Annotated in this window: 59 protein-coding genes and 1 tRNA gene (2 of these 60 cut by a window edge); 44 read left to right on the plus strand and 16 right to left on the minus strand. The window is 34.8% G+C overall.

Annotated elements, in window-relative coordinates:
- The 6 genes from NiCM35_RS02635 to NiCM35_RS02660 all read left to right on the plus strand — a co-directional run.
- Nucleotides 1-406: the 3' portion of a transcriptional regulator GutM gene (locus NiCM35_RS02635; protein WP_095330021.1), read on the plus strand. 44 nt of this gene lie to the left of the window's left edge; only the last 406 of its 450 coding nucleotides appear in the window; the start codon falls outside the window, past its left edge; the stop codon is at nucleotides 404-406.
- 15 nt (nucleotides 407-421) lie between these two features.
- Nucleotides 422-973, plus strand: coding sequence for a PTS glucitol/sorbitol transporter subunit IIC (gene srlA / locus NiCM35_RS02640; protein ID WP_095330020.1), 552 nt, complete (start codon nucleotides 422-424; stop codon nucleotides 971-973).
- A gap of 16 nt (nucleotides 974-989) precedes the next feature.
- Entirely contained in the window at nucleotides 990-2,012 is a 1,023-nt protein-coding gene (gene srlE / locus NiCM35_RS02645) for a PTS glucitol/sorbitol transporter subunit IIB (RefSeq protein ID WP_123257246.1), read from the plus strand.
- Entirely contained in the window at nucleotides 1,993-2,436 is a 444-nt protein-coding gene (locus tag NiCM35_RS02650) for a PTS glucitol/sorbitol transporter subunit IIA (protein ID WP_235850258.1), read from the plus strand. Before srlE ends, NiCM35_RS02650 begins: the two co-directional genes overlap by 20 nt.
- Nucleotides 2,437-2,582: 146 nt before the next feature.
- Entirely contained in the window at nucleotides 2,583-3,260 is a 678-nt protein-coding gene (locus NiCM35_RS02655; RefSeq protein WP_123259087.1) for a transaldolase family protein, read from the plus strand.
- A 21-nt stretch (nucleotides 3,261-3,281) separates the two neighbouring features.
- Nucleotides 3,282-4,058 (plus strand): Cof-type HAD-IIB family hydrolase, encoded by a 777-nt coding sequence (locus NiCM35_RS02660; protein WP_433778532.1) that lies wholly within the window; start codon nucleotides 3,282-3,284, stop codon nucleotides 4,056-4,058.
- Between the two features lie 64 nt (nucleotides 4,059-4,122).
- Here NiCM35_RS02660 and NiCM35_RS02665 read toward each other — a convergent pair whose 3' ends face one another.
- Complete coding sequence (locus NiCM35_RS02665) at nucleotides 4,123-4,521, minus strand: hypothetical protein (protein WP_433778534.1); 399 nt, start codon at nucleotides 4,519-4,521, stop codon at nucleotides 4,123-4,125.
- 389 nt (nucleotides 4,522-4,910) lie between these two features.
- Between NiCM35_RS02665 and NiCM35_RS02670 the strand changes: the two genes are divergently transcribed.
- The 5 genes from NiCM35_RS02670 to NiCM35_RS02690 all read left to right on the plus strand — a co-directional run bounded on the left by NiCM35_RS02670 (nucleotide 4,911) and on the right by NiCM35_RS02690 (nucleotide 10,041).
- Nucleotides 4,911-5,849 carry a beta-ketoacyl-ACP synthase III gene (locus tag NiCM35_RS02670; RefSeq protein WP_095330017.1) on the plus strand — a complete coding sequence of 313 codons (939 nt, stop codon included), beginning with the start codon at nucleotides 4,911-4,913 and terminating at the stop codon, nucleotides 5,847-5,849.
- A 70-nt stretch (nucleotides 5,850-5,919) separates the two neighbouring features.
- Nucleotides 5,920-7,161, plus strand: a complete 1,242-nt coding sequence (gene fabF, locus NiCM35_RS02675) for a beta-ketoacyl-ACP synthase II (protein WP_047942462.1) — start codon at nucleotides 5,920-5,922, stop codon at nucleotides 7,159-7,161.
- 265 nt (nucleotides 7,162-7,426) lie between these two features.
- Complete coding sequence (locus NiCM35_RS02680; protein WP_163187663.1) at nucleotides 7,427-7,849, plus strand: Fur family transcriptional regulator; 423 nt, start codon at nucleotides 7,427-7,429, stop codon at nucleotides 7,847-7,849.
- Nucleotides 7,850-8,196: 347 nt separating this feature from the next.
- On the plus strand, nucleotides 8,197-8,952 hold the full coding sequence (locus NiCM35_RS02685; protein ID WP_235850257.1) for a DUF2268 domain-containing putative Zn-dependent protease: 756 nt from the start codon (nucleotides 8,197-8,199) through the stop codon (nucleotides 8,950-8,952).
- 342 nt (nucleotides 8,953-9,294) lie between these two features.
- Nucleotides 9,295-10,041, plus strand: a complete 747-nt coding sequence (locus tag NiCM35_RS02690) for a YjbA family protein (RefSeq protein ID WP_047942457.1) — start codon at nucleotides 9,295-9,297, stop codon at nucleotides 10,039-10,041.
- A 325-nt stretch (nucleotides 10,042-10,366) separates the two neighbouring features.
- Here the strand turns inward: NiCM35_RS02690 and trpS are convergent, their stop codons facing one another.
- Nucleotides 10,367-11,356 carry a tryptophan--tRNA ligase gene (gene trpS / locus NiCM35_RS02695; RefSeq protein ID WP_433778538.1) on the minus strand — a complete coding sequence of 330 codons (990 nt, stop codon included), beginning with the start codon at nucleotides 11,354-11,356 and terminating at the stop codon, nucleotides 10,367-10,369.
- Between the two features lie 680 nt (nucleotides 11,357-12,036).
- On the opposite strand from trpS, the gene NiCM35_RS02700 reads away from it, so the two are divergent.
- The 12 genes from NiCM35_RS02700 to pepF all read left to right on the plus strand — a co-directional run bounded on the left by NiCM35_RS02700 (nucleotide 12,037) and on the right by pepF (nucleotide 27,022).
- A complete protein-coding gene (locus NiCM35_RS02700; RefSeq protein WP_095330014.1) occupies nucleotides 12,037-13,650 on the plus strand; it encodes a peptide ABC transporter substrate-binding protein in 1,614 nt (537 codons plus the stop codon).
- Between the two features lie 185 nt (nucleotides 13,651-13,835).
- On the plus strand, nucleotides 13,836-14,771 hold the full coding sequence (locus NiCM35_RS02705; protein WP_095330013.1) for an ABC transporter permease: 936 nt from the start codon (nucleotides 13,836-13,838) through the stop codon (nucleotides 14,769-14,771).
- A gap of 2 nt (nucleotides 14,772-14,773) precedes the next feature.
- Nucleotides 14,774-15,691: an ABC transporter permease gene (locus NiCM35_RS02710; protein WP_433778540.1), complete on the plus strand. Its 918-nt coding sequence runs from the start codon at nucleotides 14,774-14,776 to the stop codon at nucleotides 15,689-15,691.
- Between the two features lie 12 nt (nucleotides 15,692-15,703).
- Nucleotides 15,704-16,771 (plus strand): ABC transporter ATP-binding protein, encoded by a 1,068-nt coding sequence (locus NiCM35_RS02715; protein ID WP_095330011.1) that lies wholly within the window; start codon nucleotides 15,704-15,706, stop codon nucleotides 16,769-16,771.
- 1 nt (nucleotide 16,772) lies between these two features.
- On the plus strand, nucleotides 16,773-17,699 hold the full coding sequence (locus NiCM35_RS02720; RefSeq protein WP_123259779.1) for an ABC transporter ATP-binding protein: 927 nt from the start codon (nucleotides 16,773-16,775) through the stop codon (nucleotides 17,697-17,699).
- 178 nt (nucleotides 17,700-17,877) lie between these two features.
- The gene (locus tag NiCM35_RS02725) at nucleotides 17,878-19,083 is read left to right on the plus strand and encodes a putative glycoside hydrolase (RefSeq protein ID WP_433778542.1); all 1,206 of its coding nucleotides are present in this window, start codon (nucleotides 17,878-17,880) and stop codon (nucleotides 19,081-19,083) included.
- A 5-nt stretch (nucleotides 19,084-19,088) separates the two neighbouring features.
- A complete protein-coding gene (locus NiCM35_RS02730) occupies nucleotides 19,089-19,664 on the plus strand; it encodes a GNAT family N-acetyltransferase (RefSeq protein WP_095330008.1) in 576 nt (191 codons plus the stop codon).
- A gap of 577 nt (nucleotides 19,665-20,241) precedes the next feature.
- The gene (gene spxA / locus NiCM35_RS02735; RefSeq protein WP_016204317.1) at nucleotides 20,242-20,637 is read left to right on the plus strand and encodes a transcriptional regulator SpxA; all 396 of its coding nucleotides are present in this window, start codon (nucleotides 20,242-20,244) and stop codon (nucleotides 20,635-20,637) included.
- 521 nt (nucleotides 20,638-21,158) lie between these two features.
- On the plus strand, nucleotides 21,159-21,821 hold the full coding sequence (gene mecA, locus NiCM35_RS02740; protein ID WP_095330007.1) for an adaptor protein MecA: 663 nt from the start codon (nucleotides 21,159-21,161) through the stop codon (nucleotides 21,819-21,821).
- Between the two features lie 313 nt (nucleotides 21,822-22,134).
- Complete coding sequence (gene cls, locus NiCM35_RS02745) at nucleotides 22,135-23,652, plus strand: cardiolipin synthase (protein WP_095330046.1); 1,518 nt, start codon at nucleotides 22,135-22,137, stop codon at nucleotides 23,650-23,652.
- A 190-nt stretch (nucleotides 23,653-23,842) separates the two neighbouring features.
- Nucleotides 23,843-25,018: a competence protein CoiA gene (locus NiCM35_RS02750; RefSeq protein WP_164463591.1), complete on the plus strand. Its 1,176-nt coding sequence runs from the start codon at nucleotides 23,843-23,845 to the stop codon at nucleotides 25,016-25,018.
- Nucleotides 25,019-25,198: 180 nt separating this feature from the next.
- Nucleotides 25,199-27,022 carry an oligoendopeptidase F gene (pepF, locus tag NiCM35_RS02755; RefSeq protein WP_095330005.1) on the plus strand — a complete coding sequence of 608 codons (1,824 nt, stop codon included), beginning with the start codon at nucleotides 25,199-25,201 and terminating at the stop codon, nucleotides 27,020-27,022.
- A 331-nt stretch (nucleotides 27,023-27,353) separates the two neighbouring features.
- On the opposite strand, the gene NiCM35_RS02760 is transcribed toward pepF, so the two are convergent.
- The 4 genes from NiCM35_RS02760 to NiCM35_RS02775 form a co-directional block, all read right to left on the minus strand.
- Entirely contained in the window at nucleotides 27,354-28,226 is an 873-nt protein-coding gene (locus NiCM35_RS02760) for a ClpXP adapter SpxH family protein (RefSeq protein ID WP_095330004.1), read from the minus strand.
- A complete protein-coding gene (locus NiCM35_RS02765; RefSeq protein ID WP_095330003.1) occupies nucleotides 28,226-28,633 on the minus strand; it encodes a globin domain-containing protein in 408 nt (135 codons plus the stop codon). Before NiCM35_RS02765 ends, NiCM35_RS02760 begins: the two co-directional genes overlap by 1 nt.
- 106 nt (nucleotides 28,634-28,739) lie before the next feature.
- Complete coding sequence (locus NiCM35_RS02770) at nucleotides 28,740-29,366, minus strand: lytic transglycosylase domain-containing protein (RefSeq protein WP_433778546.1); 627 nt, start codon at nucleotides 29,364-29,366, stop codon at nucleotides 28,740-28,742.
- Nucleotides 29,367-29,506: 140 nt separating this feature from the next.
- On the minus strand, nucleotides 29,507-30,094 hold the full coding sequence (locus NiCM35_RS02775; protein ID WP_123257252.1) for a CYTH domain-containing protein: 588 nt from the start codon (nucleotides 30,092-30,094) through the stop codon (nucleotides 29,507-29,509).
- Between the two features lie 393 nt (nucleotides 30,095-30,487).
- Between NiCM35_RS02775 and NiCM35_RS02780 the strand changes: the two genes are divergently transcribed.
- From NiCM35_RS02780 to NiCM35_RS02795, 4 genes are all read left to right on the plus strand, one after another.
- Complete coding sequence (locus NiCM35_RS02780; protein ID WP_164463908.1) at nucleotides 30,488-30,859, plus strand: UPF0738 family protein; 372 nt, start codon at nucleotides 30,488-30,490, stop codon at nucleotides 30,857-30,859.
- A gap of 148 nt (nucleotides 30,860-31,007) precedes the next feature.
- Complete coding sequence (gene yjbM / locus NiCM35_RS02785) at nucleotides 31,008-31,640, plus strand: GTP diphosphokinase (protein ID WP_095329999.1); 633 nt, start codon at nucleotides 31,008-31,010, stop codon at nucleotides 31,638-31,640.
- An 86-nt stretch (nucleotides 31,641-31,726) separates the two neighbouring features.
- On the plus strand, nucleotides 31,727-32,521 hold the full coding sequence (locus NiCM35_RS02790; RefSeq protein WP_095329998.1) for an NAD kinase: 795 nt from the start codon (nucleotides 31,727-31,729) through the stop codon (nucleotides 32,519-32,521).
- A gap of 45 nt (nucleotides 32,522-32,566) precedes the next feature.
- On the plus strand, nucleotides 32,567-33,451 hold the full coding sequence (locus NiCM35_RS02795) for an RluA family pseudouridine synthase (protein ID WP_123260901.1): 885 nt from the start codon (nucleotides 32,567-32,569) through the stop codon (nucleotides 33,449-33,451).
- A gap of 39 nt (nucleotides 33,452-33,490) precedes the next feature.
- On the opposite strand, the gene prpE is transcribed toward NiCM35_RS02795, so the two are convergent.
- The gene (prpE, locus tag NiCM35_RS02800; protein WP_095329997.1) at nucleotides 33,491-34,249 is read right to left on the minus strand and encodes a bis(5'-nucleosyl)-tetraphosphatase PrpE; all 759 of its coding nucleotides are present in this window, start codon (nucleotides 34,247-34,249) and stop codon (nucleotides 33,491-33,493) included.
- Nucleotides 34,250-34,411: 162 nt separating this feature from the next.
- On the opposite strand from prpE, the gene mgtE reads away from it, so the two are divergent.
- From mgtE to NiCM35_RS02820, 4 genes are all read left to right on the plus strand, one after another.
- A complete protein-coding gene (gene mgtE / locus NiCM35_RS02805; RefSeq protein WP_123257254.1) occupies nucleotides 34,412-35,803 on the plus strand; it encodes a magnesium transporter in 1,392 nt (463 codons plus the stop codon).
- Between the two features lie 20 nt (nucleotides 35,804-35,823).
- Nucleotides 35,824-37,677, plus strand: a complete 1,854-nt coding sequence (locus NiCM35_RS02810) for a monovalent cation:proton antiporter family protein (protein WP_123257255.1) — start codon at nucleotides 35,824-35,826, stop codon at nucleotides 37,675-37,677.
- 263 nt (nucleotides 37,678-37,940) lie between these two features.
- Nucleotides 37,941-38,714 (plus strand): enoyl-ACP reductase FabI, encoded by a 774-nt coding sequence (gene fabI, locus NiCM35_RS02815; protein WP_433778551.1) that lies wholly within the window; start codon nucleotides 37,941-37,943, stop codon nucleotides 38,712-38,714.
- Between the two features lie 182 nt (nucleotides 38,715-38,896).
- Nucleotides 38,897-39,403, plus strand: a complete 507-nt coding sequence (locus tag NiCM35_RS02820; protein WP_095329993.1) for a CotO family spore coat protein — start codon at nucleotides 38,897-38,899, stop codon at nucleotides 39,401-39,403.
- A gap of 355 nt (nucleotides 39,404-39,758) precedes the next feature.
- Here NiCM35_RS02820 and NiCM35_RS02825 read toward each other — a convergent pair whose 3' ends face one another.
- Entirely contained in the window at nucleotides 39,759-40,247 is a 489-nt protein-coding gene (locus NiCM35_RS02825; RefSeq protein WP_095329992.1) for a CotY/CotZ family spore coat protein, read from the minus strand.
- Between the two features lie 70 nt (nucleotides 40,248-40,317).
- Here NiCM35_RS02825 and NiCM35_RS02830 point away from each other — a divergent pair, with 70 nt between their 5' ends.
- The 7 genes from NiCM35_RS02830 (at nucleotide 40,318) to spoVIF (ending at nucleotide 44,271) form a co-directional block, all read left to right on the plus strand.
- The gene (locus tag NiCM35_RS02830; RefSeq protein ID WP_433778554.1) at nucleotides 40,318-40,764 is read left to right on the plus strand and encodes a DUF1360 domain-containing protein; all 447 of its coding nucleotides are present in this window, start codon (nucleotides 40,318-40,320) and stop codon (nucleotides 40,762-40,764) included.
- Between the two features lie 382 nt (nucleotides 40,765-41,146).
- Nucleotides 41,147-41,626 carry a sporulation protein gene (locus NiCM35_RS02835; protein ID WP_095329990.1) on the plus strand — a complete coding sequence of 160 codons (480 nt, stop codon included), beginning with the start codon at nucleotides 41,147-41,149 and terminating at the stop codon, nucleotides 41,624-41,626.
- 12 nt (nucleotides 41,627-41,638) lie between these two features.
- A complete protein-coding gene (spoVAC, locus tag NiCM35_RS02840; RefSeq protein ID WP_095329989.1) occupies nucleotides 41,639-42,121 on the plus strand; it encodes a stage V sporulation protein AC in 483 nt (160 codons plus the stop codon).
- Nucleotides 42,121-43,131, plus strand: coding sequence for a stage V sporulation protein AD (gene spoVAD / locus NiCM35_RS02845; protein ID WP_095329988.1), 1,011 nt, complete (start codon nucleotides 42,121-42,123; stop codon nucleotides 43,129-43,131). The genes spoVAC and spoVAD overlap by 1 nt, the downstream gene beginning before the upstream one ends.
- Before the next feature lie 53 nt (nucleotides 43,132-43,184).
- Nucleotides 43,185-43,541 carry a stage V sporulation protein AE gene (gene spoVAE / locus NiCM35_RS02850; RefSeq protein WP_095329987.1) on the plus strand — a complete coding sequence of 119 codons (357 nt, stop codon included), beginning with the start codon at nucleotides 43,185-43,187 and terminating at the stop codon, nucleotides 43,539-43,541.
- A 163-nt stretch (nucleotides 43,542-43,704) separates the two neighbouring features.
- Nucleotides 43,705-43,833: a YjcZ family sporulation protein gene (locus NiCM35_RS02855; protein WP_095329986.1), complete on the plus strand. Its 129-nt coding sequence runs from the start codon at nucleotides 43,705-43,707 to the stop codon at nucleotides 43,831-43,833.
- A gap of 183 nt (nucleotides 43,834-44,016) precedes the next feature.
- A complete protein-coding gene (gene spoVIF / locus NiCM35_RS02860; RefSeq protein WP_095329985.1) occupies nucleotides 44,017-44,271 on the plus strand; it encodes a sporulation-specific transcription regulator SpoVIF in 255 nt (84 codons plus the stop codon).
- Nucleotides 44,272-44,383: 112 nt separating this feature from the next.
- Here the strand turns inward: spoVIF and NiCM35_RS02865 are convergent, their stop codons facing one another.
- Nucleotides 44,384-46,711, minus strand: a complete 2,328-nt coding sequence (locus NiCM35_RS02865; RefSeq protein ID WP_095329984.1) for a UvrD-helicase domain-containing protein — start codon at nucleotides 46,709-46,711, stop codon at nucleotides 44,384-44,386.
- Between the two features lie 160 nt (nucleotides 46,712-46,871).
- Here NiCM35_RS02865 and NiCM35_RS02870 point away from each other — a divergent pair, with 160 nt between their 5' ends.
- Nucleotides 46,872-47,129, plus strand: coding sequence for a hypothetical protein (locus tag NiCM35_RS02870; protein WP_095329983.1), 258 nt, complete (start codon nucleotides 46,872-46,874; stop codon nucleotides 47,127-47,129).
- A 15-nt stretch (nucleotides 47,130-47,144) separates the two neighbouring features.
- Here NiCM35_RS02870 and NiCM35_RS02875 read toward each other — a convergent pair whose 3' ends face one another.
- From NiCM35_RS02875 to NiCM35_RS02890, 4 genes are all read right to left on the minus strand, one after another.
- Entirely contained in the window at nucleotides 47,145-47,819 is a 675-nt protein-coding gene (locus NiCM35_RS02875) for a DUF421 domain-containing protein (protein ID WP_095329982.1), read from the minus strand.
- Nucleotides 47,820-47,979: 160 nt separating this feature from the next.
- Entirely contained in the window at nucleotides 47,980-48,405 is a 426-nt protein-coding gene (locus NiCM35_RS02880) for a GNAT family N-acetyltransferase (RefSeq protein WP_123257264.1), read from the minus strand.
- A 6-nt stretch (nucleotides 48,406-48,411) separates the two neighbouring features.
- Nucleotides 48,412-48,921 carry a 2'-5' RNA ligase family protein gene (locus NiCM35_RS02885; RefSeq protein WP_095329980.1) on the minus strand — a complete coding sequence of 170 codons (510 nt, stop codon included), beginning with the start codon at nucleotides 48,919-48,921 and terminating at the stop codon, nucleotides 48,412-48,414.
- Between the two features lie 198 nt (nucleotides 48,922-49,119).
- The gene (locus NiCM35_RS02890) at nucleotides 49,120-49,845 is read right to left on the minus strand and encodes an alpha/beta hydrolase (protein WP_433778559.1); all 726 of its coding nucleotides are present in this window, start codon (nucleotides 49,843-49,845) and stop codon (nucleotides 49,120-49,122) included.
- 209 nt (nucleotides 49,846-50,054) lie between these two features.
- Between NiCM35_RS02890 and NiCM35_RS02895 the strand changes: the two genes are divergently transcribed.
- Both NiCM35_RS02895 and nrdG read left to right on the plus strand, forming a co-directional pair.
- Complete coding sequence (locus tag NiCM35_RS02895; RefSeq protein WP_123259772.1) at nucleotides 50,055-51,899, plus strand: anaerobic ribonucleoside triphosphate reductase; 1,845 nt, start codon at nucleotides 50,055-50,057, stop codon at nucleotides 51,897-51,899.
- A complete protein-coding gene (gene nrdG / locus NiCM35_RS02900; protein ID WP_433778562.1) occupies nucleotides 51,896-52,426 on the plus strand; it encodes an anaerobic ribonucleoside-triphosphate reductase activating protein in 531 nt (176 codons plus the stop codon). Before NiCM35_RS02895 ends, nrdG begins: the two co-directional genes overlap by 4 nt.
- A gap of 102 nt (nucleotides 52,427-52,528) precedes the next feature.
- On the opposite strand, the gene NiCM35_RS02905 is transcribed toward nrdG, so the two are convergent.
- Entirely contained in the window at nucleotides 52,529-53,059 is a 531-nt protein-coding gene (locus NiCM35_RS02905) for a DoxX family protein (RefSeq protein ID WP_095329976.1), read from the minus strand.
- Nucleotides 53,060-53,326: 267 nt separating this feature from the next.
- Here NiCM35_RS02905 and ssuE point away from each other — a divergent pair, with 267 nt between their 5' ends.
- Together ssuE and NiCM35_RS02915 are read left to right on the plus strand one after the other, a co-directional pair.
- Nucleotides 53,327-53,854: an NADPH-dependent FMN reductase gene (ssuE, locus tag NiCM35_RS02910; protein WP_095329975.1), complete on the plus strand. Its 528-nt coding sequence runs from the start codon at nucleotides 53,327-53,329 to the stop codon at nucleotides 53,852-53,854.
- A gap of 125 nt (nucleotides 53,855-53,979) precedes the next feature.
- Nucleotides 53,980-54,051 (plus strand) — tRNA-Val (locus NiCM35_RS02915).
- Nucleotides 54,052-54,490: 439 nt separating this feature from the next.
- Here NiCM35_RS02915 and NiCM35_RS02920 read toward each other — a convergent pair.
- Both NiCM35_RS02920 and NiCM35_RS02925 read right to left on the minus strand, forming a co-directional pair.
- The gene (locus NiCM35_RS02920) at nucleotides 54,491-54,712 is read right to left on the minus strand and encodes a hypothetical protein (protein ID WP_095329974.1); all 222 of its coding nucleotides are present in this window, start codon (nucleotides 54,710-54,712) and stop codon (nucleotides 54,491-54,493) included.
- Nucleotides 54,713-54,856: 144 nt separating this feature from the next.
- Nucleotides 54,857-56,275: a polysaccharide deacetylase family protein gene (locus tag NiCM35_RS02925; RefSeq protein WP_095329973.1), complete on the minus strand. Its 1,419-nt coding sequence runs from the start codon at nucleotides 56,273-56,275 to the stop codon at nucleotides 54,857-54,859.
- Between the two features lie 443 nt (nucleotides 56,276-56,718).
- On the opposite strand from NiCM35_RS02925, the gene NiCM35_RS02930 reads away from it, so the two are divergent.
- On the plus strand, nucleotides 56,719-57,671 hold the 5' portion of the coding sequence (locus tag NiCM35_RS02930; protein WP_095329972.1) for a GntT/GntP/DsdX family permease. 379 nt of this gene lie beyond the right edge of the window; only the first 953 of its 1,332 coding nucleotides appear in the window; it begins with the start codon at nucleotides 56,719-56,721; its stop codon lies off the right edge, out of view.

The raw sequence follows: 57,671 nt of genomic DNA on the forward strand, positions 1-57,671 counted from the left end.
TATTCAAATGGGATTGGGATTTTTACAGATTAAACATTTTACTAAAGGTTATTCGGAACTAAGAAGAATGGGAAAAGTAGCGATTGGGAAGAAACCTGGTCGGATTAAAGCAGGCACAATTGTTTTGTTTGCAATCAATAAAAATGGCAGAATCCTTGCCGCAAAAAAAATGCAAGGAGTCACCGTAATGGCGAAATTTCGAGATTTGCCAGGTTTTCTTGATAAGAATATTAGAAATTTAAAAGAAGAAGATTTAAAGCATTGCAATAAATTACTAAGAGATGCAATTTTAGATGCCTCGAATAATTACAAGATAATTATGAATGGTGGAGTCGTGCCAGAAAAAGATAGTTTCTTTAAAAGAATGATGATACGAGCAGAAAATGCCGTTTCATTTAAAAAATAAGAAGAGGTGTAATTCATGGATTATATCATAAAGTTTGCTGAAGGATTTAGAAATTTATTTGATACAGGAGCAGAGACGTTCATTTCCTGGATGACAGGTATAGTTCCAGTAGTGTTATTACTACTGGTAGCGATGAATACTATCATTCAATTAATAGGTGAAAATCGCATTAATCGTTTAGCGTCGGCTTCTTCCAAAAATCCATTATTAAGATATTTAGTTTTGCCATTATTAGGGACATTTATGTTAGGTAATCCAATGGGATTATCGTTAGGAAGATTTTTACCAGAGAAATATAAACCTAGTTATTATGCATCTGCATCTTACTTCTGTCACACAAGTAATGGACTATTTCCTCATATTAATCCAGGAGAGCTATTTATTTTCCTAGGAATTGCTGCAGGAATAGAACAATTAGGCTTTAGCACGGCTGATTTAGCGGTTAGGTACTTCCTTGTGGGATTAGTTATGAATTTCTTCGCAGGTTGGATTACGGATTTTACAACGAAAATGGTAGAAAAACAGCAAGGAATAAAATTAAATTCCGAAGTGAATTTAAATCATTAAGATGGAGGATACCGATATGGCACATTATCGAACGATAAAAATAAAAAAAGGGAATGGTGGATTTGGCGGTCCGCTGATAGTTACTCCAACGGAGCAAAGAAATAAAATTGTATATATTACTGGTGGAGGAGCAAAGCCAGATATAGTTGATAAAATTGTGGAATTAACAGGAGTGGAGGCGGTTAATGGATTTAAAACCTCTGTACCTGATGAGCAAATTGCCATTGCAATTATTGATTGTGGTGGGACATTAAGATGTGGGATTTATCCACAAAAAAGAATACCAACGATTAATATAATGCCTACAGGGAAAAGTGGTCCTTTAGCAAAATTTATCACAGAAGATATTTATGTGTCTGCGGTAGGATTAAATCAAATTGAACTTATGGAAAACGAAGCTGTCTTGGAGAATGCGAGTTCAGTAGATAAGGAAGATAATATACCTAAGAAAGAATATAAATATAGTACAGACAAAAAAATCTCTCAAACATTGGCTGAAAATCATAAACAAGGACTTCTTACAAAAATAGGGCTTGGAGCAGGGAAAGTAATCAGTACTTTTTATCAAGCTGGTCGTGAAGCAGTTCAAACATTAATTAATACAATTATTCCATTTATGGCATTTGTATCATTATTAATTGGTATCATTCAAGGTTCCGGAATTGGAAGCGTATTCGCTAATTTAATGTCTCCATTAGCAGGAAACATTATCGGTCTCTTATTAATCGGTTTAATATGCTCTTTACCATTTCTATCACCGTTATTAGGACCTGGGGCGGTAATTGCCCAAATTATCGGAACTTTAATAGGTGTTGAAATTGGTAAGGGGAATATCCCACCGAACTTAGCGTTACCTGCAGTTTTTGCTATAAATACACAATGTGCAGCAGATTTTATTCCTGTCGGGTTAGGTCTAGCAGAGGCAGAAGCAGAAACAGTAGAAGTAGGGGTACCGTCCGTTTTATATTCAAGATTTTTAATAGGGGTACCACGAGTATTCGTTGCTTGGTTAGCAAGTTTTGGATTATATAGTAATTAAGAAAGAGGATAATAAAACAACTAATGGAGGCGAATGGCATCTCAATATGCCGGTTAAGATGAAAACAATTTACGAAAACACAATTAATAGTATAGGGCCATTAGCCACAAGCTTTGTAGAAGAAAAGATGATCATTCTCTTTGGAGAGGGAGCACCTAAAGAATTAGCAGAATTTTGCTACGGAATTGAAGTAGTTGGTGTCAAGGATAGGATAAAAACAGGTCAGAAAGTAATGATAAATAATGAATCATATGAAATAACATCTGTTGGCGAAATTGTAGAACAAAATTTAACATCTATGGGACATATTACTTTACGCTTTAATGGGGCCACAACTCCTGAACTTCCTGGTACTCTTTATATAGAAGATAAAGACATGCCAGTTTTAGAAATTGGTACGAAAATACGAATTGTTTCCGAGTAAAAGATTCGATAGGAGATTTCCAATTAGAATTTATAAACATTGCAATGAGTTAAGTAAAAATAAGGTGCATGTTGATAATGAATTGGGAATCTTCTATTTTTAATTTTTTGCTAAATTTTTTTAAAAGAAAAGAGGAGAATCTTTCCATGAGACTATATATTGATTCAGCAAATTATGAGCAAATTGAAAGAATAAATGAATATTATCCCATTTCTGGTGTGACTACTAATCCTTCTATTCTCGTAAAGGAAAAAAAGCCCTATATTCAAGTTCTTCAAGATATTCGGAAAATAATAGGAGAAGAGAAAGAGCTTTTTATTCAAGTTATCGCAGATAATGCAAGTGAAATAGTAAAGGAAGCTGAGTATTTCCAAACAAGGATTTCAGGGAAGATAATTATAAAAATTCCTGTTACGGAAGAAGGGATAAAAGCAATAAAAGCGTTGACTGCTAAAAAAATACCAACGTTAGCCACAACGATATATACTCCATTTCAAGCATTAATCGCGGCAAAAGCAGGTGCAAAGTATGTTGCTCCTTATGTTAATCGGATTGATGATTTATCTGGAGATGGCATTCGTGTAGTGAGTGAAATAATTACTCTGTTTACCACACATAAAATTAGTACAGAGGTGTTAGCGGCAAGTTTTAAAAACGTACAACAGGTCTATGAAGCATGTTTAACTGGAGCTCATACTATAACTGTAGCTCCTGAAATAATTGAAAAATTAATTGATTTTCCAGCAACTACTAGAGATGTTAGGGTCTTTCAGAGTCAGTGGAAGGATACGTTTGGAAAGGGTGGAAATCCCCTTCTTAAGTAAATGAATGGGAGCGAAACAAATATGGAAACGAACAAAATTGTATTTTTTGATTTAGACGGAACACTTCTGACGAGTGAGCTTACTGTGTCAGATAGTTCTATTGCGGCAATTAAAAAATTAATGGAAAACGAGATTGAGCCTATTATAGCTACAGGTAGAACATTAATGGAAATAGGATATATATTAGAAGCAACAGGTATTAATTCAGTAGTTGCTATGAATGGACAGTATGTAGTGTATAAAGGAACAACGATTTATGAAAATCCATTAGAAGTAAGTGTAGTAAAAGAACTTCATCTGGATACTATTAAAAATAGGCATAAAATGGCGTTCTATAATGCGGAAAAGATTTGTGTTACAAATGAGGGTTCTACTTTAATTAGGAAGAATTATGAAAGAGTAGGTGGGAAATATCCTCCTATAAATGAATGCTTGTACAATCAAGAACCCGTTCATTTAATGTTAATTTTTTGTGAACCGGATGAAGAAGTCTATTATCAGGAGAAGTTCCCACATTTTCAGTTTATAAGAAATTCACCTTATGGATGTGATATTTACCCCAAAGGAAAGTCAAAGGCAACGGGCATAAAGTATTTGTTAACTCATTTAAATTGTTCTGTTGAGAATACGTATGCATTTGGAGACGGATTAAATGATTTAGAAATGTTTGAGCTCGTTAAATATCCAGTTGCAATGGGAAACGCATTTGATATTGTGAAAAAATCAGCCAGCTATGTTACAACTAGTAACGATGAGGATGGTATTGTAAATGGATTGCAATTATGTGGAATCATTTGATCCGTTAGTAAAAATTAAAAATAATAAAAGAGGATGGATTAACAAGTAATGATATCTTGCATAGTTAATCCATCCATTTTTTTATAAATGGGGTAATTTTCTTAAAAATAGGCTTTAAGTCATTTGCCGATGTCATAAACATATCAACGTTTTTAATCAGAAGCTCCATGTCAATTTGATTTAAAAAATTTGCTACCGCATCAATATTTACATTTTCATCTTTTTCTTCCACTTGCTTTGTATTTCCGCCACTTCTTCCAAGAATCCAATCATCCCCTTTCTCTCTTCTGTTGTAGGATGGTTTCTTGTCGTTATGCTGAGAATGTTCAATCTGTTGCTTTTTTCTAACGGATTGACGGTTTGTACCAAACATAAACATGGAAAAGTGATCAATTTCAATTTCTTCCTCTTCTATTTTTTCCTTGTCTTTTTCATCATAGAATTCATCTTTAAAATCCTCCACAATATTTCCTCCTATTTCACGATCATGGAATGATGCTCTTAATATGCTATGATAAATATCAAGGAATGCTTAGACCAATGTAATAGAAAGTAAAATATGTTGCAAAAGGGTAGAGGAATTTGATAAAATTAGTACCAAGTCATAATAATTGATAATAATATATACTGTATGAATACTATTTTCTTTTTTCTTGAATAACAGTTAGGAGAAACGAAGAAAATGGTAAGCTTCTTTGTTTGTGAATTACAAAAGGCACCGATTTAAACTCAACCAGACTGGCATTATTGTAGCAATCATTCTAATAAGATTTTATGAAAAGACTGTTCATATTAACAGTCATAAACGAAACATATACCGGATAACCGGTGACTATAAAGGAGCTGAAAGCTTTGGGAACAGGAATAATTGGTATTGGCCGTGAACTTCCAGAGAAAATTTTAACAAATTTTGATTTAGAAAAAATGGTTGATACGAATGATGAATGGATTAGAACAAGAACTGGGATAGAAGAACGAAGAATTGCAGACGACAATACAGATACATCTGATATTGCATTAGCTGCAGCACAGAAAGCAATTGATGATGCTGGTATTCACCCAGAAGATATTGATATGATTATGGTGGCAACTGTTACGCCAGATCAATCATTCCCTTCTGTTGCCTGTATGATTCAAGAGAAACTAGGAGCTAAAAAAGCAGCAGCGATGGATTTAAGTGCTGCATGTGCAGGTTTTATGTATGGGATGATAACTGCAAAACAATTTATTGATACAGGAGTTTATAAATATATACTAGTAGTTGGGGTAGAAAAGCTTTCTAAAATTACGAACTGGGAAGATCGCAATACTGCTGTTCTTTTTGGTGACGGTGCAGGAGCTGCTGTATTAGGGAAAGTTTCTGAAGGAAGAGGCATTCTTTCTTTTGAACTAGGGGCAGATGGTTCTGGTGGAAAACATCTTTATTTAGATGAGGAAGACTATATTTACATGAATGGTAGAGAAGTTTTTAAATTTGCTGTTCGCCAAATGGGAGAAAGCAGTGAGAATGTTTTGGTGAAAGCTGGTTTATCTAAAGAAGACGTAGACTTCCTTATTCCACACCAAGCTAATATTCGCATTATGGAAGCATCTAGACAAAGATTGAATTTACCGGAAGAAAAACTATCGAAGACAGTTCATAAATATGGAAATACAAGTGCTGCATCTATACCGATTTCATTGGTGGAAGAATTAGAGGCTGGTAAAATCAAAGATGATGATGTACTTGTAATGGTTGGTTTTGGTGGAGGTCTGACTTGGGGCGCGATTGCAATGCGCTGGGGTAGATAATAAATTACTTCCTATATAAATAGAACATACTTTTTAAGTTGATGATAATTACAAAAAAGGAGAAAAAGTCATGAGTACAAATAAAAGAGTAGTTGTTACTGGTATTGGTGCTGTAACACCGCTTGGTAATGATGCAATAACTACCTGGAAAAATATTGTTGCTGGAGTTTCTGGGATTGGACCATTAACTAGAATAAATGCAGATGAATATCCAGCTAAAGTTGCTGCAGAAGTGAAGGACTTTAATCCAGAGGATTTTATGGATAAAAAAGATGCTAGAAAAATGGATCGCTTTACACAATATGCAGTCGCAGCTTCCCTGATGGCTGTAAAGGATGCTGAATTGCAAATTACGGATGAAAACGCACCGCGTGTTGGGGTTTGGATCGGGTCTGGTATTGGTGGAATGGAGACTTTCGAAAATCAATATGAAACTTTCCAAAAAAGAGGATATAAACGTGTAAGTCCTTTCTTCGTACCAATGTTAATTCCAGATATGGCATCAGGACAGGTATCGATTACATTAGGAGCAAGAGGCGTGAATTCTTGTACGGTTACTGCTTGTGCAACGGGTACAAACTCAATCGGAGATGCCTTTAAAGTAATTCAGCGTGGCGATGCTGATGCGATGATTACTGGGGGGGCAGAAGCGCCGATTACTAAAATGTCAGTAGCAGGCTTCTGTGCAAATACTGCGTTATCTTTCAATCCAGATCCAAAAACAGCAAGCAGACCATTTGATGCAAATCGTGATGGCTTTGTTATCGGAGAAGGAGCAGGAATCGTTGTTCTTGAAGAATTAGAGCATGCATTAGCGAGAGGTGCTAAAATCTATGCAGAAATAGTTGGGTATGGTTCGACTGGAGATGCTTATCATATTACTTCCCCTGCACCAGGAGGCGAAGGTGGAGCAAGAGCAATGAAAATGGCAATCAATGATGCAGGACTTACTCCAGAAGATGTTTCATATATTAATGCACATGGTACAAGTACTGCTTATAACGATAAGTTTGAAACAATGGCAGTCAAAGAAGTATTTGGAGACTATGCTTATAAAGTACCAATGAGTTCGACCAAATCAATGACAGGTCACTTACTTGGTGCAGCAGGGGGAATTGAAGCTATTTTTAGCGTATTAGCAATAAAAGATAGCATCGTGCCACCAACAATAAATTTTGAAACAGCAGATCCAGATTGTGATCTAGACTATGTTATCAATACACATAGAAAACAAGAAGTAAATGTAGCAATGAGTAATTCCCTAGGATTCGGCGGTCATAACGCTACAATTGTGTTTAAAAAATATCAATAATTCATGGATTTTGTTTGAAAGAGCATTTAATAAAAAAACTGCTAAGCTTCATTTATTAATCGAGGCTTAGCAGTTTTTTAATGTTAAAATAAAATCTCCTTTATTTATAATTATTTTAAATTAATATTGACTATTATTATAAAGTGTATATAATTAAAACTATAATTCTATTATTTAACATAGAAAATTCGGAATGAATCAATTTATAAAGAAAACGTTTTCTTTAGAAGGTAAACTAGCATATCACGTAGAAAGGAAGAATTATATGCTTAGTATAGAAAGAGCTAAAAACCTCTTAAAAGAAAAAAATATACGTTTAACACCACAACGGCTAGAATTAATTAATATACTTTCTAAAGACAACAAGCATTGGACAGTAGATGAAATTTACCATGTCCTAAATGAGAATATGCCTTCGGTTAGTATTACAACTGTTTATAATAATGTTCATTTATTTACGGAATTACAATTATTAAAAGAAATACAATTCGGAGAAGGATTAAGTAAATATGAATGGAAGAAAGAGGAGCATTATCATATTGTCTGTAGTGATTGCGGAGAAATAGTTGATATTTGGTATCCTACGTTAAGGGAGGTAGAGGCATTTGCGAAATCCATATCTAAATTCCATATCAGTTCCCACAGCCTCCAATTTTATGGAACCTGTGAGCAGTGTTCAAAAGCATGAACGAAAACAAGAAACTATTTGTTTAGAATGTAAACAACCAATCAAAAAATTAAAGCATTCCATCCGATGTGGATGTGGAAGTAGAATATTGAAAGATTTTCAGAAATAAAGCTAAATATACAAATTTATTTGGATTACAAAGAAAAGGATAGACAAAGGAGAACTGGGAGTGCGTTCTTCATTGTCTATCCTTTTTTGTATAGGGAGGTTTTGAAAAGCCTGACTGCTATCAAGGTTAAATAGTAAGTCATTTAGTATCAATACGCTGCCAGCTCTGGAACCTCTAATTTCGATTTCCATATACTGTTTAAATGAATAGGAAAAAAGAATGAAGAGGGGAAATAGCAGTGGGGGTAATCAAAACAAATAAATGGTTAGAAGATAATTTTTATGAACCAACTACAATATGTGAACATTTTCAATCAGCATTTGATGGAGATAAGCCTCAAAATATATATCGATATTTAATGAGATTTGGGATGTATAAGCCATCAAGACATTCGAGACAAGCATTTGAGAAGATGAAGGAACAAGATACGTGGAGTAAAGTAGAACGGATTTTTTTTAAGTATAAGAAAAAATGGAAGGGGCCAGATATACCTATATACGTATTTCCTTTTCAGTCTTCTTGGAGAGGAGACGAAAATAAATCTGGTGTATCGTTTCCTGATCAACTCTTCTTATTTATTGATGATGTCGAAAATGAAAAAGAGCTAGAAGCCCTTTTTATTCATGAATATCATCATGTATGCCGAATTCATTACCAAAAGAAAGCTATAGAGGATTATACCTTACTAGATTCCATCATAATGGAAGGATTAGCGGAGCTTGCGGTGAAAGAAAACTGCGGAGAAGCCTATAATGCTAATTGGTGTCACTTGTATGATGAAGAAGAAATAAAGCAATTTTGGGAGACAGAGCTTAAGGAACATTTACATGTAAAGAAAACAGAAGAGAAACATGATGATTTATTGTATGGTTATAGACGCTATCCCCGTCTTATTGGCTATAATACAGGTTTTTATCTTGTGAATTCTTTACATTCCAAGCAAAAAATCTTAGAAAAAGATCATTTCACAATTAATAGTGAAGCTTTTTTGTAATACTATACTACTATTTGAATGACGAGTTTAGCAGAATAGCTCGTCTATTTTTTATGGGAACATTGAAAGGGGATATCCTCTTTATAAAAAAGACATGTTAGCGAAAGTTTGTACATATTATGTTAATAGGTTATAAAAATGATTGTTCAATTTTTAGGATGAACTTTAGCAATATATTTAAAGAGAAAAATGATATTCCGCTATATGTATGCCTATTACTAGGGAAACTGGAACATAAAGAGAAAATCGTCATAAAAAAAATAATCCTTTGAAAATAGGAATAAATTTACTAAGCTCTGACAATACTTATGGACAAACAGTTGTTGAAGTGAGGGATAAAATATGCAGTATCTTCATGATGTTTGGGTAAATTGGTTTGAAGGGGAAGAAAACGGATATAATGTATGTCACTTTCATGAATGGCGAAAAGATGATGGTGTTGAATTATTGGACCAAGTTCCACTTTTGAAAGTAGATTCATGCTTATACAATTACATAGAAAATGACTTGGCAGAAATACCACGACAATTATTAGAAGAGATTTATCAGAAGGCATATCTACGAAAGAATCATGAACGAATTCAATTAGATTATTGTTTTGTTGTTTCTGATGGGATTGGTCTTTTAGTAGTAGATACAATCGGATACTCTGTTCCCATTCGAAAAAGCCGAATGATACCTAGACAAGAACAATTGGCCTATGAATTGCTTGAAAATCAAGAAACGATTTATTATAACTTTCAAAACACGGAAGAGAAAAAGGAGTTCCATATACTATCACCTGATCCTCATGTGATGAATGGATTAACGAGAAAAGAAAGGCAATTAAAGCAATTACTGTTTATGGCATTAGATCAACTACATTCTTCTGAAAACGTAGCAGAAGTTCGTTATTGGTATACAGAATGGAGCCCAGAACGCTATTTTGAAATTCAGCATTTAGATTTTGAGCATGCATGGAATGAACTATATGAGTGTACAAAATACGGATGGTCTAAAAAGCATGAACAGTTTTGTGAGAATATTATAAAAGGTCAGCCCTTTTTTGAAAAGCTTTGGGAAATGGAGCATGGTCCGAAAGTAAATTAATAGTAACCAATTTAATAAAATTAATAGGATAAAAAAGCCTGCCACTTAAGTATCCTAGCACTAAGTTAAACCCAAACACTCTGAGGAGATAGCAAGTATATTTCCAGTGATTGTTTGGGTTTTATTCGTCATTTTGCGAAATTTCATCAGGAAAAGGTAACAGGGAAGGCTTCTCTGTTATAAAGACAAATTGCCCCTGATATAATTTTTCTCACACATCCCATAAATTCGTGTCAACTGTAATTCCCCATCTAATATCTTCCCCCTACTGATTTGGAGCATAAAAAAACGATGGCGTTAACCATCGTTTTGATAAGGGAGGGGCTTAACGACGTTTACGTCCTAATCCCATTGCGTTTTCCATTTTTTTAATCATTTTCCCTGCCACTTTATTTGCTTTTGCCGCACCTTCGTCTAAAATGTCATCTAATTCAGTTGAATTCATTAGCTCATTGTATTTTTCTTGAATTGGTTTTAATGCATCCACTACAACGTTGGCTAAGTCAGACTTGAAATCTCCATATCCTTTTCCTTCGTACTTTTCTTCAAGGCTTTGGATACTTTCCCCTGAAAGAATAGAATAAATTGATAAAAGGTTGGAAACCCCTGGTTTATTTTCTCGATCGAATTTAACGATACCTTCAGAGTCTGTTACCGCACTTTTAATCTTCTTCGTAATCTGTGCTGCCTCGTCCAATAAAGTGATGGTTGCCTTATTATTTGTATCAGATTTACTCATTTTCTTTGTAGGATCCTGTAAGGACATAATGCGAGCTCCTACTTTTGGAATGCGTACTTCAGGAATAGTAAGAATATCATTATATTTTTTATTAAAACGCTCGGCTAGATCACGAGTTAATTCAAGATGTTGTTTTTGATCTTCTCCAACTGGAACAATATCTGTACTATATAGAAGGATATCTGCAGCCATTAATGGTGGATAGGTTAATAATGCAGCAGAAACAGCATCTTTACCAGTTGATTTGTCTTTGAATTGTGTCATTCTTTCTAATTCGCCGATATAAGAAATACACTGCATCACCCAAGCTCCTTGGGCATGGGCTGGTACTTCTGATTGAATAAATAAAGTCGCTTTATTAGGGTCGATTCCTACAGCTAAGTACAGAGCTGCTAGGCTGCGAATATTGTTTCGAAGTACTATGCGATCTTGAGGCACTGTAATGGCATGTTGATCCACAATACAGAAGAAACAATTGTATTCATCTTGTAGCTCCACGAATTGACTTAATGCACCTATATAATTCCCTAATGTAATGGTGCCGCTTGGTTGAATCCCAGAAAAGATAGTTTTCATCAAATACTTCCTCCAATATGTATTCTAGACCCTTGATTAGTTTATGGATGTTTCTAATCAAGCGGTTTATTCTATTTAATAGTTTATTTTAGAGCCATGGTTATCTGCAAGAGAAACAGTTTTCTTCAAGCAAATACGATAGTACTGTTAAAAATAGAATCTAGAAACTTAATGATCAATATCATTATTATAACCATTTTAGCATGATTAGTTGATATGCAAAGGCTGTTTTCTTAAAGTTTGCCAATTTTAATAAAAAAGAATAGATGCAACTAATATGCGAGGAATAAATTTAAATTCTGATAAATTTATATTAATATAATTATTCTGTAGATTTATATATTTCAGATTTGTTTTTATTCTACAAAATTCTACAAAATTCCACAAAGTTCTTGCGTGTTGAATAATCCAATTATATAATTGTCATTGCGAATGGATTAGGTAGTAATATTTCAGACTATTTAAAAACATGTAAGAATACATAAATAATTTGTAATGAATGAAATAATTATTCCTGTATAATATTTTGTGCGTTTTATTGTGCTCTATTTTAATTGGAAACTGTCATTTATTCTAATTGACTGACTATTTAGGAAATGATTGCTTGTGTATTCTGAGGTTTAGAGTGGGAAAGATATTTTCGAAGTTCCATTTGAGGAAATTATTAAGGGGGTAATTACATGAGAAAAAGAATGGTTGTACTAATGAGTTTAGTGCTTATACTCAGTGCTTTTCTTGCTGCATGTGGTAATAACAAAGGTGGTAGTGATAAAGCATCACAAAATCTTCGTTTAAATATTGTTTCAGAGCCACCAACATTACATCCAGCATTAGCTACAGATTCAACATCTGGTGGAGTGTTAATTCAAACTTTTGAAGGGTTAACTCGAATTGATAAAGATGGAGTTCCGCAGCCAGCTATGGCAGAAAAAATCGATATATCAGATGATCAGTTAACTTACACGTTCAAAATCCGCGAAGATGCAAAATGGACAAATGGTGATCCAGTAACGGCAGCAGACTTTGAATATGCTTGGAAATGGGCACTTAATCCTCAAAACCAATCACAGTATGCTTATCAACTATATGCCATTAAAGGTGCTGAAGCAGCAAACAATGGTAAAGGTAGTCTTGATGATGTTGCTATTAAAACAGTAGATGAAAAAACGTTAGAAGTAACATTAGTAAACCCAACGCCATATTTCTTACAATTGCTAGCTTTCTATACTTATTTCCCAGTTAATAAAAACGTTGCAGAAGCAAATCCAGATTGGTATAAAAATGCTGGAGATGATTATGTAACGAATGGTCCTTTCAAAATGACGGAATGGAATCATAGTGAGTCTATCCTTTTAGAAAAGAACGAAGACTATTGGGATGCAGACAAAGTTAAATTAGAAACAGTAGAAATGACAATGGTAGAAGATCCAACAACAGAATTAAGCATGTTTGATAACGATGAATTAGATTGGGCTGGCTTACCTTTTGGTGCATTACCTACTGATTCTATTAAAGCTTTAAAAGATAAAGGTGACCTAAATATCAAAGCGATAGCAGGTACTTATTGGTATAAATTTAATACAAATGAAAAGCCATTTAACAATGAAAATATTCGTAAAGCTTTAACATATGCGATAGATCGTAAAGCAATTGTTGAGCAAATTACACAAGGTGGACAAATTCCAGCAACAGCAGTTGTTCCTCCAACCATGTTTTCAGAAAACGAAAAAGGTTATTTTAAAGATAAAGATATCAAAGCAGCAAAAGCAGCTCTGGAAAAAGGTTTAAAAGAGGAGGGCTATGCAAGTGTAAAAGACTTACCAAAAATCACATTATCATATAATACCGGTGAAGCGCATGCTAAGATTGCACAAGCGGTTCAAGATATGTGGAAGAAAAATCTTGGAATTAATGTAGAGCTAGATAATGAAGAATGGCAAGTTTATCTAGAGAAAATTGATTCTGGTGACTACCAGGTTGGACGTATGTCATGGTCTGGTGACTATAATGACGCATTTAATTTCCTAGAATTATACCGTGATGCAAACGGAGGAAATAACGATACTGGGTGGGAAAATCCAGAATACCAAAAACTTCTTGATGCTTCACAAAAAGAGACAGATGAGGTAAAACGCAAACAATTATTACAAGATGCAGAAACTATTTTAATGAACGAACTTCCGATTGCACCTGTTTATTTCTATACAAATACATGGGTACAAAAAGATAATCTGAAAGATGTAGTCATTTCAGGTTTAGGAGAAGCACAGTTAAAATGGGCACATTTTGAATAATACAATGGTTCGCTTTGTTCATTCATCATGCTTTAGGCAATTCGAATTTTTATGAAAGTACAAAGCTAAAGAGAAAAAAGAGGCTGCCTTATTTAACGAGTGATACTTTCTTAGTAAGCTCGTTTCCTAGGGCATCCTCTTCCTTGCTAATTGGCATTGTTTTAGAAAAAAATGGAGGTAAAACCATGATAAAGTACTTAACAAAACGTTTGCTGTTTATGGCGTTATCCTTATGGTTAATCATTACAGCTACGTTTTTCTTCATGAGGATGGCACCAGGTAACCCATTTACATCGGAAAAGAAAATGCCGCCTGCAATTGAAGCAAATTTAAATGCCCATTATGGACTTGATCAGCCTTGGTATGTTCAATATGGAGAGTATTTGCTAAGAGTTGTTCAATGGGATTTTGGTCCATCTTTTAAATATAAGAGCCAAACAGTGAATCAATTAATCAATGAAGGATTCCCAGTATCATTAGTCTTGGGTGTAGAAGCAATTTTTATCGCCTTGGCCATTGGTGTTACATTAGGTGTAATTGCTGCTTTAAGACATAATAAATGGCAAGATTATCTGGCAATGATTGTTGCTGTATTAGGAATATCAGTACCTTCGTTTATTATGGCAGCTTTTTTGCAATATATTTTGGCAATGAAGCTAGGGATATTCCCTGTAGCAAGATGGGGAACATTTATGCAAAGTGTTCTGCCAGCAATCGCATTAGCAGCTGGTCCTACAGCATTTATTGCTCGATTAACTAGATCTTCTATGCTAGAAGTATTAAGCAATGATTATATTAAAACAGCAAAAGCAAAAGGAATAAGCGGCTTTAATATTACAGTGAAGCACGCCATCCGCAATGCGATTCTTCCGGTTGTTTCATACATGGGGCCATTATCGGCTGGGATTGTTACAGGTAGTTTTGTTATTGAGAAAATTTTTGGTATTCCAGGTCTTGGATCACAGTTTGTTAAAAGCATAAATAACCGTGATTATACAGCGATTATGGGCGTAACAGTTTTCTATAGTATTATCCTGTTAGTATCTGTTCTTCTTGTCGACTTATTGTACGGATTAATAGATCCTCGAATTAAACTATCGGGCGGGAAGAAAGGAGCGTAAAGATGCAAGAAATTTCGAAAGATAAATTTGAAATAGTCGGCAACAGTACCATAGAATCAGAGAAAATATCAAAAGCAAGTCTGTCTTTTTGGAAAGATGTTTTTACTCGTTTTAAGAAAAATAAACTTGCGGTTTTTGGACTTGTTCTTTTAATTCTTTTAATTGTTATGTCTTTAATAGGGCCGTTATTAACTCCGTATAATTATTATGAGAATGATTATACAAAAACGAATCAGCCTCCAAGTGCAGAACATTATTTTGGAACAGATGATCTTGGCCGAGATATGTTTGCGCGGATTTGGTATGGTGCGAAAATATCACTATTTATTGGGGTAGCCGCAGCATTGATTGATTTAGTTATCGGCGTAATCTGGGGAGGGATTGCAGGTTATAAAGGTGGCAAAACCGATGAAGTAATGATGCGTATAGCGGACGTATTATATGGTATTCCTTATCTTTTACTAGTAATTCTTTTAATGGTTGTTCTTGGCCAGGGAATATGGACGATGATTCTGGCAATGAGTATTACTGGCTGGATTAATATGGCGAGAATGGTTCGAGGACAAGTATTATCCTTAAAGAGCCAAGAATATATTCTTGCTTCCAGAACGCTAGGAGCAAGTGTTTCAAGAATTATGAGCAAGCATTTAGTCCCAAATGCAATGGGGCCAATTCTTGTGACATTAACTTTAACTGTACCTAATGCTATTTTTACAGAGGCATTTTTAAGCTATCTTGGATTAGGATTAACTCCTCCATTAGCCAGCTGGGGAACGATGGCTAATGATGGAATCGGAGCACTGCAATATTATCCATGGCGATTATTTTTCCCTGCCATGTTTATCTGTTTAACAATATTTTCCTTTAATGTTATTGGCGATGGAATCCGAGATGCTCTTGATCCAAGACTACGTAAGTAAGGAGTGAGATACATGGAAAAATTATTAGAAGTAAAGGATTTACAAGTCTCATTCCATACGTATGGAGGAGAAGTGCAGGCAGTTCGTGGAGTATCCTTTGATTTATACAAAGGAGAAACATTAGCTATTGTTGGTGAATCTGGATCAGGTAAAAGTGTTACGTCCCAAACATTAATGAAATTAATCCCGATGCCTCCTGGCCATATTAAAGGTGGACAAATTTTATTTGATGGAGAAGATATTGTTCAAAAAACAGATAAAGAGATGGAAAGTATCCGTGGGAAGGAAATGAGTATGATCTTCCAAGATCCTATGACATCTTTGAATCCGACTATGCGTATTGGTACACAAATCATGGAAGTACTGATAAAACATCAGCAAATGAACAAGGAAAAGGCAAAAAAGAAAGCAATTGAATTGTTAAGTTTAGTTGGAATTCCTAAACCAGCGAAAAGAGTGGATCAATATCCGCATGAATTTTCTGGTGGGATGAGACAACGTGCGATGATTGCTATTGCTTTAGCGGCTAATCCACATCTATTAATTGCAGATGAACCAACAACAGCTTTAGATGTTACGATTCAAGCGCAAATTTTAGATTTAATGAAAGATTTGCAAGAGAAAATGAATACAAGCATTATCTTCATTACCCATGATTTAGGGGTAGTGGCAAATGTGGCTGATCGTGTTGCTGTAATGTATGCTGGCCAAATTGTTGAAATGGGAACAGTTGATGAAATTTTCTACGATCCTAGACATCCTTATACATGGGGGCTTCTTGCATCTATGCCAAGTTTAGACAATGATAATGAAGATGAGCTTGCTGCTATTCCAGGAACACCTCCAGATTTAACGAATCCTCCTGTAGGAGATGCATTTGCTGCGAGAAATCCATTCGCATTAGCAATTGATTTTGAACAAGAGCCGCCAGTGTATCAAGTGTCTGAAACACATTTTGTGAAATCGTGGTTACTGCATCCGAATGCGCCAGCAGTAGAACCACCAGCTTCAGTTAAAGAAAGAATAAGAACGTTACCCTCTAACTTTGAAACACCAGTATTAGTAAAGGGGGATAAATAAAATGGCAGAAAAGTTATTAGAAATAAAAAATCTGAAGCAGTATTTCAATGTCGATACTCCTAATGTTGTCAAAGCAGTAGATGATATTACCTTTGATATTTTCAAAGGAGAAACATTAGGTTTAGTAGGCGAATCTGGCTGTGGGAAATCTACAACTGGTAGAACAATTATCCGCCTTTATGATGCAACAGGCGGTCAAGTTTTATTTAATGGAGAAGATGTTCATGGAAGAAAATCAAGAGCGGAATTAAAGAAATTTAATCGTAAAATGCAAATGATTTTCCAAGACCCGTATGCTTCTTTAAATCCTCGAATGACCGTTGCTGATATAATTGCAGAAGGCATTGATATTCATGGTTTAGCGAAAAACAAAAAAGAGAGAATGGAAAAAGTATATGAGCTGCTTCATACAGTTGGTTTAAATAAAGAGCATGCCAATCGTTATCCGCATGAGTTCTCAGGCGGTCAAAGACAAAGAATTGGAATTGCGCGTGCATTAGCTGTAGATCCAGACTTTATTATTGCTGATGAACCAATTTCTGCATTAGATGTTTCTATTCAAGCACAGGTAGTAAACTTGATGAAGAAGCTTCAAAAGGAAAAGGGTTTAACCTATCTATTTATTGCCCATGATTTATCCATGGTGAAATATATTAGTGATCGTATTGGTGTGATGTATTTCGGGAAATTAGTGGAAATAGCGCCTGCAGATGAATTATACAATAATCCGATTCATCCATATACACAGTCGTTATTGTCAGCGATTCCTCTGCCAGATCCAGAAACAGAGCGAACAAGAAAAAGAACGGTTTATGATCCAGCGGTTCATCAATATCAAGAGGGTGAAGAGCTTAAAATGAGAGAAATTAAACCAGGACATTTCGTTTATTGCTCTGAAAGTGAATATAAAAAATATAAAATACAATGAGAGAATAAGTAAATCCCAAGCCGGCAATCCTTGATTGTCGGCTTTTTAGAATGGTTGCCTACGCACAGTTGGGAAATTGCTAGATTATGCTTGATTGTGTTTGTTACAATAAAAGGGATACATCATGGATAGAGTCTCAATAGATAATAGATACTGTATGTAGATGGGAGTTTTCACGATGAAAAAGAAAATATTATCCATTGGATTAAGTATATATTTGTTGATCCCCAATATTGCATTTGCAAAAGGGGAAAAGGTAATTCCTAAACAACCAACTAAACAAGTAGAAATTATGGTTAAACATTTGCCAGCTTCTTTACCTAGAATGAAGACTAACCTTAATTTTACATATCCGGATGCTGTGAGAGGTATTTATGTAAACAGTCAATCCATTGAAGGAAACAAATGGAGTCAATTAATGGAATTAGTGAAAACGACAGATTTGAATGCTATGGTAATTGATTATAAAGAAGATCATGGTAATTTGACTTTTATGCCGGAAGAGGATTCGCCTTATAGAGAAATTGGCAGCCAATCGATAAAAAATATGACAGTGCTTTTACAGGAGCTTGAAAAGGAAAAAATTTATCCGATTGCGCGAATTGTTGTCTTTAAAGATTCTATATTAGCTAAGGAAAAACCCGAATGGTCTTTTGTCCAAGGAGAGAAGGTTTGGACGAATGGGAGAGGAGAAGCGTTTGTTAACCCGTTTGAAAAAAAGGTCTGGGATTATAACATTAATATTGCTATCGAAGCAGCTAAAATGGGGTTTCAAGAGATACAGTTTGATTACGTGCGTTTTCCAGAGGGATTTGAAAATAAAGGAGATCTACTAAGCTATACGAAAGGAGATTATCGTAAATTAAATAAGAATGAAGGGGATAAACGAGTAGACGCAGTTACAGATTTTGTTCAATATGCAAAAGAAAAATTAAAGCCATATAATGTGAAAGTTTCTGTTGATATATTTGGATATACAGCAACCATAGAAGAAGCCCCTGGGATTGGTCAAAATTTTTCAAAAATAAGCAAACATGTAGATGTTATTTCTTCTATGATCTATCCAAGTCACTGGACAAATTATTTTGGGATTGAAAAACCCGATTTATTCCCCTATGAACTTGTAAGGGAGTATATGAAAGTAGAAAAGCAAAAATTAAATCAATTAGAGAACCCACCTATTTCAAGACCGTGGCTACAGGATTTTACAGCTGCCTGGCTGGGTAAAGATAATTATCAAGTATATGGAAAAGAAGAGGTTCAAAAACAAATTGAAGCTTTGAATGATCAAGGAGTTAATGAGTTTTTATTATGGAATGCTGGGAATAATTATACGAAGAATGTCGATTATACACCGAAAAATAAAGAGGATAAAGGAGATTAAATTAGATGCATTGGTACGATAAGTTAAATCAATATTTTCCTGTGGAAGAAATGAAATCACAAGAACATATGGAAGCATTACTAAAAGACTTTCCAGAATATTATCATAAGGATGAAGGGAAGTATCATGTGTTAATGTATGTGGAAGCAGAGGATTTTGTTTTTGTCGATTATTTATTTGTCTCTGACGAAGCAAGAGGGCAGGGGCTTGGTCATCAATTAGTGGAAAAACTGAAAAAAAAGGGAAAACCGATTATTTTGGAAGTGGAACCGATAAATTATAAAGATAGTGATACGAAAAAACGGCTGAAATTTTACCGGCGAGAAGACTTTAAGCATGCAACCTCTATTGGTTATAGACGTTTATCGTTAGCAACTAGGGAAGTGAATGCAATGGAAATTCTCTACTGGGCACCTAATAATGAAGGAGAAGATGTCGTTTATCAAGCATTGGTAAGAACATATAATAAAATTCACACATATAAAGATTTACAGTTTTACGGAGAATCATATGAACCAGTTGATGAGGTAGTCCAACTAAATTTGGAACAAAAACGAAAAAATTTATTTGATGAAATTTGATTAAAGTGTAATAAAATATCCTCAAGGTGACAGTCCTCCTATGAAAGGAGCGGTCACCTTGTAATGAAGAAGATAACTGATGTCGATTAGCTGCTATATTTAATGTTGAATTGTATTAAAATCTTTTTATATTTTCATTAAAATCTCCTTAATTGAGAATAGATAGAGGTTTAATAGAAAGAAATATTGGGTATATAATCAGAAAATATATATTTAGAACAAATATATTAACAGATGAGATAATTTTTTGAAACTTTTTTGGTTTTCAAACGTCTATAATGATAAGTAACAAAATAACTGAAGGATTCGTACTTTCATAACGAGTTTTTCTTACATAAAGGAGGAGAATCACAGCAAATACCTATAGCAGCTTATATACAGAAATTAATGATACTTGTGGATAAATTTTTTAAAACATATACCATAAAGCAAACAATTAGTGTATAATAATTAATATAAATTACTTGATTGAATTAATTATAATTTAAGAATTAGCAAGAAAATAACTCAAGTTATTTATAATCATAATGAATGTAGTTAATTACATGTCTAAATAAAGGGAGCGTGAATTTGTAAAATGGTAACATTATACACTTCACCAAGTTGTACATCCTGCAGAAAAGCAAAAGCATGGTTAGAGGAACATGAAATCGCATATAAAGAAAGAAATATATTTTCTGAACCGCTTTCTATTGAGGAAATTAAAGAAATTCTTCGTATGACGGAAGATGGAACAGATGAAATTATTTCAACAAGAAGTAAAACTTTTCAAAAGTTAAATGTGAATTTAGAAACAATGCCATTACAAGATTTGTTTGGTATTATTCAAAATAATCCAGGTCTATTAAGACGTCCAATAATCATTGACGAAAAAAGACTACAAGTAGGATACAATGAAGATGAAATTCGCAGATTCTTACCAAGAAAAGTTCGTACTTTCCAGTTAAGAGAAGCACAAAGATTAGTTAACTAATTAAGAAGAAAGTATAAAAAAATCTGGCTTAAGGCGGTACTAAATGAAAATTTGGTATCGTTCAGTCAGGTTTTTCTTTTTTTATAGTAATCAAGAAAAAACAGAGGTTTTCCTAGTTACTTAAGGTAGAAAACAATCTAACTTGATTAGATAGTCTGGTTAAAGTGTTAGTAATTGTCTGGACTTTTTAGTTTGAAATAATTTCTATGAGGTAATACTACTAAATATAATGATACAGGAATATGGTATAAAAAAGAACTAATTGCTGACTTCGAATAAGCCTTCATTTATTTAGATAATTGAAAATTGTGAATGGTTTTTGAATAGGCATTTAATGGTTTTTTCCATTCCCAAGATATTTTAATTCCATTTATACTGCTTTTGTCATAAAATATAAAGTACAAGGTACAATACAAGGAAAAATAAAAATTTTATTTCAGAAAATTTACTTGTAAGAAATAAAACAATCTGTATGGGGGTCTCTTGTCCCTTCCATCATAGTCTGAAGGGAGTGTTAGCGTATGGAAATTGAAAGAATTAATGATCATACAGTAAAGTTTTATATTTCGTATATTGATATAGAAGAACGTGGGTTTAAGCGTGAGGAGATTTGGTATAATCGGGAACGCAGTGAAGAGTTATTTTGGGAAATGATGGATGAAGTGCATCAAGAGGAAGACTTCATATTTGATGGACCATTATGGATTCAAGTTCAAGCTCTAGAAAAAGGGTTGGAAATCTTAGTTACAAAAGCGCAGCTTTCGAAAGATGGACAGAAGTTTGAAATTTCTATACCAGAGGATAAGCTAAAGGATTTACCAATTGATGAACGTTTTGAAGATTTAATGGATCAACATTTTACGATTAAAGAGGGAGAAGAAGAGTACGATGAAAGTCTCGAGTTCCTCTTAACGTTCAATGATTTTGAGGATATTATTTCTTTATCTAAGATGCAGGGGCTAGAAGGGATCGATACGAAGCTTTATAATTACAATGGAAAATATTACTTATTTGTGCAATTTCTTGATGAAGAAATTGCAGAAGAGGAAGTAGAAAATGCATTGAGCATTTTACTTGAATATGCTCAAGAAGATTCTAAAATGACCATTCATGTTCTCCAAGAATATGGTAAAGTTATTATTGAGAATGAAGTCTTTATGGAATTAAGAAAGTACTTCCATTAAATAGTATCTGTGCCAATCATATACTAAAAAGTAAAGAAACTCTACAATGTTCGGTCATAGCCTTTCATTGTAGAGTTTCTTGGCGTTTTGTGAGAAAAAGTAGAATATTTAAGTGCTGATCCTTCTGAACTATATAGAGACTTCTCCGGAGAGTGTAAATTTTAATCCAAAATAAATAGACTAATTCTCCCTTAATAGATTGATTATCGGGCGCCTGTGGAGTAATTTATGGTAATTATGGGTATATATATAGGAATAAAAGAGATAATTCTAAGCTTAATGTAAGTATATTGGGAGAATGGCGGTGTCTATTATGAATCATACTGCTAGATTAGGCTTGTTTTTTATCGTAGCGGTTCTGTTTGTTTATGTGTTTAATTTATTTTTCTCTATACAGGGAGGAATTTACGGACAATTAAGTTTAGTGATCAGTTTATCAGTTGTTTTTATCGGCTTGGTCATTTTCTTTGAAAATCGACATCCTACACAAACATTAACCTGGTTAATCGTCTTGGGGAGTTTTCCAATTATCGGGTTTGTCTTTTATCTATTTTTTGGCAGGAACTATCGAAAAGAAAGAATTTATCGTAAAAAATACTTTCTAGATAAAGAAGCATTCCTGAAGATCGAACAAGCAATTAGTTCGAGAAGAGAAGAAAAGAGAAAGATACTTGATGGACATCAACGGAACTTATTTCACCTAGCTGAGAAGCTTGGAAATACGCCTATTTCCTTTGGTACCTCAACAGAGATATTAACAGATGGAGAGGAAACATTTTCAGCTATTTTGAAAGAACTGAAGAAAGCAAAACATCATATCCACCTAGAATATTACATTGTAAGAGATGATGCCATTGGTCAGGAGATAAAGGATGTATTAGTTGAAAAAGCCAGAGCTGGGGTGCAAGTGCGATTTTTATATGATGCAGTTGGTTCTTGGAAGTTATCGAAAAAATTTTGTTCAGAGATGAAAGAGGCAGGGATTGAAGTTATCGCTTTTGGTCCAGTTAAAATGCCTTTTTTTAATAGTAAGTTTAATTTTCGAAACCATCGTAAAATTATTATAATAGATGGCAATATTGGTTTTGTTGGCGGGCTTAATATTGGCGATGAATATTTGGGAAGAAATCCTTCCATTGGATACTGGAGGGATACTCATTTATTAGTAAAAGGAAATGCTGTAAGATCCTTACAATTAATTTTTCTACAAGATTGGTACTATATGACGAACCATAGCTTTTTAACAGAGGAATATTTAACGCCTATTTCAGAGGAAAATTCGCATGGTGGCGTACAATTGATTGCGGGGGGACCTGACAATGAATGGAGCGTCATCAAAAGTATCTTTTTTAGCATGATTACTACGGCTAAAGAATCGATTTGGATTGCTACTCCTTATTTTATTCCAGATGAAGATATATTTTCTGCTATTAAAATTGCTTCATTAAGTGGTGTAGATGTACGTATTCTTGTTCCTAGTAAACCGGATAAAAGAATTGTTTTCCATGCTTCCCGCTCTTATTTTCCAGAATTACTAGAGTCGGGAGTCAGAGTCTTTGAATATAACCGCGGATTTATGCATAGTAAAATTATTATTGTAGATGGAGAAATTGCTTCCATTGGGACATGTAATATGGATATGAGAAGCTTTCATTTAAATTTTGAAGTTAGCGCTTTTTTATATAAAACAAGAAGTATCGAAAAGCTCGTAAAAGACTATCTAGAGGATATAAATCAGTCAATCGAATTAGAAGAAGAGACCTTTAATAAGAGGCATTATGGCTATAGAATGCTTGAATCGACCTCCAGATTATTATCACCGTTATTATAAAGTGTTTTTCCCTCTAAAGGGCGCGTATTTATGCTTATTTAAGATAATGAGCAAAAGCGAGCTCTTTTTTCGTATGGGACATTCTCTAAGAAAGAAGGAAGAGAAATTGAAATAAAAAAGAAGTTTAAGAAGGGGATTCTAATCATAAACAAGAATAGGTATAGAATAAATTGAAAAGGAGGAAATTTCTTTGTTTACAGCCATAACAGAAGCTGGCGAAATAATCAACTTATTCACTAGGAAGGAGAAAGATGATTTAAAAGGCTTACGGCAAACTCCATTGTATTGTCCAGAATGTAAGGGACGTGTTCTCTTAAAAATGGGAGAAAAAAAGATTACACATTTTGCCCATGAAAGGAAAGCGTGTTGTTCAAGTAATGGAGAGGCGGAGTCTACTTATCATTTACAAGGAAAGTTGCAATTATATCAAAAATTAGTTGAATTGAATCTTCATCCCCTATTAGAGCCTTATTATCCAGAAATAAAGCAACGGGCAGATATTAGTTTTGTCTTTCGTAATAAGCAGTATGTAATTGAATATCAATGTGCTGTGATTTCTCCACAGTTAATCAAGAAACGTACAGAAGGTTATCGAAAAGTAAACATTCATCCTATTTGGATTATCGGCTTTTGCCATTTAAAGAAGTGGAATCCAATCAAATTGAAGCTTTCTGCATTTGTTTATCAGTTTTTCATCTTATACCGCAAACAATATCTCCTACCGTCGTATTGTCCATATGACCGGGCGTTTTATTTGATTCAGAACCCTATACCAATATCCATCTCCCAATCTTTTGTGACTACTTTTTGCTTTCCATTAGTAAAAATAGAGGGAAAGCAGCCCTTTATTCCCAGAAAAAAATGGCATTTTGCTTATTGGCGTGAGATCATTCATCGGCAAAAAACAAAGGATGTACATTACCAAACTAAAACAAATTATCAATTTTTAAAAGAACTGTATGCCCATGGTCTTCATCCCCATTTTTTACCCCCATTTATTGGTATCCCTTTAAAGGAAGGGGTTCTCCTCGAAACACCACCATTATATTGGCAGGCGACTATTTTTCTGGATAGCTTTAAAGAAGAGACGAAAATATACCCCCTTCAAAAGATTTATGTGAATTTCCATAAGAGAATTGAAAGGGGACAAATTAAAATAAGAGATTGTCCTTTTATAAGCGAGGTAGACTGGCGAGAAACAGTTAAACAATATATACTCCTTCTGGTGGAACTAAAGGTTATAGAGGAAATAAAACCTTGTTTTTATCAGATGCTTTATAAGAAGAAAATCAGAAATTATGAGATACAGGAACAGGAAGAAGTAATGTTCTATAAGCAATTAAAAAATTTGATCAATAAGCAATAAAGATAAATGAAAAAACATAAAATACATATGCTATTGTATATGTAGAAAAATTGCTCATGCATTAAAATCGGAAATAGATCGAAAATTTGGTAGAATAAGAAGGAATTGGTTTGGAAACAGAGAATATTTAATAACGTTTATTTTCGAATTCCGAAATAAAAAAAGAGTGGAGGATGGAATATGTCAGCAGAAACAGGAGTAAAAAAATTACCACTGCGTAATGAGGTACCAGTAGAAGATACTTGGAGATTAGAGGATATATTTGCAAGTGATGAAGAATGGGATAAAGAATTTGAAGAAGTAAAGAAATTATCTCAAAAAGCAACAGAGTATCAAGGGAAGCTTTCCGAAAGTGCAGAGGTTCTTTATGAAGCTTTGCAATATCAGGATGAGCTTTTATCAAGACTTGGAAAATTATATACATATGCACATATGCGTTATGATCAAGATACGACTAATAGTTTCTATCAAGGCGTAGACGGACGTATTAAAAGCTTGTATGCACAGGCTGCAAGTGCGTTAGCTTACATGGTACCAGAACTATTATCCATTGATGAAAAAGTAATCAGTGCATATTTAGAAGAAAATAATGAATTAAAGCTGTATAAGAAGGCTTTAGAAGAAATCAATTTACAAAGACCTCATGTGTTAAATGCTGACCAAGAAGCCCTGCTTGCACAAGCATCAGAGGTATTAGATTCTTCTAGCAATACATTTGGGATGCTGAATAATGCCGATTTGGAGTTTCCAAGCATTAAGGATGAAAACGGAGAAGAAGTAGAAGTTACGCATGGCCGTTATTCTCGCTTTCTGGAAAGTGCGGATCAACGTGTACGCCGTGATGCATTTATGGCTGTCTATGATACCTATGGCAAATTTAGAAACACATTTGCTTCTACATTGAGTGGAGAAGTAAAAAGTCATACATTTAATGCAAAAATAAGAAACTATAATTCGCCACGACATGCTGCATTGGCTGCCAATAATATTCCAGAACAAGTGTATGAAAATCTAGTGGAAACAATTAATAAGAATTTACCATTATTACATCGTTATGTGAAATTGCGTAAAAAAGTCCTTGGCCTAGAAAAACTGCATATGTACGATTTATATACACCATTAGTCAAAGATGTGAAAATGGAAATTCCTTATGAAGAAGCGAAAGAATTAGTTATAAAAGGCTTGGCTCCACTTGGTGAGGAATATGCGTCTATCTTAAAAGAAGGCTTTGAAAACCGCTGGGTGGATGTACATGAGAATAAAGGGAAAAGAAGTGGTGCTTATTCTTCTGGATCTTATGGAACCAATCCATATATTTTAATGAACTGGCAGGATAATGTAAACAATCTATTTACGTTAGCACATGAATTTGGGCATTCTGTGCATAGCTATTATACAAGAAAATCACAGCCATATCCTTATGGTAATTATTCCATCTTTGTTGCAGAAGTAGCCTCTACTTGCAATGAATCCTTATTGAACGATCACTTGCTAAAAACAATAACAGATAAACAAAAACGTCTATATTTACTGAATCATTTCTTAGAGGGCTTCCGTGGTACGGTATTCCGTCAAACGATGTTTGCTGAATTTGAACAATTAATTCATGAAAAAGCAAGTAATAATGAGCCATTAACAGCTGATTTACTGACAAAGGAATACTATGCTTTAAATCAGAAGTATTTTGGGGAAGAAGATATTATTATTGATGAGGAAATTGGCTTAGAGTGGTCAAGAATTCCGCATTTCTACTATAATTTCTATGTATATCAATATGCAACTGGCTATAGTGCTGCAACAGCATTGAGTAAACAAATATTAGAAGAGGGGACACCAGCAGTGGAACGATATATTGAGTTCTTAAAGGCTGGAAGTTCTGATTATCCAATTGAAGTACTTAAAAAAGCTGGAGTAGATATGACAAGCAAAACGCCAATCGAAGAGGCATGCCAGGTTTTTGAAGAAAAATTGAATGAGATGGAAAGCTTATTAAACGAAATTTAATTGCCTTAAGAATAGTAAAGCGTGTGGTAGAGGAAAACTCTATTACACGCTTTTTTTCGTTTGCGAACAGTTTGAAATTATGAAGGTTTTGTGAACATCCCCCCAGATGTATTGCAGAAGATAATTAAATTATGATACTATTTAGTTGTGAAGTTAATCACAAACAAACTTATACCCCTTTGTTTGACCGTGAAAAATTTCTCCCATCCCCTTTGTTCGTAAAAGTAAAAAAGGCCTTGCCTTGAGACAGCAAGTCCTTTTTTATTTTTTTTCGTATTTCATTATAAAAAAATAGACATGGCATCTTAATAGATTACCATATCCCCCAGTTTTAACCGATATATTTCCAAAATACCCCGTATTTAGCTGGTATTTGTTCTACTAGTTGTCTTAATTGCAATTTCTTCATTTCTTTTTCAATCTCTTGAATGGATTTATTATAAACAACAGATAATTCCTTTGATGCAACAAGTTTAAAGCACTCTAAAAAGTTTTCTAGTGGCGGTGGAGCTGCTTTTTCTGGCTGAATCTGAAGCATTTCCTCGATAATTTGTACATATACCTCATATGGATAGTAACCGGTAACTTTAATCCCTTCCTCTTCAATATTCTCATTAAAGAAGACTAATGTTGGTATTTCATTTACTTCCATTTCCCTTGTGATTTTTAAATCACATTGAAAAGCTTTAGCTGCACTATTTGAATGAATATCTGATACAAATTCTATTACATCGATTCCTACACTTTTAGCACAGGACTTAAGAACTTCAAAGGTGGCAATATTTTTTTTCTCTAAAAACAATAGTTCTTGCAATTTTCGCAAGAATTTCATTCCAGATTTCCGTCCCTGCAATTCTGCTGCTTTAAGTGCGATGGAAGGTAAATGTGGAGAAACGATAGGGTTATCAAACCATAAAGAACCATCACATGACATTCCTGAACGACTAGCGGTTTTTTCCCAAAATTCGGCGATATTCGCATGCTTGCTCTTCTTACTACAATTTAAGGAAGATAATCTACCGCTTAATACATGTTTAAGGGAGAAATACCGTCCGTATTCAATCTGTAATTTTTTCATAATAGGCTCAAGCGCCCAGCATTCTGGACAGAGTGGGTCGATAAACATATATATTTCGAGTGGTTTTCTATCTTGGCAATTGTCATCAGCTGTTTTCGGCTTGGATATAGAAATGTCTTTTTCCATCACGTGTTATCACCTTTTTTAGTTTCAATTTCCTCCGAATTAACCATATGTTTCGCTGTCAGCACGAGTCTTGAAAAAATCTCTTCTCGTATTTCCTTATCTAAGTCTACTTCTTCCATGGCTTCATCCATACAAGATAACCATGCTAGGGCAAGCTTTTCTGTTATTGGAAAAGGTAAATGTCTCGCTCTTAGCATTGGATGACCATGTTCATTAGAGTAAAGAGGTGGACCGCCTAAAAATTGTGTGAGAAATTGTTTTTGCTTACGAGCAGTTTCTGTTAAATCTTTTGGGAAGATAGGAGCTAGGTCAGGATGTTGACCAACACGATTGTAGAATGAATCTACAAGTTTATTTAATGTGGCTTCACCAATTTTTTCATAAGGTGTCGACATTTTCTCGACCATATTTAAAACTCCTTTATCGTTCTTTTATAGCAGTACTTTAACTATATTGTAACAATCGATATTTCATTGTACAAATAAATAGCTTGTAAACAGGTCGAGAGGGACATTATGCCGTATAATGCTGCGTTACTTTAGCTACGTAATTCTGTGTTTCCTTAAATGGCGGAATGCCACCGTACTTATCCACATTACCAGGTCCAGCATTGTAGGCTGCTAAAGCAAGTTCGACATTTCCGTTATATTTATCTAACATTTGTTTTAAGTACTTGCTGCCACCCATAATATTGTCTAATGGATTAAAAACATTTTGCACACCTAACGATGTTGCTGTGCTCGGCATTAGCTGCATTAATCCAGATGCTCCGGCATAGCTTGTTGCATTAGGATTAAAATTGGATTCCACTTTGATAACAGAGCTGATTAACTTTTCAGGTAATTTATATTTTTCTGCTGCTGTTTTAATCATTTCATCGAAATCAGAAGTGGTAGATGCCGATGAAGAAGACAGCTTGGTTAAACTTAATGGCATAAGAGGGCTAGTATTCGCTAAGCCTAATGTTATGGAAGCTGCTCCTAGTGTATTATTTTCAATTGCATTCGTTAATTTTGTCTCAGATGATAACATATTACTCAGAAAATCTTGAAAGAGGGTAGATGCACTACCTGTATTTTGTGAATTTAAACCTTGTAAAGCTTGGAGTTCAAGCATTACCTTAAACTGATCAATTTTCATTGCTTTCCTCCATTTATGAGAAATAAGACTATTTACATCAAGTAACAACACTTCGCAGTGAACAAAATAGAAGCAATAAAGTGGTGAATAAACTTTATTGCTGGTACAACGGTGTAGAATAATCTAGCAAATGTACTAAATTACTTTTGGTTATATTTTTCATCATAAAATCTGCGTACTTTGTTTTTTGTTTTTCTAACGGGAATTTTTAAGGTGGCTAATAGCTCCTGAAAGTAAATTTTTCCTTCTTCCCGATTGCTTACTTCATATTCTAACTCATAATCTTCTTTTTTTAAATAAAAACTATGGTCCAAAACTAGTAAACCATTTCCAATTTTCTTTTCCGCCCTAATTGTTCGTAGGCTTCCAAAATATATAATAGATGTTGGATCGATGTTCATGTTTCTTAACAGACTTGAAATTTGCTCATCACTTATTCTTCCAGTTGAAAAAATATCATCGCTTTCTGTTTTGGAAAGAATTTTATTTGTTTCTAAAAGCCCGTCTGGATGCGGCTGCTTTAATGTTAATTCATATTCTGCCTCTTTTTTACGAATTCGAAGTGCGGAGTGATTAGCTTTTAAAGCAAAATTACTAGTATCAAAGTAATGGTTTTCTTGTTCAAATAAATCTTCCTCGCTCACTTGAAAATGAGTTAGGAGCAGTTCATATTCTTCTTTTGTTAACATATTTTTAAATTCGATTTCAATGTTTTGATTTTTAGACATATATAGATCCTTTCTTAAACCATCTTGTCTATTATTATAATGGTAGAAAGAGAAACAAGCTATGTTCGTGTTTCCTTTATCTCAATCGACGTCTTCCGACGTACAGGATGTACTAGTGTCGACGTTGCCACAGGACGTGGCGTAATTAGTCCTCCAGTTTGTACACCGCTAACAAGGGCGCTTCCGCTTTTCTATCTGTCTAGCTACAGCGCCTAGCGGTTAGCAAACTTCAGACTACCTCCCTACGATAAGTCAACATCGATTCGCTGCCGCTTATCGTGTTTCCTTTATCTCAGTCGATAGCCTTCCAGTTTGTACACCGCTGACAAGGTGCTTCCGCTTTTCTATGATAATTCTTGTGGTTGTGGTAAAATATGCATAGTTGGAGGGTGAATGATGAAACAAAAATGGCAAATTAAAGAGACAATTAAAAGGGAAAATGAACTAGTATTTCAACTGCAAGAGGATGTCAATTTAGAAAATGCGAAGGCATGTGGTCAAATACTTGTTGATTCTGATGCTCTTGCGTTTATATATTTACTTGAAAAGGAAAATGAATATGTTTATCTAGAAATTCCGGAAAGCGTATGGAAGGATTGTAAACAGGCATTAGAGTCAAATAGTTCATTTTTTATAAAAGATGAGAAGGGGCATTTATTGCTTGAAAACTTCAAAGAGGAATTAGAGTATTTAATTGAGAATATTCGAGGAAATGGAAATTATGGAGAGGATATGGAAAAAGGAGTTTCATCCGTTTTTCTATAATGATTTGTTAGATTGTATAAAGCAGGTTTATCCACTGTTTAATGGTGTAATTCTGCCTGTTTTTGAAAAAATAGATAATTAATCGACAAATCGTCTATAAAAGAAATACCTCGTCTGAAAAGAACCTTGGAATTGAGGTGTTATATATATGAAACAGTGGGATCAATTTTTGGCGCCCTATAAACAAGCGGTAGATGAGCTAAAGGTTAAACTAAAAGGAATGAGACGTCAATTTGATCATGAAGATGATCATTCTCCGATAGAATTTGTAACAGGGCGTGTAAAACCAATAGCAAGTATATTGGATAAGGCAAATGAAAAGGGGATACCTTTAGATAAATTAGAAACAGAAATGCAAGATATTGCAGGACTTCGAATGATGTGTCCATTTGTTGACGATATTATAAGAGTTGTTGAACTATTAAGACAAAGAAATGATTTTGACATTGTCGAAGAGAGAGATTATATCTTACATAGAAAAGAAAGCGGCTATCGTTCTTACCACGTGGTAATTGTCTATCCAGTACAAACCATAAATGGGGAAAAGAAACTCTTAGTCGAAATTCAAATTCGTACGCTTGCGATGAATTTCTGGGCGACGATTGAACATTCGCTAAATTATAAGTATAAAGGCCAATTTCCCGAAGATATTAAAATGAGATTGCAAGGAGCGGCAGAAGCTGCTTTTCGATTAGATAAAGAAATGTCTTTAATCCGGGGAGAAATTCAAGAAGCACAAGCTTTCTTTAACCGTAAGAAAGAAAATGATAAAAATAAGTAGTTTTTAGTTAGATCGTTTCTAAGCACAAAAAGAAATTCAAAGATATTCTGCATTTCTAAAAACTGAGAAGAGGAGCTACCAAACTTATGAAATTTGCCGTTACCTCAAAGGGTGATTCGAAATCAGAAAACTTAGTCCAAATAATTAAACAATATTTGCTTGATTTTGAATTGGTATATGATGAAGAAGAGCCGGATATTGTAATCTCCGTAGGAGGAGATGGGACACTTCTTTATGCATTTCATCGATACAGCAATCGTTTAGATAAAACTGCCTTTGTTGGGATGCATACTGGTCATTTAGGTTTTTATGCAGACTGGACGCCAGCTGAGTTAGAAAAACTCGTCATTGCGATAGCAAAAACGCCATATAACATTATTGAATATCCCATTTTAGAAGTGATAGTTCGTTATCAAAATGAGGAAAAAGAAACGAGATATTTAGCATTAAATGAATCAACGGTGAAAAGTATGGAAGGAACCTTTGTTATGGACGTAGAAATGAGCGGCAAACATTTCGAACGATTTAGAGGGGATGGTCTTTGTGTATCTACCCCTTCTGGAAGTACTGCTTATAATAAAGCTTTAGGCGGAGCGATTGTGCATCCCTCTATTGAAGCAATACAGTTGGCAGAAATGGCTTCCATAAATAATAGAGTCTTTCGAACGGTTGGCTCCCCATTAATTTTACCGAAACATCATACATGTGTGTTAAAGCCAGTGAATGAACCTAATTTTCAAATCTCTATTGATCATTTGAATCTTTTACATAAAAAAGTACATTCGATTCAATATCGAGTAGCAGAAGAAAAAGTACGGTTTGCAAGGTTTCGACCATTTCCATTTTGGAAACGAGTACATGATTCTTTCATTTCTGAATAAGAAATAGACAGGAGCGATAGCTTGAGCTTTACGTTAAAGTGGGTTATGCAGCAAGAAAAAAGTATGACCATTAAGGAATTTTTGAAGACTCAACATATCTCTAAGGCGGCTTTAACAGATATAAAGTTTAAGGGTGGGAAGATTCTTGTTAACGAAAAAGAAGAAAATGTTCGCTACACATTAAAGGAAGGCGATCAATTAGTGGTTTCTTTTCCACCGGAGCTGCCTAGTAGGGGCTTAATTCCAGAACAGATCTCGTTAAACATTGTCTTTGAGGATGAGTATCTCTTAATTGTACAAAAAGAGTCTGGGATGAATACGATACCATCAAGAGAGCATCCTAGTGGTAGTTTAGCTAATGCATTAGTAGGCTACTATCAAAAGCAGGGAATTGAAGCAACAACCCATATTGTCACGAGATTAGATCGGGATACATCTGGATTAGTGCTTATTGCTAAACATCGTCACATTCACCATTTACTTAGTGAACAGCAAAAAGGCGGTGATGTAAAACGAAAATATCTCGCTTTTGCTGAAGGACAAATTTCGCCGTTTACTGCTACCATTAATGAGCCAATTGGCAGATGCTCGGACAGTATTATTAAAAGGGAAGTAAGGAAAGATGGCCAAACAGCCATTACCCATTATCGTGTATTAGCACAGGATAAGCATTTATCCCTTATAGAATTGTCTTTAGAGACAGGAAGAACGCACCAGATTCGTGTTCATCTAGCTTATCAGGGACATCCGCTTTTAGGTGACGATTTATATGGAGGAAAACGAGATTGGATAAATCGGCAAGCCTTACATTGTTTTTTTCTTAAGTTTACGCATCCTGTGACGAAACAATCGATTACTTTTACAGTTGATCTCCCTGATGATATGAAAGGGCTTGAACGGAAAATAAAAAAGAGTGAAGAATCCATTTAAAAGGAAACTTCACTCTTTTTTGTTATTTTCTAAAGTAAATTAAAGATTCTTTGCTGTTTCTGTATCAAATGTGCGAAATTTTTCTTCTACAAGAGGCATACTGGAGGGCACAGATTCAACAGTTAGTTCTGGATATTGAAGTGCTGTTAATTTCCCTCCAAAGACCGCGCCGGTATCTATGTTGTATGTTCGATTCATTTCTCTTACATTGCGCACAGGGGTGTGTCCATATACAACAATCGGTTTTCCTTTATACTTTTTGGCCCAATCTCTTCTTACAGGAGAACCGTCTTCATGAACTTCTCCGGTGATATCGCCATAAAGCACAAAGGTTTTTACTTTATTATGGTACTTTCCAATATAATCTTCACGAATACCTGCATGGGCAATGACTATTTTTTGGTTATCCAAAATATGGTATAATGGTGCATTTTCGTATAACTCTTTAAACATCCTTTTGATTCTTTGTTGTTCTTTTTTATTTAATTGCTCCCATTCACAAACAGTGGTTTCCAAACCATGGGCAATTTTTACCTTCCTTCCTAAGAAAAAACGGTATAGTTTATCACAATGGTTTCCGGGTACATAATAAGCTAACCCTTTCTTTACTAATAAATAAACAGTTTCGATAACCGCTAAGGAAGCAGGACCTCGATCTGTTAAATCACCAACAAAGGCAAGCTTTCTTCCTGCTGGATGCAAGGGATAACCTTGGTCCCAAGTATAGCCTAATTTTTCTGTTAAAAGCGTAAACTCTTCGTAACATCCATGGATATCTCCAATGATATCAAGCTTCATTAAAATCACCCCTTTACCTTTTTACTATACCCAATTGCTATAATATGCATTTTTGTTAATTGTTTCTCTATTTGGGGAATTATAAAGAGAGTATTTAGTTTATGTATAAATAAAAGACAAATCGTTTATCTTTTGTTACTATAAAAATCATATTATTTTTTTATGAAAGGAGGAAGAACAACGGTGGCAGAGAAAATATTAACAAATGAAGCACAGCATGCTGTAATTCTCCATTCTTTACAAAATGAAAACTTACAAGAATTCCGAAAAAATTTCCTTGATTTACATCCATACGATCAAGCTTCATTTTTTAAGGAAATGGAGATCGAAGAAAGAGCTCAAGTTTTTGAATATTTAGCTCCAAATGAGATTGCAGAGATGTTCGAGAACTTACAAATGGATAATTGGGAATATCAAACGTTATTTGCTAAACTGTTACCTGATTATGTTGCAGAGACATTAGCAAATATGTCCGTTGATGACGCAGTCGATATTTTAAATGTGTTGGATAAAGAGCAAGTAGAAAGCTATTTGGCAATAATGGATCAGCCAACTGCCGCACGAGTTAAAGCACTTATGCATTACGAAGAGTCCACTGCCGGAAGTATTATGACAGTTGACTATATTAGTTTATCTGCAGAACAAACAGTAGAAACCGCTATGGAGATATTGAAAAGAGAGGCTCCTAATGCGGAAACAATCTACTATGTATATGTCGTTAATGAACAAAAGCAGTTGGTAGGTGTCGTATCGTTACGAAGTTTAATTGTTAGTGATAATCAGATGCTCATAAAGGAAATTATGAATGACCGCATTTATTCTGTTTCTGTAAGTGAAGACCAAGAGGAAGTAGCAAGAAAAATGCAAGACTATGATTTTTTGGCGCTGCCTGTGGTTGATTTTCAAAAAAGGTTGCTTGGGATTATTACTATTGATGATATTGTAGACGTCATGCAAGAAGAGGCTTCAGAGGATTATTCTAAATTCGCTGCTGTATCAAACATGGATTTTGTTGATCAGCATCCCTTTTCTGCTGCCAAAAAGAGATTGCCATGGCTGATTATCTTATTATTTCTTGGCATGTTTACTGCAAGCTTAATTGGTCGCTTTGAAAAAACATTAGACCAGGTTGCTATCCTTGCTGTATTTATTCCGCTTATTGCGGGAATGGCTGGAAATACTGGAACACAAGCCTTAGCTGTAGCCGTTCGTGGGATAGCTACTGGGAATATTGGCAAAGAAAGCAGTTGGAAGTTAATAGGAAGAGAAGCGGGGACAGGGCTTATTACCGGAACAATTTGTGGGTTGCTTGTTATGATGGTTGTGTATATATGGAAGAGTGATTTCTTTTTAGGAATGCTGGTGGGAATTTCGATTTTGGGAACCCTGATTGTAGCTACAATAGCTGGGGCGATTATTCCCCTTATTATGCATAAATTTAAAATTGATCCTGCCGTCGCTTCTGGACCGTTTATAACGACAATAAATGATATTATCAGTATTTTGATTTATTTTGGTATGGCAACAATGTTTATGAGTTATTTAACAAATTAGAAAAAAGAGGAGGGATAGCGATGGCACATGGTGCTTCTTTCGCATCACTAGTTATCGTCGTGACGGTAGCTCTATTAACCCCTATTATTTTGCAGCGGCTTAAATTGAATGTCATTCCGGTAGTTGTTGCCGAAATTTTGATGGGATTAATTATAGGAAAAAGCGGTTTTAATCTAGTCGAACAGGATATGTGGCTAGAAACGCTATCAACATTAGGATTTATCTTTTTAATGTTTTTAAGCGGGTTAGAGATAGACTTTTCTGCTTTCTCTAGTAAGAAAAAAAGAGAGACACTACCTAATGGAGAATTGGAGCCAAAATCCTTTAAAACGGCAATTATTATATTTGTAGCAATTCTCGTTCTTTCTATTGGATTAAGCTTCTTGTTTGTACTTGCTGGTTTTGTTGATAGTACTTTCTTAATGACAATAATTATTGCAACTATTTCTTTAGGAGTAGTAGTACCTACTTTAAAAGAAGCAAATATAATGAAATCAGTTATTGGGCAAATTATTTTGCTGGTGGCTGTAATCGCAGATTTAGTCACGATGATTTTGCTCGCTGTTTTTGCTTCTATTCATGAATCAGGGGGAAATACTTGGCTGCTATTAATTCTTTTTGGGGCAGGATTAATTCTTTACTTTGTTGGTAGAAGAATAAAAAACAAAAAATTTATGGATACTCTTTCCCGAGGAACCGTGCAAATTGGTACGAGAGCAGTATTTGCACTAATTATTTTTCTTGTTGCTTTATCCGAATCTGTTGGAGCAGAACATATTTTGGGAGCATTCTTGGCAGGGGTCCTAGTGTCGTTATTATCGCCAAATGAAGAATTGGTTCATCAACTTGATTCTTTTGGCTATGGATTTTTAATTCCTATATTCTTTGTAATGATTGGGGTGGAGATGGATATATGGTCATTATTTACTGATCTTAAACTATTGCTATTTATTCCATTGTTATTAGTAGCATTATTAGTAAGTAAGCTGCTGCCAGTCTATTATTTAAAAAAATGGTATGATACTAAAACGATTGTGGCTTCCGGATTTTTATTAACATCAACCTTATCCCTTGTTATTGCAGCCGCGACAATTGGGGAACGATTGAATATTATTACTACGCAAATGAGTGGGACTTTTATTCTTGTAGCGATTATTTCTTGTATCATTACACCTGTTGTCTTTAAAAAGCTATTCCCTAAAGATGCTGCACGTGAAAAAGTGATAAATGTTTCTATTATTGGGGTAAATCAGGTAACCATGCAGGTTTATCAAGAGTTGAAGTCCACCCTGTATGATGTTACTTTCTATCATAAAAAACAAGAAAAACACGATTTTCAAATTGCTGACTCTTTATTTGAAATCATTGAGTTGGAAAATTATTCGGAAGATATACTGCAACAAACAGATATTTATGGAGCAGATATTGTAGTTGTTTCCACTGGAGATTCTTACTTAAATGCTGAGATGAGTCTCATGATAAAAAGGGCAGGAGTAGACCGAGTTATTTGTCGTGTCGAGAACATGGAGAAAGAAGAAGAGCTGCGCAGAGAAGATATCGAAGTTTTCTCTATGCTTACTTCAACGAAAGCTTTATTAACAGCATTAATTCAATCACCAAATATCTTTGCCCTGCTTGGTAATACGGAAACAGCATTACATGAGATTACATTAAGAAACAAAGAATTTGAAGGGATGTCATTGCGCTCATTCCCATTTACGGGAGACGTTATTTTCGTCCGCATTTTCAGAGGCTCTGATTTTGTCATTCCACATGGCGATACAGAATTACAGCTTAATGATCATCTTCTTGTTACAGGATCACACTCATATGTAACAGAATTAAAACGTCAACTAGAGTTTAATTATAAGTAAGGAAGTAAACCGAGCTTTCTCTTTCTTTTAACAATAGGAAGAGAAAGCTTTTTTAGAGTTTGGTTCCTTATAATGGGGGCGAAAATAGATAAAAGGAAGATGGTTTGTAATGAATAGTTTTTGCTGAAAGAAATAGTAGAGTACTTAATATAGAAGAAAATGATTAAAACGCCTATTACAACAGTGCTTTCTTTTTTTACGTTTTTGTAGTAAAATTAGTACTAGGTACTAATAACTTGTAATAGTATATAGGAGGAATAAGAATGACTTTTTCGTTAAAAGGCAAAACCTATGTAGTGATGGGTGTTGCGAATAAAAGAAGTATTGCATGGGGAATTGCGACTTCCTTGCATAAAGCAGGTGCGCGTTTGATTTTTACTTATGCAGGGGAAAGATTAGAAAAAAGCGTTCGTGACCTTGTTGCAACTTTAGATTCAACAGACAGCATTGTTTTGCCATGTGATGTTACAAATGACCAAGAGATTGCTACTTGTTTTGAAGCAATAAAAAAAGAAGTAGGAACCATTCATGGAATTGCTCATTGTATTGCTTTTGCTCATAAAGAAGAGCTGCAAGGTGATTATATGAATACAACAAGAGACGGATTCTTACTTGCCCATAATATTAGCTCTTATTCTTTAACTGCTGTAGCAAAAGAAGCGAAAGGGTTAATGACAGAAGATGGAAGCATTGTTACATTAACTTATTTAGGCGGAGAGCGCGCTATTAGAAATTATAATGTAATGGGTGTTGCCAAAGCCTCCTTAGATGCTAGTGTTCGTTACTTAGCTGCTGATTTAGGAAAAGAAGGCATTCGAGTTAATTCTATTTCTGCAGGTCCAATTCGTACATTATCAGCAAAAGGAATCAGTGATTTCAATTCCATTCTTAAAGAAATTGAAGAACGTTCTCCACTAAGAAGAACAACTACTCCAGAAGAAGTTGGCGATACAGCATTATTCTTATTCAGTGATTTAGCAAGAGGGATAACAGGAGAAAACATTCATGTTGACTCAGGTTTCCATATTGTTGGTTAATTTCATTCAAGACAGCCGATCAATAGATCGACTGTCTTTTTTTGCTCTTTCCTTTGCTCCAATTCCACTCCCTTGTACTAGTTTTCTTTTTCATTATTTAAAGTTACATATTAGGCGAATCATGCATACATTAGGATGAATCCTATAAAATTTGTATTCTCTGTTTTAGGAGGTGATTATAGATGTATAGTGAGAATAATAAGCCTTATCTTTCTCAGTCAGGCACAAAAACGATGCAAGGCAATATGCAAGTGAGCTATTCAGCAAAAATTTCTAAACAGAAGCAATACAAAGAGCTGATGGAAAAAAAGCAGAAGGAAGAAGCGCTCCAAGAAATAAAAGCGAAAAAAGATGCTGCGAAAGAAGGAGCAGAAAAACTAGATACTACAAATGTTCAGGAACAAATTCAAAGCTATCAAGAACAGCAAGTGGAAAAAACACCAAGAAAACCAGCTTTTAAACGATTAAAAAGCTTTAAAGAAATGGGAATTGTCGAGAAATTAGAGTACTTACTTCATTTTCCGAAACAGTTACCACCAGTCCCATGTTTGGTTGTAACTGAGCAGGAGACTGTTCGTGGATTTGTTGTTGATTTAAATGCAGATAAAGTCGATATAAAATTAATGGATCAGACAATCGTTACTTTAAATATTGCAACGATCGATGAGATTAAAATGATTGGTATTTAAACAATCTTTTCCCGTTTTAATAGAGAGTTATTTCAAATTGGAATATTTGGCGTCATAAATATAATAGCAGTTATATTTACTATATTACTCGCTAGAATGTAAATGGCACCATTTTTCCATTTGGAATAACTTTTTTTCATCGGATACTATCGTACAAGCATAAAAAGTATTAGGAAGGATTGAAGGATACAATATTCAACAAATTCGTGAACATATAGGAATCAAACTCGTCTAATAACATGCTTGCTTCTTCTTATGCATAAAATATAAGGCGGAGAGAAAGGAGCGATAAATAAAACGGAGGCGTCTTAAAGACGACCTCCGAGTGTATAGCATATACAAAGTTAGTAATTTCTTAGTCACAAACATTTAAGTCAACGTCAGCGATACATTGAACAGCACAGAAGCAGCTTAAGTCAACAGTTATACAGCTTGAAGTACGTTGGAATCCTTCTAATTCACAAATTTTGCTTAAGTCGATTCCTTTGTGTCCAACGATATCTAGAGTTTCTCCATCTTTACCAATAGGAGCAAGAACTCTTAATACTGCACAGCAGTTATCAAAAACATCCTCAACTCTGAAAAAGATGGAAACACAGTTGCAGTCATGACCTGTAAAGAATGCATGGAATGGAGAGCCATCTGCACTGCTTAATACGAATACACGTGTATCTGCTTTTTTACGTTTTGATGGAGATACAAGAGATCCTAAAGGCTCTGAGAAACAGTTAGTTTCACATTCGCAATTGTCTTCAGCGTTATCCTGGATATCTTTAATGGCACGAACCACTTCGCAAACACAGCTGGATGTACCGTGAATATCTTCTTTTTTTCCACAACCCATAATTGTTTTCCTCCTTGTTTGTTTCTTTCTTTATGTTTCTTACATTACTAACATATTGCCGAAGAGCCTTATGGGTTACGGACAAACGCCTTTTTTCTTAAAATTTGGGCATATGACCATTCGTTTAGAATATTTTGGTCTATCGGAGAGGAGAATGGAGATGGATATCCATTGGATGGAGTTTTTTTTACTCATTTTGGCAAGCTTTCGTGTAACAAGATTAATTGTGTTTGATCAGATTACTGAATTTTTCCGGAAAATATTTTTAGAAGAAGTAGAGGAACAAAATAAGGACGGGCAAACAGAAATTTATATTGTCCCTAAGTCAGGTAAAATTCGTGGATTTATTGGCGAATTAATTAGCTGTTATTGGTGTACCGGAGTATGGGTAGCAATCTTTCTTATCATTTTATATTATTTCTTCCCAGCCATTTGTGAACCTGTTGTACTTATTTTTGCGATCGCTGGAGGAGCGTCTTTGTTAGAAGCTATTTTACAACGAGTGTTTGTTGAATAGTTACTAACTGCTGGGCTAGTTGTTTACACATACATTTTTTCCTGACATACAATGGGATAAGAACATTAAAAATTAATGTTTTTATACATGCATAGATCATCATTATTGGAGGGATTGGAGTTGCTAGGAAAAAAAGTACCTAAAGTGACTGAGCCAGTAAAGTCGCAACCAGCTAAAGCAAAGAGAAAAAAATCTGGATGTAACTGTGGAAAAAAATTAGCGAAATAACAAAAAATACCCGACTTTGTGCGGGTATTTTTTATGACTTAAACCCAATTTGTAAAAATTGGATTTTTTTTGTTGTAAAAACATCTAATAATTAAAGCCTAAATCGAAAAAAATAAAGATACTTTAATTCATCTTTAAATAGGAAGGGAAGAATATGACAAATAGAAGGCATGCATCTTATCTGTTGATTTTTAGCATATGTGTATTCTTAGCTGGCTGTGCGAAGGAAACACCGAATAGCCGATGGTCGATGCTTAAAAGAATTAATCCAGCGCCAATTGCTCTTTATACAGAGACTGATGAGAAACAAGAGGAATTAGTAGAGGGAATAAAAGAAGAAACGAATACCATTTCGTCCATTTATGATGTTGCGGTAATCAAGGGGAAGAAAGATATATTAGTTGCTTATAAGGTAAAGCAAATGGCTAGGTTTAAAATGAAAAGCATTGAAAAGGAATTAACGAAGAAACTGGAATCAAAATATCCAGATGAAAGATTCACTGTCTCTAGTGATTTTAAGATATTCTTAGAGACCATCCGCTTATGGGATAAAATCCAGGAGCCGGACTATAGTAAAGAAAAAGCAGATAAGCGTTTGAAAGAGATCATTCAATTGAATAACGAATTAACATAAGGAGGGAAAAAGGTGGCGGATAATAAGAAAAAAAACAAGACACCAGAGCAGCAGCAATATGAAAAGTTGGAACAAAAATTTGAAATGAAACGTCCTGTTCTAAAGAACTGCATTAAAGCATTTTTTGTCGGTGGATTTATTTGTATGATTGGTCAATTTATTTCTTACTTCTATATATATTTCTTTCATTTTACGGAACAAACATCGGGAAATCCAACTTCAGCTACCATTATTTTTCTTTCGATGCTGTTGACTGGATTTGGAGTTTATGACCGGATTGGCCAGTTTGCTGGTGCTGGGAGTGCTGTTCCTGTATCAGGATTTGGTAATAGCATTATTTCTGCCGCTATTGAACATCGCACAGAGGGATTTGTACTAGGAGTCGGAGGAAATATATTTAAGCTCGCTGGTTCTGTTATATTGTTCGGTGTTTTTTCGGCATTTGTAGTTGCTCTTATAAAAACACTATTTATTATGATGACGGGGGGATTCTAATGCTTCAGGGAAAACAGTCCTGGGTATTTCAAAATCATCCAGTAATAAAATCTACCGGAGTATCAGGCGGTCCTTTTGAAGCAAATGGAAGATTAGCTGCTGATTTTGACGTATTACATGATGATTTATGGATGGGAAAAACCTCGTATGAACAGGCTCATCGCATTTTATTGGAAGAAGCAGCACAAACAGCCATGAAAAAAGGAGAACTCAAGCTAGAAGATATCCAGTTCTTTTTAGCAGGTGATTTAATCAACCAAATTACCCCTTCTAGTTTTGCTGCTAGAGATTTACAAATCCCTTATTTTGGATTATTTGGTGCTTGCTCCACGTCTATAGAGGGATTAGCACTTGCTTCCTTTATGGTGAATTATCAAGGAGCTGATAATGTATTAACAGGTGCTTCCAGCCATAACGCAGCAGTCGAAAAACAGTTCCGCTATCCAACAGAATATGGTGGCCAGAAGCCGCCGACTGCTCAATGGACCGTCACAGGTGCTGGAGTTGCCCTCGTCACGAAGAATCAGACAAATGAGCAGCTTCCATACACAACCTCTGCAACGATAGGAAAAGTGGTAGACATGGGATTAGCGGATCCTTTTAATATGGGCGGGGCGATGGCTCCAGCAGCTGCGGATACAATCTATGCTCATTTCCAAGATTTAAATTTAGATCTTTCTCACTATGATTTAATTGTAACAGGTGATTTAGGGAAAATTGGCAGAGAAACAGTAATAGCCCTTTTAAAGGAAAAGGGGTTAATAATTGATGAAAATAAAATGAAAGACTGTGGATTGTTAATATACACAAATGAGCAGCCTGTACAATCTGGAGGCAGTGGTGCAGGCTGTTCCGCAACAGTAATGTACGGGCATTTATTAAATGAAATGAAAAAAGGTATGTATAAAAGAATTCTCTGTGTCGCCACTGGTGCGCTTCTCTCACCGCTTACCGTTCAACAAGGGGAAACGATTCCTTGTATCGCTCACGCTGTATCAATCGAAATTTAAGCAGTGTTTTCTCTGCTGAATGCTAATTTATAAAGAAAGAAGGAGGAATCTATATGCTCCCAATGTTCTTTTGGGCCTTTGTGATTGGTGGCATAATTTGTGTCATTGGTCAGCTTATGTTTGATGTTGCGAAGCTTACGCCTGCACATACATTAACAACATTAGTTGTGACAGGTGCCGTTTTAGATGGATTTGGATTATATGAGCCATTTGCTGACTTTGCAGGAGCAGGTGCGACAATACCAATTTCAAGCTTTGGGAATGCTTTAGTACATGGGGCGATGCAAGAAGCTGAAGTGCATGGCATTATCGGTGTATTAACAGGTATGTTTGAAGTGACAAGCTCTGGAATATCTGCGGCAATCGTATTTGGCTTTATAGGAGCACTATTGTTTAAACCTAAAGGATAAAGCATCATATGTTTTAAAAGAAAAACGTTGTTTAAACCGGGAAATAAATGATTATCTCTGTGACAATCGTACATTCTATTTGTTAATAGTAGCTTGCCTACACATAAACTTCAATTCTCCATATTCTGTTAAGGAGTACAAGGAGAAGCGAGGTGAAGTAGGAATGTGTTATGGCGGATATGGCTATGGCGGCGGCGGTTATAGCGGCGGAGGATATGGTATCTCTTCTTTTGCATTAATCGTTGTTTTATTTATCCTTTTAGTAATCGTAGGAGCTAGCTTCTACAACTAATTCAGGTTAGTCAATGGGAAAAGGAGTTCTCTTGCAAAGAGAGCTCCTTTCTGTTTGTTCTTTGGATTCTCCATATTTATTTAAGCGCTTTGTTCATTTTTTGTTTTCTTTTTCTTGAGTTCTCACCTTTTTTTCTTTCCTTCATAGAATGTAAAGTAGCTCATCGAAGGAGGAAACACAGGTATGAACAATAATTTCTTTAAAAACATTGAGTCTAAAACTGGCGTTAATATGAAAGATATTTTAGAACTAGCGAATTCCTTACAAAATGCAAATTTTAAAGATGAAAAAACAGTAAGAAGTGTCATTCGCAGAGTATCACAAATTGCTGGAAAATCTGTTCCAAAGCAAACGGAAGATAGGATTGTTGAATCAATTGTTAAAGATGGTAAACAGCTTGATTTTAATACATTATCTAAAATGATTAACAAAAAGTAAAATCGAAAAAAGGGTAGCTGCGCGAATTCACGACATAGTTACCCTGTTTTTTCCCTGTAAAATGCTTCTTGTAGAGAATGTATCTGTGTAAGGTTTGAATTACTGATTTTTATTATGACCGTTCCTTTTCAGCTGCTTTAATAGTAACCATTGACAAGGGTGATAAAAAGCGCGAAGTTTTTGCTTTTTTTCCTCTTAAATACATAGGAACCGATAAATATAGTTCTTGTTGTGCCCTTGTCATGGCAACGTAGAGAAGGCGGCGTTCTTCTTCTATCGGCATGAAGTTGTTATTGCGGAATGATTCTAGTGCAAAGTCATGGGGAATGGAACCATCAACCGTACCAACAATATAGACTGTTTTATATTCTAAACCTTTTGCGCGATGAATGGTGCTTAATGTGATTACATTTTCTTCGTTTTTATATTGCTTTCGTAATTCTTCATTCATAGCAGTCATATGGTCTGTATATTGAACAAATTCTTTAATCGATTGGAATTTACGTGCCACCACTTTTAAATCGCGAATATCATCAGAGCCTTTATCCCATTGATTTCCTTCGTTTCCCCGTTTTTTTATAAATTCCTGAAAGCCTAATTCCTTTTCAATATAATTAATAGCATCCAGAGGAGAATAACGAATTAATCGTTTTACTATTTCAGGAATCTTTTTCAATCTGCTTTCTTGAAATGCGAATCCTGTTTTAATAAAAACTAGACAATCTAAAAAGCTGCAATCTTCTAATATGCTTATTGCTTTAATATCCTGTAATACCGTTTTTTTTAAGAATAGGGTCGGGAGAATATCAGCAACCGCTTGCTGGTTATCTGGATCATGAATGAGCTTTAAATAGGCCATCATACTTTTCACAATAAATCTTTGATAGAAAGAACCTGTATCTTGTTCTAAACGAAATGGTAGACTGGAAGAAGCCAGTCGCTCAAACATGGCACGGCTATTTGTATTAGTTCGAAAGAGAATTGCAAAATCCTTCGGTTCATAGCCTGTCTTTATTTTCTCCTGAATATCGGTCAAAATCATCGTAGCTTCTTCTTCCTCATCATAAGGATAAAAGGCAATGGGAGTTTGGCCTGAATAGCCAGTTATCATTTTTTTTGCTCGTCTCTTCGTATTTTTACTGATTGTAGACTTAGCGATGGATACAATTTCTTGAGAAGAGCGGTAATTGTAATCAAGAATAATCGTTTTAGCATTCGGATAATCTTTTTCAAAATCTAAAAGGTATTTTGGATCACTACCACGAAAAGAATAGATAGATTGATCATCATCTCCTACTGCATAGACAGAATGAGCTGACCTTGCCATTAGCTTTATCCATTCGTACTGAACTTTATTGATGTCTTGAAATTCATCTAATAAGAAATGAGTAAAACGCTTTTGATAAGTTTCTAAAATAGCTGGATTTTCAAGAAAGAAATGATAGCCTCCAAGAAGCATATCATCAAAGTCATACAAATTTCGCTGTTGTTTTTTTGTTTCATAGCCACTATATAGTTGGGCAACTTTCTTTTCCCAGTCATTATCAGGCTCTATTTCATGAGGAAAAAGCATACTATTTTTCCATGCACCGATTAATTGAAGAGCTGCATCGAAAGGGAAGTCTTTTTCATCTAATTGCTTTTCACGGGCAATTTCCTTTAACAAAAGCTCTCGCTGCCAATTACTGCTTAATAATTTATTTCGCTGCCATTTCTCTCGTTCATGAAAGATTAAAATTTGGTAAAGAATACTATGAAAAGTTCCAGAAACAATTTTTTGCACAATCCCTTTATTCATCATTGGATAGTGTAAGAGTCTTTCCTTCATTTCATTTGCTGCTTTATTGGTGAAGGTAACGAGCATGATAGTTGACGGATCTACCTTTTTCTCCTGGATGAGATAAGCTGCTCTCATTGTTAACACTCGGGTTTTGCCACTACCGGCACCTGCAAGGACCAGAATGGGTCCATCATCTATTGCGACAGCCTCACTCTGTGTAATATCAAGAGAATAGCCGTTTTGTTTCAGTGTATTTAAATAAGATTCTTGTGGAAAAGTAACTGGTTGACTAGCAGCGACATCAGATGTATGGGTAATCGCCTTTATAGACATAGGCGGTCTAAAAGGAGTAATTTCTGTATTGTCTTTGGAAATATTTCTACTCTTAGGAATCCGGAACCCATTTTTTTCTTCGTAATCGATACCAGCCGCAGCAGCTTGTTCCTGTTCAATAGTAGATGATTCTGTCATACAGGGCTGTTTAGCTGAATAGTGATAAAAATAGGGAGTACTTTTTAATCCTAAATAAAGCTTTACTGCTTCTCCGCATACAGAACATGCGAGAAATCCATTTTTGCCAGCTTCATAAATTTTCTGTAATTCTTGTCTGTCAATGGTATTTAATGAAATAAGTCTATCATAATAAAAAGCTGTTAACATAGGAAACCTCGAATCTATTAATAAATCTGGAGCCGTACATAAGTTTGAAATAATATCTATCATATCAAAAACAGATGATTGTTTAAAGAGTAGAAAAGGGGTTTACTTTTTGGAAAAGAAGGGAAAAGGATAAATAATAAACTAGAAGGGACAGATTCTGATGGGATATATCTTGCCAATTACTCATTATCAAGCAGAGCAGTACGCGGTTAGAGACATTATAAGCAAAACAAAGAATTATAAGAAAGAAGAAATTTATCCAGCGGCTAAAATCGTTAATTCTTCTACCAATCTACAGATAAAGTATCCTTCTCAGACATCTTACCAGAAGAAACAAAGGCATGAAGAAGGAGTACCCAATGAGAAGTTAATTGCAGAACTAACTGGAAAGGGTACTTATTTTCATGCGCAAATCTAAAGTGTTTTAATTCAATTAGTAGCTTTGCACATATAAAGGCGATCCTTCCTGCCATTCGGCATAGAGGATATCTTTTGGAGATTGAACATCTCGTTTTTTTAATTCTTGCATTAATTGCTCTTCATTCCAACCGATACGAGGTAAGTTTTCTTTGATGATTTCTCCATCAAGAATGATACTTATCGGAAGGGAAGTGGTTTCTAACGATAAATTCATATCCTGTTTTGTTGGATTCACGAATGCTGATTTCTTGAGCACACTGATCGTGCCATCTGTTTCTAAAATGGCATAAGCACATTCTGCTATTGAAAAAACATCTTTTGCACGAAGTAAATGTTGTAATTGATTTATATCTAAATGATTTTTCTTTAATTCCTTAAAATCAATCTTGCCTTTATTTATAATAATAGACGGTTTTCCTTCTAAAAGTTGTCTGGTTTTCCGAAACTTTTGCGTGATGAATTCTGTTATGTAAATTAATCCTCCCCAAATAAGAATGGAGTACATTATTTCTTTTATTCCTGTCTCTGTATCATACATAGCATTTCCGACAAGCTCGCCTAGTACTAAGACAGAAACAAAGTCAAAGGTAGTAATCTGCGTGATCTGTGTCTTTCCTAACACCTTTGTTAAAAGCAACAATAAAAAATAGCCAATAATAAGCTCGCTAAATATATGAGTGAATTCCAATTCAACTCACCCCCTTCTTCCATCTATTGTAGGCAAATGGAAGAAAATTAAACCGTTGTTTTTCGCTAATCGCGAAAAATAAAAAGGACTGCTCCATGACGGATAATCACAAGCTTTAAAGACAAGCTATGCTTTTCCATCCATTGGGCAGTCCCAAAATCTATAAATGCTTAATCATGGTTTTATGTGGAATACCAGCATCTAGGAATTCTTCCGAGATGACTTCATATCCAAGTTTGCTATAAAAAGGAATGGCCTGTGTTTGGGCATTCAGTTTTAAGGCAGGAGCCCCATTATTTGAGGCATATTCCTCAATTTTATTCATAACTGCTTTTCCAGCTCCACCTTTTCGATTAGTGGAGAGGATGCAGATTCTTTCTACCTTTCCGTATTCATCAAATGTTCGGTAACGTCCAGCACCAATAGGCTTATTGTCGTCATCATAGAGAACAAAATGAACGCTATCCTCTTCATATGCATCTATTTCTTCTTCCATTGGTACTTTCTGCTCCTGAACAAAAACAGTTTGACGAACATAAAAGGCATCTTTTAACTCTTTATCAGTTTTAACAATAACTACTTCCACTTTCCACTATTCCTTTCCTAAACGGAATGTTTCATAGACGGTCCAAGAACCATTTTCCAATTCATATAGCAAATGGAAACGATCCGCTGTTTCTTCAAAATGATAGTTTTGCATGCGTAAATTACTATATAAGTCTAAATGCTCATCACTCGATAAATCCTGCCCAAGTGTAATATGTGGCACAAACGGATGCTCTAGACTAACACCTAATGTACTGATTAATTCTTGGTGAAGATGTTCTAAGTCTGTACTTGGTTCAATCTTTAAATAAACAACATTGCTTACGGGTTTAAAAGAGCTGACCTTTGTTACTTTAATAGGAATAGAATGATAATGACTTGCAATCGTTGCTAGTTTTTTACTTACTTCTTCAATTTCCTCGTTACTAGCTTCAAAATCACCGATTAACGTGATATGTGGTGGTATCAAAGCATATTTCGGGTCATATCTTTTGCGAAGTGAATTAGCTAAATCCTGCAAATCCTTACCAGGGAAAATAGCAATACCGTATTTCATTCGACGAACCTCCATTTCAAAATAAAAGAGTGTACAAAGATATAGAAGATAGACTATCTATTATTACGATTTCAATGTTCTATATGTAAGATATTATAACAAAATTAGTTATTTATGTTCAAAGATTTCAGAAAAAATCTAATGGTTAACGAGGTACTCACTGTTAGGAAACAAAGACAGTCAATTGAGTGCTCTCTTTTAAGAAGGAAACATTTTAATGAGCATTTTCGCAATATAAGGCTGCCAATATTTCCATGTATGATCCCCATTAAATTCTTCATATGAATAATCAGCATTTGTTGTTTGCAAAACTTGAGATAACTCTCGATTAGGGGTCAGGAAATCCTCGGTTGTGTTGATGGTTGTTTTTACAGATGTTTCACCTATACCGATAATATGATCTATTTCTAGTAAATGAAAAGAATCGAATTTATCAACTGCATCAAAAACACCTTCATTTACTAAGGGGGATTGCAACATAATCTTTCCAAAAGTATGCGGATATTTTAAAGCGGTCATGAATGATACAGTTGCACCTAACGAGTCGCCAATGAGTCCACGTCCCATTCCCATTTGGAAGGTGGGATATTGATCATCTAAATAGGGAACAAGTTCATGTGCTAAGAAGCGAATATATGCTTTATTCTGAGTGCCATCAGGATGATATTTCCTGCGACGATCTTGGACAGAGGAATAGGGGATTCCAACAATAATCGTATCCGCAATTTGATGATTGCCATGTAATTCATCAGCTACTCTGCCGATTCGGCCAAATTGGTAATAATCTTTCCCATCTTGTGCAATGAGTAAATGATATTTATAAAGAGGAGAAAATGCTGGTGGGAGATAGATTAATAAAGTCACTTCTTCTCCTAATTCTTTACTAAAGATAGTTTCCTCTTTTATTGTCCCTTTTGTTGTCATAGTTATCCTTCCTTTATTACAACTGATTTTACAATTAGTTTATCAATAAAAGCACATTATGAATAGTATAAAGCTAAAACGATAGGAATTTTCCTATGTTGGGATTTCTATATATTGTGTACTTTTTGTGAAATTAACACAATATATAGTGAAATGATGATTTGTTCAATTATAATGGATAAGGATTCATTTAGAATGGAGTGAGTTAAATGAGTAATGAGGTTCAACTATTAAATCAATTTGCAGAAATAATGAACAGCAATAATCAGGACTTTATTCAAGAAAATGCAAATGTAGACGGAATGTCACCGATGAGTCATATGATGCAATTTGCTGCAACAGCTTCTAAATACTATACAATGGAACATTTATTATCAGAAAAGGTAAAACAATCACATCAAGAAGGATATATCCATATTCACGATCTAGACTTTTATTCTTCTGGTACTACAACATGCTGTCAAATCCCATTGGCCAAAATCTTAAAGGATGGCTTTAACACTGGTCATGGATATATGAGAGAACCAAAATCAATTATGAGTGCAATGGCTCTTACTTCTATTATTTTGCAAGCTAATCAAAATCAGCAGCATGGTGGACAATCCATCCCAATGTTAGACTATGATCTTGCGCCATATATACAAAAAACATATAGAAAGAATAAAAAACGGTTAAAGGAGGTAATTCAAGAAAAGGCGGAACTAGAGAAAAAGGCCTGGGAATGGACAGAAAGAGAAACCTATCAAGCGTGTGAGGCATTTATACATAATTGCAACAGTATGCACTCCCGCGGCGGTGGTCAGACGCCATTTGTTTCCGTAAATTTAGGAACGGATCAATCAGTAGAAGGAAGAATGCTGACAAAGAATTTATTATTGGCAACACAAGCAGGACTTGGGGCAGGAGAAACGCCAATTTTTCCAATTATCGTTTTTAAAGTAAAAGACGGAATTAATTATCAAAAGAATGATCCTAATTATGATTTATTCCGCTTAGCGATAGAGACGACAAGTAAACGATTATTTCCCAATTTTGTTTTTATAGATGCCCCATTTAATTTAGCCTATTATAACGGCACTCCTCAATCGGAAGTCGCCACAATGGGGTGTCGGACTAGAGTGATGGGAAATATCCACGGAAGTGAACAAACAATAGGAAGAGGGAATTTATCCTTCACAAGTATTAATCTTCCTTTATTGGCTTTAGAGTCAACGACGATAGAATCATTTTTTCATAAACTGGATGAAACGATCGACTTAGTTGTTGATCAACTCCTTGAAAGGTTTCATTATCAAGGAAAGAAAAAAGTAGCGAATTTCAAGTTTTTATACGGACAAGGTGTTTGGCAGGGCGGAGAAGAATTGAATGTGGATGATCAACTAGAAGAACTTCTGAAACAAGGTACACTATCAATTGGCTTTGTTGGTTTAGCGGAATGCCTGGTATCCTTGCTTGGTGTCCACCATGGACAAAGTGAAAAGGCCTATGAAATTGGTTTACAGATTGTTCAATTTATGCGCCAAAAGGCAGACGAAGCCTTGGAAAAATATCAGCTTAACTTCTCTCTTCTTGCTACTCCAGCAGAATCATTCGCTGGAAAAGCATTAAGAGCTGCTCGAAAGAAATTTGGGATTATAAAAGGGGTGACAGATAGAGAATACTTTACGAATAGTTTTCATATTCCCGTTTATTTTCCCATTTCTATTCATGAAAAAATTCAGCGCGAAGCACCGTTTCATGCGTTAACAAATGCGGGACATATTACGTATGTAGAATTGGACGGAGATGCCAGTAAGAATGTAGAAGCCATAGAAATAATCGTACGGACGATGAAAGAGGCAGGGATTGGATACGGAAGCATTAATCATCCCGTGGATCGTTGCATGACTTGTGGACATAAAGGAATAATCGATAATGAATGCCCAAATTGTGGGGAGAAAGATGAGAACCAGATTGAAAGGATTCGGAGAATAACCGGTTATCTTGTTGGATCACTTAATCGGTGGAATAATGCAAAACGTGCTGAAGAACGGGAAAGGGTCAAACATCGATGAGAGTGTTATCGATTGTGGAAGATAGCATTGTAGATGGTCCAGGATTGCGAACTACTATCTTTTTTGCAGGGTGTACGCATTATTGTAGAGGATGCCATAATCCAGAAAGTTGGAAAATAAATGGCGGAACAGAAATGTCAATAGACGAAATAATGAGGAAAGTAAAGCAAAACCCTTTAAACGATATTACCTTTAGTGGCGGAGAGCCAATGCTACAAATAACTGAGCTTAAACAATTAGCTAAGGAATGTAAACAATTAAATAAAAATATTTGGTGTTATACTGGATATCTTTGGGAAGAATTGAGAGCAACCCAATCTGATGAATTTGCTGAACTAAGTATGTATGTAGATGTTTTAGTAGATGGTCGATTTGTGCTAGAACAAAAAGATTTAAGTTTATTATTTAAAGGAAGTAGCAATCAACGAATTATTGACTGTCAAAAAAGTCTAAAAGAGGATAAAGTTTGTTTATTTAATGAATGTAAGAGAGAGGAAAGAGACTGGGAGATAAGTATTTTAAACTAAATATAAAACCGAACAATTATACGTAAATGGTAATGGGAAATCGTATAATTGTTCGGTTTTTTTTACAGACCATCCGCTTAATTATTTCCTAACAACTTTCTATTATGTTAAACGAGGTTTTTTTGTAAATTCTGCATTATGATCTTCTTTTTTAAAGAATGTTTTTCTGATATAGGGTAATACCCATCGATCTAATCCGAAGTACCCAGCATTTGCTCCAGCAAACATAATGATCATGCCCATTAAGATATCAGTTGGGTTATGAGAGATGGTGCCTGCAAGTAAGAAACAGAAATTCATAATGACACCAAAGAATGCTGCTGCTGTAGTTAAACAACCTAAAATTAACCCAAGACCAACTAATACCTCCCCAATTGGGACGAGCACATTAAATAGTCCAACATTTGGTAAAGCAAATCCTTCGACAAAACTTGTATACCATCCATAAACCGCGGTTCCGTCTGGTCCTGTAACTGGATTAGTAACGGCATTTGTTAAAAACCCAGAAGCATCAAATCCTCCACCAGTTAATTTACCAAATCCGGAAGTAAACCAAGAATAACCTAGCACCAAACGTATAATGGTTAAAAGTCCAGCTGCGACTTTATTTTCTCTAAAAAAGCTCATAAACATAAGAATCATCCCTTCTTTTTTGTTTCTATTATTTACAAGTTAAATATATCAAATACTCCTAAGAAAAAAACAATATTGTGATTTAATTCACAATATCTACAAAAGAATATGACAGAATTGTGAACATAATTAAATGGAAAGTAATTTATATTGCATTTAATTTGGGGATCATCATTTCAGCACGGTTCTTCTTTTTCGTGTTAGAATAATGGATAAATAAAAAACATCGTATTTATAAGGGGAATTTATTATAAAGGAGAGGCTTTCATGACAACGGTAACCATCATAGCTGGTGGACATAAAATAGACTCACGATTAACAGGTATTTTACAATTTGCGGTAGATTATTTAGGAAAGAAGAATGTGGCTGTTCATATCATTCAAGTGCATCAATTACCAAGTGCTGCCTTAATTACAGCAGACTTTATGAACAAGGATATAATAGCGGCAAGACAAAAAGTAGAACAAAGTAATGGTGTCATTGTATTATCACCTGTATTTCAGGCATCTTATTCCGGAATTATCAAGACGTTTCTTGATTTATTACCACAAAAGAGTCTACGAAATAAGGCAATACTTCCACTGATGCTAGGAGGAAGTATTGCCCATTTATTAGTAATGGATTATGCTTTAAAGCCTGTTTTAGCGAACCTAGGTGCGACAAATTTATTAACAGGGGCATATGTAACAGATAATCAAATTGCAAAGAAAGACAATCAAAACTATGTATTAGATATCGATTCAGAAACAAGGATTACGAATCAATTAGAACAGTTACTGGAGGGAATTCAATAATTGTGGAAAAGTGATGGCAGACCATCACTTTTTCTATATTTTCCTAGAATGTGGAGAGTGGACATGGTATGATAAGAATAGAAAGAGTATTTTAAAAGATGCAGGTAATAATAATCTATAATCATGACTTGTTAGCTCAGTGGGAGAGCACTTGCTTGACAGGCAAGGGGTCACTGGTTCGAACCCAGTACAGGTCATTATAAAGGAACGTGGAAAAAAGCTTCTCAGTAGAGAAGCTTTCAGCTTGTTGACAGTAGGAATTTAGGAAATGCAAAAGGAATTATTATGCATTGATTGGAGTGGAAGGGGTGAGACTCCTGTGGGATCTACGAGACAGTCTGAGACCCTGCAGGCCTTTAGGGCGAAGCGGCTCAGCGCGAGCCCCACGGAAAGCGAACCCCTGCAACGGAAATCAACTCTTATTTAAAAGAATGTATATGTATAAACTAAGACAAACTCCTAATTACTGAATTAGGAGTTTGTCGACAGTCTGAAAGCTTCTCAGTAGAGAAGCTTTTTTTCTTTGTAAACGTACTTCAAAATTTTATTAATTTGAATAGTCCTGCTAACCAAATACATAATAAACAGCATTTTTCGAGAAGAAAGCGAGTAAGCACTTGGTAGATGCGGAAAATATCAATACCATGGTCCTCTATTTAACGGTACATTTGGACCTAAGTAAGGGTAATAAGCTTGAGTTCCTTGTGGCCTTGGAGCGATATAATACATTTGTCCACCAATCAAGTAGTAATAAGAGTTATCCTTTCCAAGAAGTTGTTGGTTCCATGCTCCATATGTCGGCTGGGGGAAGTTTTGATAAATTACGCCATCTAGCCCAGTGATAATAGTTGGCTGCATATGTTTGCCTCCTTTATATTTGATTTATCTTATGTGAAGTTTGATAAATAGATGGTTGTTTCATAGTTATAAAGAAAAAAAGCACCAGCAATTTCGGTGCTTAAAAAGATTTATTATGATACATACAAAAAATCTATTACATTTTTAATTACTATTTCTCTCCTCCTGTACTGCCCTTAATTGAGAAATAGTCACAAGTTGATATCCTTCTTTTGTTAATTTTTCAATAATTTCCACTGCTGCATCAGCGCTTTTTTCATATATATCATGCATTAGGATAATGCTTTCATCACTCGCTGCTTTCATAACTTTATCAACAATTTTCTTTTTCGATGGATGTTTCCAATCTTCTGGATCAATGTTCCAAAGCACAATCTCTTTATCTAGTTCTTTTTTTAGTTCAAGCTGGATAGCTCCATAAGGCGGACGAATGAGAGTTGGTTCCACTCCTGTTACCTTTTTGATTAAATTATCCGTATCTTGAAATTCCTTTAAGGCTTTCTTGGTATTCATTTTAGTGAGAAGGGGATGATTCCATGAATGATTCCCTATTTCATGCCCATTCTCAATAGCTTGCCGAAGGACGTTTGGATAATATTGAACACGCTCACCAAGAACAAAAAACGTAGCATGGCCATTATATTTCTTTAATGCTTTGAGAATTTTTTTTGTTGGTTTATTACTTGGACCGTCATCGAATGTTAATGCAATAACTTTTTTGGATGGATCAATTTTTGCTACTTCAGGTAATTCGGTGACCAATTTTTTCGGTTTTGCTTCTGCAAGTAAATTTTTATTTTTCTCTTCCTCTTGATAGATTGCTAGTAATTTATCTTGTAAAATCTCTTTTTTGATGGCAAGTTCTTGAACACCTAGTTTTTCCGCCGCAATTTGGTTAGGAGGAAAATAAAAAAGAATAGAATCATTTAGAACCGCAAAGTTTTGAAAGTTACCTTCATGTGGTGCAGTTCCTTGTTTTACTAACGCTTTGTCTGTTGCCAGGTCTTTATCCTTTATTAATTCTCCATAACTGATTTTTGAAAGGAGAGATAAATAATTGCTTTTTTCTTGGAAAATGTCTTTTAATGAAAGCTGTTTATGTGTCTGTAAATCAAATGTTAAACTTTCTGTTGTCAAATTCCCTTTAGGTCCTGCAGTATATTCAAACGTCTCAAAAAGAATCGAGATTGTTTGCTTGCTGTAATGCGTAATCGTGTAGGAAATATGTAAGGAAGTTTCCTGCGTGTCTGGAACATTTGCTTTTTGAATATGTTTGTCATATTCGGTAATTTTGTTTGTAATATATTTTTTCAGGGCAGCAGTAATTTCTTCATCTGGAAGGATTGGATAGCTGGTCCAGTAGCCTCCATGCTTTTCATCTTTAGTATATGAGTTTATTTCAATTGTCTTATAATTTTGATCATATTGTATTTTGACCTCTGGCTGTTTTTCTGAGGGTTCAGCAGCCTGCTTTTTTTCACTATCGAAAAACTTGAAAATAAATACTAAAAGAGTGAGGCAAATAAAAAGTATAAAAATATTTCTCCATTTTAAGCGTTTCATGTTGTTAACTCCTTACTTGAAATAAAAGGTAATGCTTCATCATTTATATAGACGTAATAGAAGGGGAAATAGTTTTACATTTAGTTAAATTTTTCAAAAAAAGATGGATACAATTATAATTTTGTCGCTAAATAGATTGGAGAACTAGAATTTCCTTTTCATGCGATTCTTGAGGAGGAGGAGGAGACTCCCTGTGGAATCAACGTTAGTCCTACAGAAAGCACCCTCTGATTCAAGGAGGTTAATACATATACTTTACTCAAATTTATATTTCTAAAAAATGGGGTTTTATCTTAAGTCTGTATGATTAAACTATATTTTTTCTTTAATATAATGAATAAAAAATTTTCTTTGTTTGTAACTTGATAAAAGAAATATTTTTTCGTATAATAATTCTATTAAATGAAAACACTTTCAAACGTAAAAGAAAAGGTGGTAATAATATGGATGCCTATTTATTGATTATTGCATTACTTTCCATTGTCATTGTTATTGTTGGAGTTTCCCTTTTTAAGTGGCATGCTTTTATCAGTTTAACAGTGGCGAGTTTATTTTTAGCTGTTTTTTCAGGACTATCTTTTGATAAGATTGTAAGCGCTTATGAAACAGGAGTAGGTGGCGTATTAGGTCACTTAGTTGGTATATTGGCACTAGGTACAATTTTAGGAAAAATGCTTTCTGAATCAGGTGCAGGCTTAAGAATTGCAAATTATTTTGTAAACGTTTTTGGAGAAAAGAAATTACCTTGGGCTATGTTTTTTTCGGGGTTTATAATTGGAATTCCGGTATTTTTTGAGGTTGGTATTTTAATATTATTACCGCTTGTTATTTCCATTCAAAAGGCAACAAAGAAAAATATTTTATTGATTGCCTTACCTGGTATTGCTGGATTATCCATTGTACACGGACTTGTTCCGCCACATCCTGGAGCAATTGCTGCTATTGGTATTTTTGATGCTAATTTAGGTACGGTCTTATTATACTCCTTGATTATTGCAGTACCAGCAGGGATTCTCGGGGGACCTTTATTTGCAAAGTGGATCAATAGCCGTGTTTTTCCTAAAGGAGAGTCAACACTTATTACGGCAGAGCCAATAGCAGAAGATAAATTGCCAAGTATAGGCGTGTCTTTCCTATCTATCTTATTACCTGTCATTTTAATGATCATTGGAACCGCTGCCCCTTACTTAACGATTTTCTCACAAGGCGTAAGAAATGTACTTATCTTTCTTGGCAGCCCGTTATTATCTTTATTAATTGCTGTATTTTTCGCTTTTTATTTCCTCGGTATGCGTCAAGGAATGGACAAAGAGAGTATCAAAAAGTTTACAGAAGATTGTTTCTTGCCGGTCGGTTCTATTTTACTAATTATCGGTGCTGGCGGTGCATTTAAACA

Source organism: Niallia sp. M35 (assembly GCF_050971705.1).
GTDB lineage: Bacteria > Bacillota > Bacilli > Bacillales > Cytobacillaceae > Niallia > Niallia circulans_A.

What these genes read in the sequence shown, in the direction of transcription:
- srlA (WP_095330020.1), top strand. Translation starts at nt 422, where the DNA reads ATGGATTATATCATAAAGTTTGCTGAAGGATTTAGAAATTTATTTGAT.
- srlE (WP_123257246.1), top strand. Translation starts at nt 990, where the DNA reads ATGGCACATTATCGAACGATAAAAATAAAAAAAGGGAATGGTGGATTT.
- NiCM35_RS02655 (WP_123259087.1), top strand. Translation starts at nt 2,583, where the DNA reads ATGAGACTATATATTGATTCAGCAAATTATGAGCAAATTGAAAGAATA.
- NiCM35_RS02660 (WP_433778532.1), top strand. Translation starts at nt 3,282, where the DNA reads ATGGAAACGAACAAAATTGTATTTTTTGATTTAGACGGAACACTTCTG.
- fabF (WP_047942462.1), top strand. Translation starts at nt 5,920, where the DNA reads ATGAGTACAAATAAAAGAGTAGTTGTTACTGGTATTGGTGCTGTAACA.
- NiCM35_RS02680 (WP_163187663.1), top strand. Translation starts at nt 7,427, where the DNA reads ATGCTTAGTATAGAAAGAGCTAAAAACCTCTTAAAAGAAAAAAATATA.
- NiCM35_RS02690 (WP_047942457.1), top strand. Translation starts at nt 9,295, where the DNA reads ATGCAGTATCTTCATGATGTTTGGGTAAATTGGTTTGAAGGGGAAGAA.
- trpS (WP_433778538.1), bottom strand. Translation starts at nt 11,356, where the DNA reads ATGAAAACTATCTTTTCTGGGATTCAACCAAGCGGCACCATTACATTA.
- NiCM35_RS02700 (WP_095330014.1), top strand. Translation starts at nt 12,037, where the DNA reads ATGAGAAAAAGAATGGTTGTACTAATGAGTTTAGTGCTTATACTCAGT.
- NiCM35_RS02705 (WP_095330013.1), top strand. Translation starts at nt 13,836, where the DNA reads ATGATAAAGTACTTAACAAAACGTTTGCTGTTTATGGCGTTATCCTTA.
- NiCM35_RS02710 (WP_433778540.1), top strand. Translation starts at nt 14,774, where the DNA reads ATGCAAGAAATTTCGAAAGATAAATTTGAAATAGTCGGCAACAGTACC.
- NiCM35_RS02715 (WP_095330011.1), top strand. Translation starts at nt 15,704, where the DNA reads ATGGAAAAATTATTAGAAGTAAAGGATTTACAAGTCTCATTCCATACG.
- NiCM35_RS02720 (WP_123259779.1), top strand. Translation starts at nt 16,773, where the DNA reads ATGGCAGAAAAGTTATTAGAAATAAAAAATCTGAAGCAGTATTTCAAT.
- NiCM35_RS02725 (WP_433778542.1), top strand. Translation starts at nt 17,878, where the DNA reads ATGAAAAAGAAAATATTATCCATTGGATTAAGTATATATTTGTTGATC.
- NiCM35_RS02730 (WP_095330008.1), top strand. Translation starts at nt 19,089, where the DNA reads ATGCATTGGTACGATAAGTTAAATCAATATTTTCCTGTGGAAGAAATG.
- spxA (WP_016204317.1), top strand. Translation starts at nt 20,242, where the DNA reads ATGGTAACATTATACACTTCACCAAGTTGTACATCCTGCAGAAAAGCA.
- mecA (WP_095330007.1), top strand. Translation starts at nt 21,159, where the DNA reads ATGGAAATTGAAAGAATTAATGATCATACAGTAAAGTTTTATATTTCG.
- cls (WP_095330046.1), top strand. Translation starts at nt 22,135, where the DNA reads ATGAATCATACTGCTAGATTAGGCTTGTTTTTTATCGTAGCGGTTCTG.
- pepF (WP_095330005.1), top strand. Translation starts at nt 25,199, where the DNA reads ATGTCAGCAGAAACAGGAGTAAAAAAATTACCACTGCGTAATGAGGTA.
- NiCM35_RS02760 (WP_095330004.1), bottom strand. Translation starts at nt 28,226, where the DNA reads ATGGAAAAAGACATTTCTATATCCAAGCCGAAAACAGCTGATGACAAT.
- NiCM35_RS02765 (WP_095330003.1), bottom strand. Translation starts at nt 28,633, where the DNA reads ATGGTCGAGAAAATGTCGACACCTTATGAAAAAATTGGTGAAGCCACA.
- NiCM35_RS02770 (WP_433778546.1), bottom strand. Translation starts at nt 29,366, where the DNA reads ATGAAAATTGATCAGTTTAAGGTAATGCTTGAACTCCAAGCTTTACAA.
- NiCM35_RS02775 (WP_123257252.1), bottom strand. Translation starts at nt 30,094, where the DNA reads ATGTCTAAAAATCAAAACATTGAAATCGAATTTAAAAATATGTTAACA.
- NiCM35_RS02780 (WP_164463908.1), top strand. Translation starts at nt 30,488, where the DNA reads ATGATGAAACAAAAATGGCAAATTAAAGAGACAATTAAAAGGGAAAAT.
- yjbM (WP_095329999.1), top strand. Translation starts at nt 31,008, where the DNA reads ATGAAACAGTGGGATCAATTTTTGGCGCCCTATAAACAAGCGGTAGAT.
- NiCM35_RS02790 (WP_095329998.1), top strand. Translation starts at nt 31,727, where the DNA reads ATGAAATTTGCCGTTACCTCAAAGGGTGATTCGAAATCAGAAAACTTA.
- NiCM35_RS02795 (WP_123260901.1), top strand. Translation starts at nt 32,567, where the DNA reads ATGCAGCAAGAAAAAAGTATGACCATTAAGGAATTTTTGAAGACTCAA.
- prpE (WP_095329997.1), bottom strand. Translation starts at nt 34,249, where the DNA reads ATGAAGCTTGATATCATTGGAGATATCCATGGATGTTACGAAGAGTTT.
- mgtE (WP_123257254.1), top strand. Translation starts at nt 34,412, where the DNA reads ATGAAAGGAGGAAGAACAACGGTGGCAGAGAAAATATTAACAAATGAA.
- NiCM35_RS02810 (WP_123257255.1), top strand. Translation starts at nt 35,824, where the DNA reads ATGGCACATGGTGCTTCTTTCGCATCACTAGTTATCGTCGTGACGGTA.
- fabI (WP_433778551.1), top strand. Translation starts at nt 37,941, where the DNA reads ATGACTTTTTCGTTAAAAGGCAAAACCTATGTAGTGATGGGTGTTGCG.
- NiCM35_RS02820 (WP_095329993.1), top strand. Translation starts at nt 38,897, where the DNA reads ATGTATAGTGAGAATAATAAGCCTTATCTTTCTCAGTCAGGCACAAAA.
- NiCM35_RS02825 (WP_095329992.1), bottom strand. Translation starts at nt 40,247, where the DNA reads ATGGGTTGTGGAAAAAAAGAAGATATTCACGGTACATCCAGCTGTGTT.
- NiCM35_RS02830 (WP_433778554.1), top strand. Translation starts at nt 40,318, where the DNA reads ATGGGTTACGGACAAACGCCTTTTTTCTTAAAATTTGGGCATATGACC.
- NiCM35_RS02835 (WP_095329990.1), top strand. Translation starts at nt 41,147, where the DNA reads ATGACAAATAGAAGGCATGCATCTTATCTGTTGATTTTTAGCATATGT.
- spoVAD (WP_095329988.1), top strand. Translation starts at nt 42,121, where the DNA reads ATGCTTCAGGGAAAACAGTCCTGGGTATTTCAAAATCATCCAGTAATA.
- spoVAE (WP_095329987.1), top strand. Translation starts at nt 43,185, where the DNA reads ATGCTCCCAATGTTCTTTTGGGCCTTTGTGATTGGTGGCATAATTTGT.
- NiCM35_RS02855 (WP_095329986.1), top strand. Translation starts at nt 43,705, where the DNA reads ATGTGTTATGGCGGATATGGCTATGGCGGCGGCGGTTATAGCGGCGGA.
- spoVIF (WP_095329985.1), top strand. Translation starts at nt 44,017, where the DNA reads ATGAACAATAATTTCTTTAAAAACATTGAGTCTAAAACTGGCGTTAAT.
- NiCM35_RS02865 (WP_095329984.1), bottom strand. Translation starts at nt 46,711, where the DNA reads ATGTTAACAGCTTTTTATTATGATAGACTTATTTCATTAAATACCATT.
- NiCM35_RS02870 (WP_095329983.1), top strand. Translation starts at nt 46,872, where the DNA reads ATGGGATATATCTTGCCAATTACTCATTATCAAGCAGAGCAGTACGCG.
- NiCM35_RS02885 (WP_095329980.1), bottom strand. Translation starts at nt 48,921, where the DNA reads ATGAAATACGGTATTGCTATTTTCCCTGGTAAGGATTTGCAGGATTTA.
- NiCM35_RS02890 (WP_433778559.1), bottom strand. Translation starts at nt 49,845, where the DNA reads ATGACAACAAAAGGGACAATAAAAGAGGAAACTATCTTTAGTAAAGAA.
- NiCM35_RS02895 (WP_123259772.1), top strand. Translation starts at nt 50,055, where the DNA reads ATGAGTAATGAGGTTCAACTATTAAATCAATTTGCAGAAATAATGAAC.
- nrdG (WP_433778562.1), top strand. Translation starts at nt 51,896, where the DNA reads ATGAGAGTGTTATCGATTGTGGAAGATAGCATTGTAGATGGTCCAGGA.
- NiCM35_RS02905 (WP_095329976.1), bottom strand. Translation starts at nt 53,059, where the DNA reads ATGTTTATGAGCTTTTTTAGAGAAAATAAAGTCGCAGCTGGACTTTTA.
- ssuE (WP_095329975.1), top strand. Translation starts at nt 53,327, where the DNA reads ATGACAACGGTAACCATCATAGCTGGTGGACATAAAATAGACTCACGA.
- NiCM35_RS02920 (WP_095329974.1), bottom strand. Translation starts at nt 54,712, where the DNA reads ATGCAGCCAACTATTATCACTGGGCTAGATGGCGTAATTTATCAAAAC.
- NiCM35_RS02925 (WP_095329973.1), bottom strand. Translation starts at nt 56,275, where the DNA reads ATGAAACGCTTAAAATGGAGAAATATTTTTATACTTTTTATTTGCCTC.